Origin of the sequence: Labrys methylaminiphilus subsp. lupini (genome assembly GCF_051161885.1) — a bacterium.
GTDB lineage: Bacteria > Pseudomonadota > Alphaproteobacteria > Rhizobiales > Labraceae > Labrys.
In genome coordinates, this window is the sequence record NZ_JBMDIH010000002.1 from 234,430 (window position 1) to 290,781 (window position 56,352).

Sequence of the window (56,352 nt, forward strand, 5' to 3'; positions counted from 1 at the left end):
GATCACCGCGCCCTTCGTCGCCCTGGCGATGATCCAGATCCTGACCGGCGGCATGCTGGGCTTCGATACTGTGCCGGCCGCCCTGATTGCCTGCCTGATCGCGATCGCCTTTGTCGGCCTGCTCGGCGTGCTGCTCGACTGGCTGGTGATCCGCCGCTTTCGCAACGCCCCGGCCATGATGGCCCTGGTCGCCACCGTGGCGCTCGGCACCGTGGTGCGCGAGCTAATCCGCACTTTCTATCCGCAAGGCAGCAACCCCAAGCCGTTTCCCGCTTTGGTGACGGGCGAAATCTCGCTCTTTGGCCTGACGGTACCGGCCTTCAGTCTCACCGTGATCGTCCTCTGCATCGCGATGGTGGCGGTCCTGTTTGCCCTGATGCGGCATACGCCGCTTGGCATGCGCATCCGGGCCGTCGCCGAAGACCGCAACACGGCGCGCCTGATGGCGATCAATCCGAGCCGGATGTTCGCCGCCACCTTCCTGCTCGCCTCGGCGGTCGGCGCTATCGGTGGCCTGTTCTATGCCAGCCATGCCGGCGTGGTGCGCTTCGATTTCGGCATCCAGCTCGGCCTGATCGGCTTTTCGGCGGCCGTGATCGGGGGCCTCGGCTCGATGCAGGGCGCCATCCTCGGCAGTCTCCTGATCGCCGGCATCGAGATGCTGGCGCAGGCTTTGCTGGCGGATGGAGCCTCCTATCGCCTGGTGTGCATTTTCGTCCTGGTGATCTGCGTGCTGGTGTTCAAACCCTCGGGCCTGCTCGGCAAGCCTGTCTTCGAGAAGGTGTGAGCCATGGCCGCCACCACGCATAATCTATCGCAGGCGCGCGCCGGCACTTCCTTCGGCGCCTTGGTCACCGTTCTCGGCGTCGAACTCATCGGGGCCGTTCTGCTCGGCACCTTGCTCCTGGCCGAACGGACCTCGATCATCGTCGCCCTGTTGGCGTTGCTCGGGGCCGGCTTCGCCGCCCTGCAGCTCAGGCCGCAGATCGAGGAGCATATCATCGCGGCCTTCCGGCGCTATCGCACCAGCGCCACTGTCCTCGGCATCGCCATCGTCCTGGCGTTTCCCTTCTTCATGCAGGGCAGCAGCTACGCGCTGCATCTGCTCATCGTGGCCCAGCTTTATTCGGTGCTGGCACTCGCCCTCAATTTCCAGCTCGGCAGCGCCAATATTCCGAACTTCGCAACGGGCGCCTCCTATGGCATTGGTGCCTATACTTCGGCGCTGCTGGCGATCAATTTCGGCATTTCCTTCTGGCTGACCCTGCCGATCTCGGCGGTGGTGGCGACCTTGTTCGGCTTTGCGCTCGGCTTCCCCTCCATGCGGACCAAGGAAAGCTACCTTGCCTTAGTAACCATCGCCTTCGGCATCGTCGTCCAGCAATTGCTCAACAACCTGTCGTGGACAGGAGGGCCCAACGGCCTAGTCGGCATTCCCGCGCCGACCTTCTTCGGGCATTCCTTCATCAAGCCCCTCTATGTCTTCGGCTACAAGCTGCCGAGCCAGGCCAATTTCTACTATCTCTCGGCGGCGCTGGTGGGTCTTGCCATCCTCTCGGCGGGACGCCTCCACCACAGCCGGGTGGGCCTGGCCTGGAATGCCTTGAGGGCCGACCCGCTCGCGGCGCGCTGCCAGGGCATCAACGTGGTCTGGTACAAGATCCTGGCCTTCGGCGTCGATGCCTTCCTCGCCGCCTTCGCCGGCACCGTCTACGCCTTCTATGTGAGCTACATTTCGCCCGACAATTTCACCTTCGTGGTGTCGGTCACCATCATGACCATGGTGATCGTGGGCGGCATGGACAACACGCTCGGCGTGATCATCGGTGCCTTCCTGCTGACGCTGCTGCCTGAAAAGCTCAGGGTGTTCTCCGACTACCGCCTGCTCTTCGTCAGCATCATCGTGATCGCCTTCCTGATCCTGCGGCCCCAGGGCCTCTTCCCGCAGCGCGCGCGCAACTATGGGGGCCAGCCATGAGGGAGCCGGTCATAAACCAGACGCTTCTGGAGACCCGGGACCTGACCATCAAATTCGGCGGGCTGACGGCGGTGGACGGGGTCGACCTCCGGCTCGATCGCTCGGAGATCCTGTGCATCATCGGGCCAAACGGGGCGGGCAAGTCCACCTTGTTCAACGTCATCACCGGCATCTACCGGCCCTCCAAGGGCACGGTGGCGCTGGAAGGACGCGACATTACCGGCAACCCCGCCCACCGCATCGCAGCCGCCGGCATCACCCGTACCTTCCAGTCGAGCCGGCTGTTCAACGACCTGACGCTGGTCGACAATGTGGTGATCGGCATGCATTGCCGCACCCGCACAGGCGTGCTCACGGCGCTGCTGCGTCCGGGCAAGGCACGCGCCGAACTCGACGAGGCTGCCGAGCGCGCGGGCGAATTGATCCGCTCCATCTCGCCCGACCTCTACGAACGGCGCCATACCTTGGCAGGCACGCTGCCCCAGGCCGACCGCCGCCGCCTGGAAATTGCCCGAGCGCTTGCTTCCGACCCGAAGGTGATCCTGCTCGACGAGCCTTCCTCGGGCATGGACGATCGCGACACCGATGCCTTGATGGCAAGCATCCGCTCCGTGATGGCCCGGCGAGCCGGCCTGTCCTTCCTGATCATCGAACACGACATGCGTCTGGTGAGGGCGCTGCCCGACCGGGTTGCCGTCATCGATTACGGCCGGAAGATCGCCGACGGCGACTTCCAGGAGGTGCGGCAGCTGCCGCGCGTCCAGCAGGCTTATCTCGGACACAAGGCCGGTCATGCTTGAACTCAAATCCGTCTCGACCAGCTATGGGCCGGTGCCTATGCTCCGCAATGTCTCGCTTCAGGTGAACAGGGGTGAACTCGTCTGCCTGCTCGGGCCGAACGGTGCCGGCAAGAGCACGACCTTCAATGCCATCTGCGGCCTCCTCAAGCTCGACACGGGCTCGATCGGCATCCTGGGCAAGGACGTGGCCGCGGTTGGCACCGAAAGGCTGGCGTCGCTGGGAGTCGGCTTCGTCCCCGAAGGGCGCCGACTCTTCCCGACCCTCAATGTGCGCGAGAATCTCAAGCTCGCCTTCGACGCTGCCAGATGCCGGGTACCGTTCGGGGACAGGCTGGAGGCGATGGCCGGCCTGTTTCCACGCATTCGCGAGAGGTTGACGCAGGGAGCGGGGACGATGTCGGGCGGCGAACAGGCCATGGTGGCCCTGGCCCGCGCCTTGATCGGCGATCCGCAACTGGTTGTGATGGACGAGCCCTCGCTCGGCCTCTCGCCGAAGCTCATCGACGAATATTTTGACATCGTCGGGCGCATCCGCGACCAGGGCAAGACCGTATTGCTGGTCGAGCAGAATGCCGAGACCGCGCTGTCGATCGCCGATCGCGGCTATCTGCTGGTGCGCGGCCAGATCGCAGCGAGCGGTACCAGCAAGGACCTGCTCGCCAACGACACGGTACATCACCTCTATCTCTAGATCGGCTTTGACCAGTCCGGATCGTCGTGCTGCGGCTTTTCCGAACCCGTGCAGCGGAATTCCATATTTTCCAGCGCCGACGATTTCCGGAAGGATCGATCGGCGGAAGGCCGGGGTGACACCGGCTTCAAGACCAACAGGAGAGCGCGGATGGGCGTGGAGATCGATCCAAAGGTGCGCGAGAAATTCCTCGGCGGCATGAGCCAGGCCGCCTGCACCGTGAACGTGGTCTCCACCGACGGGCCGGCCGGCCGGGCAGGGGTGACCGTCTCGGCCATGGCCTCCGTCTCGGCGGATACGGATCTGCCCACCATGCTGGTCTGCGTCCACCATCTCAGCCCGGCGGCGGCCAAGATCGTCGAGAACGGCGTTTTGTGCGTCAACGTCCTGCGGGACGACCAGTCCTATATCTCGGATGTCTTCGCTGGCCGTTTTCGCGACGAGATCGGCGACAAGTTCGAATGCACCGAATGGGTGACCGCATCGACCGGCGCGCCGCGCATCGCCGATCCCTTGGTGGCGTTCGACTGCAAGCTCTTATCGAGCGAGAAGGTCGGCACGCACCACATCTTCTTGTGCGAAGTGCGCGATATCCATCTCTCCCGCCACGGTTCGCCGCTGATCTATGCCAATCGTTCCTATGGTTCGTCGAACCGGATCGAAGGGGCGAGTTCGCTGCGCGCGGGGCTGGCGGGCGAGACAGCCCGGTTGGTGATTGGCTGCTTCCACACGTTCGGGCCCTATCTCATGCCCTCGCTTATCCGCGAGATGGGCGGCATCGGCGTCAAGCTGATCGAAGGCGATCATCGGCGCCTGCGCGAAAGCCTGCTGGCGGGCGAGAGCGAACTGGCGCTGCTTTATGATTTCGACCTGGGCGGCGAGTTCGAAAAGCTATCCTTGGGCGAGTTGACACCCTATGTCCTGCTCTCAGCCAATCATCCGCTCTGCCATCAGAGCGAGGTGGCGCCCGAGGATCTCGCCGCCGAGCCGATGATCCTGCTCGATGCCCCGCCCAGCCGGGACTATTTCACCGGCATTCTGGAAGACGCCGGCATCAAGCCGCTGATCGCCTATCGCTCGATCTCCTTCGAGATGGTGCGCGGCATGGTGGCCCATGGCCTGGGCTATTCGATCCTGGCGACCAAGCCGGCCTCGGACATGAGCTATGACGGGCTCAATCTGGTGACCCGCCCTCTGACCGGCAAGCACCGCGAGAACCGCATCGTGCTGGCCCATCGTGCCGAGCGCGAGCTTTCGCCTGCGGCCCGGCATTTCGCCGATCTGTGCGCGAAGCGTTTTGCAAAGCGGTGAGATAGGACGAAAGGCGCGACGCCGGTGGTCCTTCGCCCCGTTTTCGGGGAGAAGGAACGATGAGGGGCTGCGCGACCTTACAGATTGAACGCTTGCTGCTGTCCCTTAGCTCTATCCCGGTCCATTCCAAAAGGAATGGACGATACCCGTAAACGGGGAGAGGCGGCACAAGCATCGTGCTTACCTGCTGGATTGATCATCTCGCTCTACCGTCATTTTAAAACGTTGCCTTCCTACGGCGTGATCAGGATGGCCCCGACGACCTGGCGGGCCTCGGCGGCTTCATGCGCCATGGCGATCTCATCGAGCGAGAAGCGTTGCCCGATATCCACGCTCACATGCCCCTTGGCGACTGCATCGAAGAAATCGGCCGCGTTGGCACGGAAGCTGGCGCTGTCGGCATTGTGGGCGAAGATCGACGGGCGGGTGATGAACAGACCGCCCTTCTTGTTGAGAAGGTCGAGGTCGATAGCGGGGGCCGGGCCGGAGGCCGCGCCATAAGAGACGACCAGCCCGAAGGGAGCGGCGCAGTCGAGCGATTTGATCAGCGTATCCTTGCCGACGGCGTCATAGACCACGCGGGCCTTGCGGCCGCCGGTCACCTGGAGGAAGGCCTCGGGCCAGGCGGGATCGTTGAGATCGATCACCGCCTGGCATCCGGCGGCGAGCGCGGCCTCGCGCTTGCTGGGCGAGCCGGTGGTACCGATGACGGTCGCCCCCAGTGCCGTCGCCCATCGCGTGAGGATCTGGCCGACACCCCCGGCAGCCGAGTGGACCAGCAGGAGATCGCCCGGCTGGACTGCGTAAGTCTTGCGCAGCAGATATTGCGCCGTCATGCCTTTGAAGAACAAGGTCGCGGCCGCCTGGTCGCTGACCGAGGGAGGCAGGATCGCCAGCTTGTCGGCCGGGACATTGCGCCGATCCGCATAGGCACCCAGGCCCGCATTGATATAAGCAACCCTGTCGCCGGCCTTGAGGTCGCTGACGCCGGGGCCGACCGCCTCCACCACGCCGGCAGCCTCGAAGCCGAGCCCGCTCGGCAATTGCAGCGGATAGATACCCTTGCGCTGGTAGATGTCGATAAAATTGAAGCCGATCGCCGTGTGCCTGACCTGAACCTCGGCGGCGCCGGGCGCGGGCAGATCCCGCGTCTCGAGCTTCATCACGGTGGGCGCGCCATATTCGCTGACGACGACTCTGCGTTGGACGGACATGAACGGTATCTCCTGAGTGGACGGTATTGCGGTATCGCCGTCCTTTATGATCTCACTTCATTTTGTGATAAATGGGGAGTCGATCGCTAGACTTGAAACGAATGATTTCAAATTAATGGACCGCTTCACCAGCATGGGCGTGTTCGCCAAGGCCGTGGAGGCGGGGTCCTTCTCGGCGGCCGGCAACGCGCTGTCGATGTCCTCGCAGATGGTGGGCAAGCATGTGCGCCTGCTGGAGGATCACCTCGGCGTCAAGCTGATCAACCGCACGACCCGGCGCCAAAGCGTCACCGAGATCGGGCGCAGCTATTACGAGCGGGTTCGCACCATCCTGGCCGAGGTCGAGGCGGCCGAAGTGCTGGCTGCCGAGACACGCGGCACCCCGCGCGGTCAGATCCGGGTGAACGCCCCGGTGACCTTCGGCGCGCATGAACTCGCCAATGCCCTGCCGGACTATCTGGCTGCCCATCCCGAAGTCGATGTCGAGCTCACACTGTCCGATCGCGTCGTCGACCTCATCGACGAAGGGTATGACGCCGTGTTCCGCGTCGGCCCTCTTGCCGATTCGAGCCTGATAGCCCGGCCACTGCGGCCCATGACGTTCACCGTCTGCGCGGCGCCGGCCTATCTTGCGGCGCATGGCCATCCCGAAAAGCCGGCCGACCTCGATAAGCATGAGAGCCTCGGCTTCATGCATGGAAATACGCGTGACCAATGGCGTTTTGCCGGTCCCGAAGGCTTGGAGACGGTCGAGCTGTCCTATCGCTTCCTAGCCAATAATGGCCAGGCCCTGCTCACGGCCGCATTGGCCGGCCTCGGCATCATGCTCCAGCCGGCGTCCCTGGTGCGGAGCGACATCGAAGCCGGACGCTTGATCCGGCTGCTGGAGGGCTACGAGCCCCCATCTCGGGTCATGAACATCCTCTATGCTCCGGACCGCCGCATCACCCCGAAGCTGCGCTCTTTCGTCGACTTCGCCATCGCCCGTTTCGGCTGAGGGCAGCACAAATCCTTGTGCATCTTGCTTTAAGACGCGATCGGGAAGTGGCACGCGACCTTGCGACCGGGGCTGTAGTCCCGCATCTGCGGGCGCTCCGAACGGCACAGGTCCTGGGCGACCGGGCATCTGGGGTGAAAGCGGCAGCCCGGCGGCGGGTTGAGCGGGCTTGGCACATCGCCGGTGAGGATGATGCGCTTGCGCGTTCCGCTCGGCGTGGTCTCCACGATGGGAACCGCCGAAATCAGGGCCTGGCTATAGGGATGGGCCGGCGTGGCGAATACCTCTTCGGCCGGACCTTCCTCGACGATGGAACCCAGATACATCACCGCGATGCGGGTCGAGACCTGGCGGACGACAGAGAGGTCATGGGCGATGAAGATATAGGTGAGGTTCAGCTTCTCCTGCAGGTCGGCGAGCAGGTTGACGATCTGTGCCTGCACCGAGACGTCGAGCGCCGAGACCGGCTCGTCCAGAACCACCAGGTCCGGATTGAGCGCGATGGCGCGGGCAATGCCGACGCGCTGGCGCTGGCCGCCGGAGAACTCGTGCGGATAGCGCATGACGTGATCCGGCAGCAGCCCGACGAGATCGAACAGCTCAGCCACGCGCTTGGCGATCTGCGCCGACGACAGTTTGGTGTGGATGCGCAGCGGCTCCGCCACCAGATCGCCGACGCGCCGCCGCGGGTTGAGCGAAGCCGATGGATCCTGGAACACCATCTGGAGCCGGCGCCTCAGCGGCCTGAGCTTGGCCAGCGACGTGCCGGTAATGTCTTCGCCTTCGAAGATGAGCTGGCCCTCGGAGATGTCGTAGAGCCGGACCAGGCAGCGAGCCAGCGTGGACTTGCCGCAACCCGATTCGCCGACGAGCCCGACGGTTTCCCCGTGTCCCACCGTCAGGGAAACATTGTCGACCGCATGGACTGTGCGCTTGCCCTCGGCGGAAAAGCGGTTGCCGATCGAGAAGCGCTTGCCGAGCGCGCGCGTTTCGAGGATCGGCCGATTTTTTTCGATCATCTGTCCGCTCATGCTTGCGCCACCCGGAAGCAGGCGGCGGCGTGGGTGCCGCTGCCGAGGCTGGGCTTGTCCATCAGGCAGGGTTCGTAGCGCGCCGGGCAGCGCGGACCGAAGGCGCAGCCCTCAGGCAGCCTGAGCAGCGAAGGCGGTGAGCCGGGAATGGCCGGCAGGCGGCGCGGCTTCTCGCCGGTCAAAGGCGGGATCGAACCCAGGAGCGCCCGCGTATAGGGGTGCCGCGGATCGGAGAATAATTCCGCCCGGCTGCCGCGCTCCACCACCCGTCCCGCATACATGACCATGACCCGGTCGGCGAGTTCGGAGACCACGCCCATGTCGTGCGTGATGAAGACGACGGCCGAATTATGGGTCGAGCGCAGCTTGCGCACGAGATCGAGGATGCCGGCCTGCACGGTGACGTCGAGCGCCGTGGTGGGCTCGTCCGCCACCAGCAGGGCCGGGTCGCAGGACAAAGCCATGGCGATCACAGCCCGCTGGCGCATGCCGCCGGAAAGCTGGTGGGGATAGCGCGACATCGCCTCGCGCGGATTGGGGAAATTCACCTCCGCCAGCAATTCCTCCACGCGCTCGAGCGCCTTGGCCTTGCTGATTTTGCGATGCGCCTGGATCTGCTCGGCGATCTGCCAGCCGATGGTGTAGACCGGCGTCAGCGCCGTCATCGGATCCTGGAAGATCATGGCGATCTCGTTGCCGCGCAGGCGCCGGAGTTCGCGCGCGGGCAGGCCCACCAGTTCGCGGCCCTTGTAGCGGATCGAGCCTTCGATCCTCGCGTTGGGATCGGTGATCAGGCCCATCACCGCCAGCAGCGACACGGTCTTGCCGGAGCCGGATTCGCCGACGACGCCGAGGATCTCGCCTTCGGCGAGGTCGAAGGAAACCCCGTCGATGGCGCGCACCAGGCCGTCATCGGTGCGGAAGGAAACCCGAAGATCGCGTACGGACAGCATCATGACGTCCTCACGCGCGGATCGAGGAGAATATAGACGAAATCGACCACGGCGTTGGCCACGACCACGAACATGGAGGCATACATCACGGTTGCCATGATCATCGGCAAATCGAGGTTCTGCAGGGCGTCATAGGTGAGCTTGCCGATGCCATGCAGGCCGAACACCACCTCCGTCAGCAAAGCGGAGCCTCCCACCAGCGCGCCGAAATCGAGTCCGAACAGGGTGATGAAGGCAATCAGCGAGGTCCTGAGCGCATGGCGCAGCAGGATGCGCGTTTCCGACAGGCCCTTGGCGCGAGCCGTGCGGATGTAGTCCTCCTGCAGGGATTCGATGATCGCCGCCCGCAGCACGCGCCCGTAGATGCCGATATAGAGCACGGCGAGCGTGACCCAGGGGATGACCAAAGTGAGGAACCAGCCCTTGGGATCGTCGAAGAAATTCTTGTAGCCGAGCGGCGGCACCCAGCCGAACAGCCAGGTGTCGTGATAGCGGCTCTGGGTGATCAGGTTCATCACCTCGCCCAGCCAGTAGACCGGCATGGAAATGCCGATCAGCCCCGCCGCCATCAGGAGCCTGTCGATCCAGCTGTCACGCGTGGCGGCGGCGATCATGCCGATGATGACGGAGACCACGACCCACAGGATCGCTGCCCCGAACACCAGCGAGAGCGTGACCGGGATGGAGTCCAGCACCGCCGGCACCACCTTCCAGCCGCGATTGACGAAGGAGGTCAGGTCGCCGGTGACGAAGATTTTCTTCATCATCAGGCCGTACTGGACATAGAGCGGCTGGTCGAAACCGAAATTGTGGCGCACGGCCTCCAGCACCTCGGGTGAGGCGTTGCGGCCGGCGATGCGAGCCGCCGGATCGGCACCGGGCGTGGCGAAGAAGATCAGGAAGACGATGACCGAGATGCCGAACATCACGAACAGCATCTGGCCGAAGCGGCGCAGGATGGCATAGATCATCAGTCGCGCCCCAGTCGAACTTTGGAACGCGGGTCGAGCGCGTCGCGCAGGCCATCGCCGAAGACGTTGAGCGCCATCACCGAAAGGGCGATCGCGATGCCCGGCGCCAGCGCCACCATGGGGCGCGTATAGAGCAGCGCCTGCCCGTCCTGGATGATGGTGCCCCAGCTCGCGGCGGGCGGCTGCACGCCGATCGACAGGAAGGACAGTGCCGATTCGGTCAGCATGTTCAGCGCCATCATCAGCGGCACGAAGACGATCAGGGTGGTGGTGATGTTGGGCAGGATGTCACGCCACAGGATACGCCGTCCCGGCACGCCCAGATTGATGGCGGCGAGCACGAATTCACTTTTGCGCAGCGACAGCACCTGCCCGCGAATGGGGCGCGCCACATAGGGCACATAGACGATACCGATGATGATGATCGGCAGCCACAGACTGCCGGATTCGATCACGATCGGCCCGATCGAAATGCCCTGCGCGATGGTGACGATGGAAAGTGAAATTGCCAGCAGATAGATCGGAAACGCCCAGAGGACGTCGAGGAAGCGCGACAGGATCGTGTCGACGATGCCGCCGAAATAGCCGGCGATCAGGCCCGCGGCCGTGCCGAAGATCAGCGTGAAGATGGTGGCGGCCCCCGCGATCATCAGCGAAGAGAGGCCGCCATAGAGCATCCGGGCCATGACGTCGCGCCCCTGGCTGTCGGCGCCGAGGAAATAATTGCCGAGCCGCCAGGTCGGGCCGAGCGGCGTGTAGCCGAGCCCGAGCCCCTCTGTCGACTGCTCCATCACCGGTACCTCGGCGCCATCGATCTGAATGACGGCGTCGAGCGTGGAGGCGAACGGATCGACCCCGGCCCAGCGCGCATAGAGCGGTGCGCTGAGACAGGCAGCCACGATCAGCAGGAACAGCCCCAGGGATGCCATGGCCGCCTTGTTGCGTCTCAGCTTCACGAAAGCGAGGGCCCAGGGCCCTCGCGATCGGCGTGGCATGGCGACGACGTCATTCGCCACGGAGGTTTCCTCGAAGTGTGTCACTGAACCCAGGCCTGCGTGACCATCCAGTTGAACTGCGGGTTGAACTTGAAATTGCCGACGCGCTTGCTGACGAAGTCGAGGCGCTTGGGCGTGAAGAGGCCGACGGCCGGCGCCTTGTCGGTGATCTGCCTGTCGATCTCGGCCCACATCTTGTCGGCAGCCTTCTGGTCGGTGACACCCAGGTCCAGCGCCTTCTGCATCTTGGCGTCGATCTCCTTGTCGCAGAAACCGGAGATGTTGATCGAGGCATCCGAGCCCTCACGGAAGGAGGCGCAGCCGAACAGGATGTTCAGGAAGTCCGAAGCCGCCGGATAATCCTTGTACCATTGGCTGACCGACATCTGCACCTTGTTGTTGGTGTTCTGGATGTAGGTGAACTGGATGTTGGTCGAGATCGGCTTGACGTCCGCGACATAGCCGATGCTGGTCAGCACGCTCTGCAGATAGACGCCGATGGAGCGCGAAATGGCAGTGTCCTCGACGATGATGGTGACCTTCTGGCCCTTGGTGCCGGATTCCTCGACGAGCTGTTTGGCCTTGTCGAGATCGGTGGCCGACCATTTAGCGCCGGGATTCTTGGTGAAGGGGCAATAGTCTTCATGGCCGGGGAAATCCGGCGGCAGGACCTGGCAGACCGGCGTGGCCAGCACCTTGCCGCCGAACAGCTTGACCAGTGTGTTGCGGTCGATCGCAAAGGCCACGGCCTGGCGGGCTTTCTCATTGTCGAAGGGAGCCAAGCGGGTGTTGAGCGGGGCGTACCACCATGCCGAAAGCGGCGAGATATGGAGCTGATCCTTGAATTTGGTGCCGAGTTCGCCGAGACGATCACTCGGCAGCGGATCGAACATCCAGTCCGCTTCCCCGTTCTGGATCGCGGTGACGGCGGCTTCCTCGGACAGGCCGAAATCATACTGCACCGCGTCGGGATAGCCGTCCGGCTGGGCCTGCTCGCTCCATTGCTTGAAATGGGGATTGCGCGAGAGCGTCATGCCCTTGTTGGGGTCGAAAGCCGAGATCATGTAGGGGCCGGTGCTGGGGATGGGCCGGGAGCCCATGTCTTCGGCCGGCGTATCCGCAGGCAGGATCACCGCATGCGGCAGAGCGAGCTTGTAGAGGAGCTCGGCATCCGGCTTGGTGAGATTGATGGTGATCGTGCCGGCGGCCTCGTCGGCGACGATGCCGCCTTCCAGCGTGCAGCTCTTGGTATCGGCCAGGCATTTGTCGGCCCCGACGATGCCTGCATAGAAGGTGCCGGAGGTCGGGCCGGAAATCTTGAAGATGCGCTGGAAGGAGGCGACGACATCCTTCACGCCGAGATCCTGTCCGTTCGAGAACTTGATGCCCTTGCGCAGCTTGAAGGCGAAGGTCTTGCCCTCATTGCTGACCGCGGGCAGGGCCTCGGCCAGATCCGGCACGACCTCGAAGCCGTCCTTGCCTTCCGCCTTGCGGAAGATGACGAGCCCGTCATAAACAGGCTGGTACATCTGCCAGCCCTGGTCGGTGTAGTTGATATGCGGATCGAGGGTTCCGGCTGCGGAGCGGGCCAGCAGACGGATGGTGCCGCCGCGATGTTCCTTGAGATATTCGGCCTGTGCCGGCGCCAGCCAGGAGCCGGCCAGCAAGGCCGTGGCTGCAACAGCCAAAAGCAGTCTCTTCATTGTCGATCCCCTCTTCTTGACAGTTCAACTGTCGTGTTGATCCAGGAAGTCCCCGACCACCCGCATGCATCTTTCTTGTTCTTCCACATGCGGCATGTGGCTGGAATGCTCGAATATTTCCCAGCGCGATCCCTTGATGCCGTCCTTGTAGGGCTGCACGGTCGCGGGGGTGGCTTCGTCATGGCGTCCGGAGAGGATCAGCGTGGGCACCTCGACGGCGGGCAGGCGGTCGATGACGCTCCAGCTCTTCAACGTGCCGATGACATGAAACTCGTTGGGGCCGTTCATCACATTGTAGACGGTAGGATTGCGTGCCACCTGGGCGAAGCTTGCCGCCACCTCGGGCGGGAAGGGCACGACACGGCAGACATGGCGCTCATAGAAGACCATGGTCGCCTCATGATACTCCGCATCCTCCGTCGTGCCGGCCTCTTCGTGCCGGGTCAGCGTTTCCTGTATGTCGAGGGGCAGGTCGGCGCGCAGGCGGTTGGCTTCCTCCACCCACAATTTCATCGACGCCGGTGAATTGGCGATGGTCAGCGACTTCAGACCCTCAGGCCTGATCACGGCATATTCGGCACCCAGCATGCCACCCCAGCTCTGGCCGAGCACATGGAAGCCGGCACGAATGCCGAGATGGTCGACCAGGTTCTCGAGCTCGTCGATGAAGAGCGCTGGCGTCCAGAATTCGGCGCCTTTCTCCGGCAACAGGGTGGAATTGCCGCAACCCAACTGGTCGTAGTGGATGACGGCGCGTCCGTCGCGGGCGAGCAGCTTGTAAGCATCGACATAATTGTGGGCGACGCCCGGTCCGCCATGCAGGATCACCACCGGGGCCTTGGCGCCCCCGAACTCGCCGCTGACCCGATACCAGGTCTCGTAGCCCTGGAAGCTAGCCCGGCCGTCCCGGCTGGTGATCTCAAGCGACATTGTGCTTCCCATTCTGGTTATGGACCCATTCTTCCAGCATCTGCACGCCGAAGGCCGTGGCGCCCTGCCGGCCCAAGGGACGGTCGCTCTCGGCCAGTTCCTTGCCGGCGATGTCGAGATGGACCCAGGGGCGGTCCTGCGTGAAATGGCGCAGGAAGGCGGCTGCATAGGGCGCGTCGCCGTCTTCCATGTCCTTGGCATGGTGCCTGAGGTCGGCGAAGGGCGAGTACAATCCCTCGTCATAGGCGCGGTCGAGCGGCAATTGCCAGAACCGTTCGCCGACCGTTTCTCCGGCTGCGATCATCTGGGAGGCGATGGCGTCATCGGTGCTGAACAGGCCGGCGAAGACCGACCCCAGGCCCCGCATCACCGAATAGGTCAGGGTAGCCAAGTCGACGATCACCGAGGGCTCGAAGCGCGAGGCGGCATAATGGAGGCAGTCCGCCAGGAGCAGGCGCCCCTCCGCATCCGTATCGAAGATCTCTACGGTCTGGCCCGAGGCCGTCGTGATGATCTCGCGCGGCTTGAGTGCGGTGCCCGAAGGCAGGTTCTCGGCGATGCCGAGCACGCCCACGGCATGGACGGGGCTGCCCTGCCGGGCAAGCGCCAGCAGGAGGCCGACCACCGCGGCCGCGCCGCCCATATCGGCCTTCATGTCGAACATCTGCGCGCCGCCCTTGATGCAAAGGCCGCCGGAATCGAAGCAGACGCCCTTGCCGACGAAGGCGAGGGGCTGTTCGCCCGAGCCCTTGCCGCGATAGCGCAGCACGGCCACCCGCGGCGCGCGGGCCGAGCCGGAACCGACGGCCAGGAGCGCGTTCATGCCGAGCTCCTGCAGCCGGGCCGCATCGAGAATCTCGACCTCGATACCGGCCTGGCGCAAGGCCTCCAGATGACCGGCGAAACTGTCGGGATGAAGATGGTTCGGCGGCAGGTTGACCAGGGTGCGGGCATAGTCGACGCCATCGGCGATGGCATTGGCGCGGGTCAGCGCCGCCGTGAGTTCGGTCTTGCCGGCGCCGACAAGCTCCAGCCGCCAGGCTTGATCCGCCTGCGCCACTGGACGCGTGTTGCGCAGGTCGAAGCGGTAGCGGCGCAGCCGGACGCCGAGCGCGACGCGTGCCAGGATTTCCGCCCCGGACAGGCTGGTGCCGGCGACGGGATCGAGGACGAGCGTCGCCTCGCCGATGCCCTTGCTTTCCAGATGCGCGGCAAGCGCGCCGCCGGCTCGCGCCAGGGACAGGGCATTGAGCGCTCCGGCCTGACCCAGCGCCAGCACGATCACCCGCCGGACCGATACCGCGAGCGGTGCGATGATGTCGGTGCAGGTGCCGGATGCGGCGAGGGAGATCGGATCGGAGCAGACCCGGGATAGAAGGCCGCCCATTTCGGCGTCCAAGGCCGCTGCCCGAGGGCCGAGTTCCTGCCCGGCAGGCTGCAGGACCACGATGGTGGCGGCTGCGGAGGAGATCCCGTCTGCCGGCTCGAACACAGGCACTGGAGATTGCGGCATCGGACGGAGGACTCCCTTATTGCAGCGACACGCGCGGGGACTGTCTCCTGGCGCATATCCTCGCTCCGGCGTACGGCCCTTGCCGTTCGATCCGAAGTTCTGGCGCATGCGCAGAGCCGCGACCGCCTTTGGCGACGGTGCGGTGCCGACGTCCCCTGTGGTCGCTTTGTCGTGACGACTTGGTCCTTCTTCGGTATCCTTGAAGACGGCAGGCGATCAAACGCCAATTTCGACCACGTCGGTTGACAAAAACTCATCTGACAATTCATCATCGGCGCATGGCACTCCCCTCACTCAATGGCATGCGCGCTTTCGAGGCCGCCGCGCGCCTCGGCAGCCTCAAGGAAGCGGCCGAAGAGCTGCATCTGACCCCCTCCGCCATCAGCCGCCACATCCGCACCCTCGAGACCACGCTGGGCCAGGAACTGTTCGAACGCGGGTTTCGCCAGGTTACCCTGACGACGCGGGGGTCCTATTATGCGCGCTGCCTGTCGGAGGCCTTCGAGGCGATCTGGCGGGCCACGGACGATGTCAGCTTTCACGACGGCCCACGCCAGGGCAAGGCGCATCGCGTGCGGGTGCTATGCGTGCCCCCGGTGCTCAATCTGTGGCTGGCCGACCGGCTGCCGGGCTTTCGCCGCGAGCATCCCTCCGTGGATCTGGAGGTGATGACCTCGGGCAAGCGCGCCAATTTCGACTTGGCCATCGTCGACGAGTTCGACTACAAGGCCGGTCCCGCCTTGACGCTGCTGATCCCGCTGGTGCTGACGCCGGTTTGCGCCCCGTCACTGCTGGAGGGCCCGCTGCCGCTGCGCTCGCCGGCGGATCTGGTCCATCATCATCTGATACACGAATGCGAAACCACGCGATGGATGCGCTGGTTCGAGCAGGAAGGCGTGGCCTACAGCCCGCCTAAATCCGGCACCATCATGGATGATTGCACGCTGATCATGCGTGAAACCATCAACGGCGTCGGCATTGCCCTCGCCGACACCATGATGGCGCAGGATTTGCTGGAGCAGGGCCGGCTGGTCGCCCCGTTCCCCGCCCGCCATGTCTATCCGGCCGGCATCTATCTCTTTCGGCGCCGCAGCGTGGGTAATAAGCAGGGCGCCAGCCTGTTCCAGGACTGGCTGCTGGCCGAGGTCGCCGAGCACAAGCGGGCGATGGCGATCGCCTGAATCATATCAAATCGCCATGGACCTCATCTGCAGGACAATGGCGCGTGCCTCACGGCCGTTCTGGGCTGCAAGGCATGCCGGTCCTTCTGCGCTCAGCAACGCCGTATCGCGTGTCGCCAATTGGAGGGGGGCTTGCGTGACGGGCTTCAGGCTCCATGTCCCGCTGGCAGCGAAGACGATGACGAGATCGTCGGGCGGTATTTCATAGTCGCTGGGGGCGGCCAGCACCTTCTGCGCGACGTGGCGCCAGCGCCGGCGGCTGGCCATGACGTTGAAGACCCGCACGGGCCCTTTGACCGGCCTGCCGATGGGGGCAAGGCCGGTATCGAAGCGGAATGGCGCGAAGGGCAGGAGCCGATGCCTGGAGTTCCCGAAGTCGAGCTCCAATTCCTCGCCCTCGATCAGGGTGATCACCCGCTCCGCACCGGGAAAGCTCGAGAAGGCGCCGTCCTCGATGATCGGGGCGCTGCTGATCCTCACCTCGAAATCGTTGCGCGAGCCGCCTGGCGGCGAAAGATAGATCTCGTCGGTTTCCCCGCGCCCGTTCTTCCAGGGCAATGTCGCATAGGTGGTGCGGGCAAGGTGTTCGACGGCCATGACGGTCCAGTTTCGTTGGGGCAGGGATTTCGGTGGCGGCCGGCGCCGGTCAGGCCAGCCGATCGAGGAAGCGGAGGAGGCCCGGTGCCAGCGCCGCGCCTCGATCCGAGGCGATCGCTCCATCGGCGGCCAGATGAAGACGCCGGATGCCGCTGTCGGTTCTGCACAGATAGAAGCCGGCGGGCGGCCGGCAGAGCAGGGGGAAAGGGTAAGCTGGGAGCCTGATGGGACGATTTCGGCCAGCCAGGGCGTGCCGAGCAGGGCATTGGCCGCCCGGAGGTCGCCAGCCCGTAGGAAGGCGCGAACCTGGCTGGACGAGCAGCGCCGGGCATTGGCCGAGACTTCCGGGACGCAGGTCACGCCGAAGCCGAGGGACCTGCCGAGATGGGTGAGCAGGTCGGCGTCGCCGGCTCGCGACCGGCCGAAGCGGAAGTCGTCGCCTGCGACGACGTGGCTGATGCCGAGAGCCTGCTTGAGGATCCTGTGGGCAAATTCCGCCGGTGTCAGCGAGGCGAAGGCTGCATCGAAGGTCGGCGAGAAGACGTAGTCGAGCCCCAGGGCGCCAAAGCGACGGGCCTTCGTCGCAGGGGTGGTCAGGCGAAAGGGAGAATCCGCCGCGCAGAAGAAACTGCGCGGATGGGGCTCGCAGGACATCACGGCGATCGGCAGGTCCCCGCCGGCAATGATCTCGGCGGCATCGAGCAAGGCCTGGTGGCCGCGATGGAAGCCGTCGAAATTGCCGAGCAGCAGCACGGCGCCGCGGTCGGGGTCTCCAGCGGGCAGGCAATCGGCGACGTGGCGCAAGCCGCCGTGGCCTGCCGCCTGCCATTGCTCATGCTGGATAGGCTGTGTCCATGTCATTGGGCAAATCCCCGGAAGCGGCTCTGCTTCGACGCTCGAAGGCTAGCGATCCGCCGTAAAGACGGGAATTCGCATTTTCCGAAACGCTGCTTTGGGAAAACCGTGGCATGCCGACGGGGCAAGGCCGCTGCTTGGACGGAGTCTCCTTGATGAGATGGGTTATCATGCTATATAGATAACCATAATAATTCGGATTTGGAGCTGACGACATGACGACCGCCCAGGCACTCAAGGCATTGTCGGGGGTCACCACCATCACGGGGACCCCGGAAGAGGTGCGCGACGGCCTCGGCCATCTCGGCGCCAAGGGGACGCAGGTCATCGCCGTGACGCTGGACCAGGTCAGTTCCCCGGCGGCGAAGGTGCTCGCCCATACGTTCGAGAGCATCGCCCCGCTCGTTGGCGCAATCATGGCCCGACGCGAGAAGGCCGCCCTCCAGTCGATCATCGAGGCCCTGGTGCCCCAGGTGCCGTTGCCCCAGCATATGCTGGCCGAAGCTCGGATGACGGCCGAGGCCCGCAAGGCCGTGCTGGAGGAAGGCGAATGGCTCACTGCTGCCCAGGTTGCGGAGGTGGCGGGGTTCAGCGCGACCAATCCCAGTGCCCAGCCCAACAAGTGGAAGAAGGACGGGCAGATCTTCGCCATCCGCCATCAGGGTATCGACTATTTCCCCGGCTACGGCCTGGATCCCTCGACCGGCTATCGGCCGGTCAGGCCGCTGGGCGAGGTGCTGAAGATCTTCGGCCAGGCCAAGGATGGCTGGGGGGCGGCCTATTGGTTCGCCTCCGACAACAGCTATCTGGGCGGGGAGCGTCCCCAGGACCTGCTGCTGAGGGAGCCCGAGCGGGTCATTGCGGCGGCCCGCGACGAAATGGAGGGCGTGCTGCATGGCTAGGGGCGCGCTGAGGCTTGCCAAGGCACGCCCGCTGACACCTGCACCGCCATCACAGCTTGCCGCCAAGACGACATTGAAGACCTGGCCCAAGGGCCAGGTCTTCCACCGGATTCACGTCGACAGATATGGGCCGGCCCAGTTCAATCCCGGTCTTGCCGGCAATGCCCGCTTCAGCCCGATCAAGAACGAGGAGGGTGCGCCGATCCCCACCCTTTATGGCGGCACCTCCTTCGACTGCGCCGCCATGGAGACCGTCTTCCACGACGTTCCCTTCACCGCGCGCCTGAAGACGCTCGACAAGGCCAGGCTTGCCGGCCAGGTGCATTCCCGGCTCGAGCCACGGCAGGATCTCCTGCTCGTCGATCTCAGCGCGACGGCCTTGCGCCGCCTCGGGGTACGCCGGACCCAGCTCATCGATACGGAAAAGGACCGCTATCCCGGCACGCGTGCCTGGGCCGCGGCCTTCCATGCGGCTCTTCCCGAGGCGCAGGGCCTGTGCTGGATTTCCCGGCAGGACGACCGCGCCCTCGCCCTCGTCCTGTTCGGCGATCGCCTTCCCGACGATGTCCTGGCTCCAGTGGGTGGGCAGCGTGTCCTTCTCGGCTCGGGCGAAGCCCTCACCGAGCTGACAGGGCTGGCCGACCGCATCGGCGTGAAGCTGGTCGCAGGCCAGGCCTGACGGCGGAGACGAGGGTCTTCCACAAACAGGGGGTATCGCGTCCACCGGGAGCGGGGGAACTGCACTCCAGATGGACGCGAGAGCGGCTACCAGATGGTGTAGCCGCAATCGACGACGACGACGGCACCCGTCATGGCACTCGCGGCGTCGCTGGCCAGGAACAGGATGGCCGAAGCGATCTCGTCGGCGCGCGCCACGCGCTTCATCGGCGTCATCTCCATCCACACCGGAAACAGGTCCGGCTTGTCGAAGCCGCCGCGCGACATCGGCGTGTCGACATAGGTCGGCGCCACGGCATTGACGCGCACGCCGTGGGGCGCCCATTCGCCGGCCAGCGATTTGGTCATGTGGTGCACGCCGGCCTTGGCGGCATTGTAGTGGACCTGGCGCTGGGGCTTGTTGGAGATGAGGCCGGACATCGAGCCCAGCGTAACGATGGAGCCCTTGCCACGCTGCAGCATCGCCCGCCCGAATTCGCGGCAGCTCCAGTAGCAGCCGTTGAGGTCGACATCGATCACCTTGCGCCAGACCTCGTCGGTCATGTCCTCGCCGCCGGTATCCGGCCAGGCGATGCCGGCATTGGCGATCAGGATGTCGACGCCGCCATGGCGTTCATTGGCCTCGCGCGCGGCCCTGCCGACGGCATCGGCATCGGTGACGTCGAGCTCGACGGCATCGACGGTCCAGCCCTTGGCGGTCAGCGCCTCCCGGCCACTGGCGAGCACGGCCGGGTCGAGATCGGAGATCACCACCTTGGCGCCGGCCTCCAGCAAGGCCTCGGCGCTGGCGAGCCCAATGCCGCGGCCGCCGCCGGTGATGAAGGCCGACTGGCCGGATAGGTCGAATTTCTTCAAATACATCGCTGCAATATCCTCCAGGCGAGAGAAGGGGCGATTTCTTCCAATCGACCTTCTCGCGAACTCTTTGTTTCGACGTGTTTTTCCTGATCGAGAAATCTATCGACTTCTCGATCAGGAAAATACTTGAGTGGTAGCGCCGTCACTTGACGGCGCCGAAGGTGAGACCTCGGACGAGCTGGCGCTGCGTGAGCCAGCCGAAGATCAGGATGGGGCCGATCGCCATCAGCGAAGCGGCGGAAAGCTTGGCCCAGAACAGGCCCTCGGGGCTCGAGAAGCGGGCGATGAAGGCGGTGAGCGGCGTGGCCTGCGTCACCGTGAGGTTGATGCTCCAGAACGCCTCGTTCCAGGACAGGATGATGGCCAGCAGCGCCGTGGAGGCGATGCCGGGCATGGTCATTGGCAGCAGCATCCACACGAATTGCTTGAGAGGGCCGGCGCCGTCCATGCGCGCCGCTTCCAGGATCTCCTTGGGCACGTCGCGAAAGAAGGTGAAGAGCATCCATACGATGATCGGCAGGTTGATCAGCGTGTAGAGGCCGGTCAGCCCCGCGAGCGAGTCCAGCAATCCCGCCCACTGAAACAGGAGATAGATCGGCACGAGCACGCCCACCGCCGGCATCATCTTGGTGGACAGCATCCACATCATCAGATCCTTGGCGCGGGGGCCCGGGAAGAAGGCGAGGGCGTAGGCCGCCGGCAGGCCGATGAGGATGCCGAGCACTGTCGAGCCGACCGAGATGATCACGCTGTTGGCGAAAAAGTGGAGATAGTCGGCGCTCTCCAGGATCTCCTCGAAATTGTGCAGGCTCGGCTGGAAGAACAGGATCGGGGGCGTGGCGATGGCCTGTTGCTCGGTCTTGAAGGCGGTGAGTATCATCCACAGGATGGGAAAGAACAGCACCAGAGTGAACAGCCAGCACAGCACGCTGACGATGATGCGACGGGTGAACGAGACGGCCATCGATCAATCCTCCAGTGCGCGCGAAATCGTGCGCATGAGGAAAATGGCGACGAGGTTGGCGAGAACCACGGCGAGCATGCCGCCGGCCGAGGCGCCGCCGATGTCGGAATCGAGAAGGGCGGTCTTGTAGATCAGATAGGGCAGGGTGGTGGAGGCGTCACCCGGGCCGCCGGCGGTGGTGACCAGGATCTCGGCGAAGATCGAGAGCAGGAAGATGGTCTCGATCATCACCACGATGGTGATGGCCCGGTAGAGATGCGGCAGCATGATATGCGCAAACAGCCGCAGCCCGTTGGCGCCGTCCATGCGGGCGGCCTCGATCTGCTCGCGGTCGAGCGATTGCAGCGAGGTCAGCAGGATCAGGAGGGCGAACGGGATCCATTGCCAGGCCACGATGATGATCACCGATAGCAATGGATAGTCGCTGAACCAGTCGATGACCGGCAGGCCCAGGGAACGTGAGATCCAAGCGAACAACCCGTTCACCGGATGCATCAGCAGGTTTTTCCACACCAGGGCGCCGACCGTGGGCATGATGAAGAAGGGCGCGATGCACAAAAGGCGCGCCAGTCCGCGGCCGAATACCGGCTGATCAAGCAGGATGGCGCCGAGGACGCCGACCACCACCGTAATCGCCAGCACGCTCACCACCAGGATGACGGTGTTGAGGATGGCATTCGTCAGCCCCGGATCCTCGAGCAGATAGCGGTAATTGTCGAGGCCTGCAAAACCGGACTGGTCGAGATAGTTCAGATTATAGCGCTGGAACGACAGATAGACCGTCAGTGCCAGCGGCACGATCATCCAGAAGAACAGCAACAGGACGGATGGCGCCAGCAGGGGACGCGTATCGACGCCGACGCCGCGGTGGCGAGCGAACAGGGCGACGGCCATGGAGCTCCTTTCGGATCGATCCTGGCGCGTTTGGCGATCCGGTCTGTGGTCCGGAAACGCAATAACGCGACGAAACTGGGGGGTGGGACGGGCAAAAGCCCTTGCTCGCCCGCCTTTCTCCGGGGATTAGCGACGCGATCCCGATTGAGGCAGGATCGGGATCGCGCCGCCGAAGATGCGTTCCGGGAGAGAAAACGCATCTTGAGGGATTGCCGGGCGGTTCGCCCGGCAAGCTTGTTTCGGCCTATTTCTTCGGATAGCCGGCCTGGCGCATGGCGCGCTGGGTCAGCGACTGGGCCGCCGCCAGGCCCTGGTCGACCGTCTTCTTGCCGGCGATCACGGCGGCGAACTCCTGGCCGACCGCGGTGCCGATGCTCTGGAACTCGGGAATGCCGACGAAGGAGATGCCGCGATAGGGCACCTTCTCCTGGGTGGCGTCCGTCATGTTGGCGGTCTGGATGGTGTCCAGCGTCAGCTTGGCGAAGGGGGCGGCCTTGATGTAATCGGCATTGTCATAGGTCGATTGGCGCGTGCCGGGCGGCACGGTGACGATGCCCGAATAATCGGCGACCAGCTTGATGTAGTCGGGCGAAGTGGCCCAGTAGATGAACTTCTTGGCCGCATCGGGTGCTTTGGAGGAAGCCGGCACCGCCAGCGCCCAGGACCACAGATAGTGGTTGCCCTTGTTGAACTTGCCATAGGGCGGGTGGGCATAGCCGAGCTTACCGACAACGCTGCTCTGCTTGGGATCGTTGAGGAAGCCGGCCGAGACGGTGGCGTCGACCCACATGCCGCATTTGCCGCTGGCGAACAAAGCAAGATTCTCATTGTAGCCATTGGAGGCGGCGCCCGGCGGGCCATATTTCTTCAAAAGATCGACATAGGCAGTCAGGCCTTCCTTCCAGGCCGGCGTATCGAATTGAGGCTTCCACTCCATGTCGAACCAGCGTGCGCCATAGGAATTGGCGACCGGCGTGATCTGGCCGATATTCTCGCCCCAGCCGGGCTTGCCGCGCAGGCAGATGCCATAGACGCCGTGATCGGGATCATGGATCTTGGCGGCAAAGCCATCGATATCCTTCCAGGTCGGCTGCTCGGGCATGGTCAGGCCGGCCTTGTCGAACAGATCCTTGCGATAGAAGGTCATCTGGCTTTCGGCATAGAAGGGCAAGGCGTAGAGTTTGCCGTCATAGGACAGACCGTCGCGTACCGATTTGAGCACGTCGTCGAGTTTGTAGTCGGCGGGCACGGCATCGAACGCCGTCAGCCAGTTGCGCTCGCCCCACATTGGCGCTTCGAACAGGCCGATGGTCATGACGTCATACTGGCCGCCCTTGGTGGCGATATCGGTGGTCAGGCGCTGGCGCAGGGTGTTTTCTTCCAGCACCACCCAATTCAGCTTGATGTCGGGATTCTTGGCTTCGAAATCCTTCGACAGCTTCTGCATCACCACCATGTCGTTGTTGTTGACGGTGGCGATGGTGAGCTTGGTTTCGGCCTGCGCCGGCAGGCCGGCGATGAACGCCGCCACCGCGCCAAGGCACAGTGTCTTGAGAGCTCGCATGGTTTCCTCCTCCTTCTGGTGTCGTGTTCGACATCTCGATGCGCTGCAAAGTCGATGGTCGGCCCGTCCCTGGCGCGAAGACAAGAGTCCCCGTGTTGCAGCATTGAAAAAATGCGCAAGCTTCATCCAAATTCGGGCAAGACAGGCGAGTTTTGGCAGCGATTGCTAGCGGGCCAGGCTATTTTCCTCCGGGTGTTGGTATTTTTCTCTCATATTTTTTCATAACATTCCAAAAGTTATCATGGAGATTGTTTAAGTCAACAACGAAGCTGCCGGCAGCGGGCGCGATCTGCTGTCATCCGGAGGGGGCTGGATTTCCAGGCGCATGGCGGCGGGTGACTTCTCCTTTCCACGGGGTTTCGCACAGCCTTGACGAGGAGCGGTTTGCCTCCCGGCTTCAGAGCGGCGATGCTAGGAGAGATCGTTTTGTGAAAGGACCGCGCCTGTGGCGCGGAAGGGGAGATGATGTCCGGTTCCGACGACGGTGCTCTCGTCATGGATTTGTTGAGGGTACTAGCCGTCTTCGCTCTCGTCGCCGCCAACGGGTTTTTCGTGGCGGCCGAATTCTCGCTCGTCGCGGTTCGCCGCAGCAGGGTGGCCGAACTTGCCGCGGCGGGGCGGACGAATGCCCGGCCGCTGTTGCGCGCCATCGACAATCTCGACGCCAATCTGGCGGCAACCCAGCTCGGCATCACCATCTCGTCCCTGGCCCTGGGCTGGATCGGCGAGCCGGCACTTGCCCACCTCATCGAACCGCTGCTCGGCTGGCTGCCTGGTGGGATCGCCACCGTCGGCGCGCACGCCATTGCCGTCGCCATCGCCTTCGTGATCATTACGGCTCTCCACATCGTCCTGGGCGAGCTCGCGCCCAAGAGCCTGGCCCTGCAGCGCAGCGAGGGAACCGCGCTATGGATCGTCAGGCCGCTGGGATTGTTCCTGTTCCTGCTGCGCCCGGCCATCCTCATGCTGAACGGCCTCGGCAATTTGGTGCTGCGGGCGTGTGGATTGCAGCCCGGTTCCGGAGAGGAATCGCTGCATTCGCCCGAGGAACTCAAATTGCTGGTCCGGGCCAGCCAGGATGCCGGCATCCTGCAGGATGCCCAGGAGGAGGTGATGGTGCGCGTGCTCAGCATCGGCGGGCGCCGCATCAGCGATATCATGACCCCACGGCGCGAGATCGACTGGGTCGATATCGACGACGATCCCAAGGAGACTCTGCGCATCATCCGCGAATGTCGTCACGACCATCTCCTGGTGGGGCGCGGCAATATCGACGAGCCGCTTGGCATGATCGTCAAGCAGGACCTGCTCGACCGGGTACTGGATGGCGAGAGGCTCGATCCGCTTGCCGCCATCCGCCAGCCGATCATCGTGCATGAGGCCATGCCGATCTTCCGGGTGCTCGACCAGTTCAAGCGGACCCCGATCAGGCTTGCCCTCATCGTCGACGAATATGGTGGCCTCGAAGGCATCGTCACCCAGACGGACCTGCTCGAGGCGATGGCGGGCGACATGCCCGAGGTCGAGGGGGAAGAGCCCGATATCGTCGAGCGCCAGGACGGCTCCCTGCTGATCGACGGCATGATGCCGGCCTATGCCGCATTCGACCGGCTGCAACTGCATACGCGGCCGCAGGACCGCGACTTCCACACCATTGCCGGCTTTGCGCTCTCGCAGCTCGGCCACCTGCCGGATGTCGGCGAGCAGTTCGATTATGGCGGCTGGGTATTCGAGATCATCGACATGGACGACCGCCGCATCGACAAGCTCCTGGCGCGCCGGGTGGACAGGGCCGAGGCGTGAGGGTGGAAGCCACATAACTCAGATCGCGACGGTTAAGGCGCGACTTGCCTTCTCCACGAAGTGATGCAGCACATTACGGGCAATCAGCCGGAATGACGGCCTTCGTGCCGAGCGACTTCAGTTCGTCGATCGAAGCGATGCCCATTAGCGCCAGCGTGATCGAGACTTCCCGGGTGAGGATGTCGATCACGTCGGCGACCCCGGCCTGACCCGCGGCGGCGAGGCCATAGGTATAGGCCCGGCCCAACATGACACCGTCGGCGCCGAGCCCGATGGCCTTGATGATGTCGGCGCCGCGGCGAATGCCGCCATCGAGCATCAGGCAGAAGTCGGGACCAACAGCCCGGCGGATGGCGGGCAGGGCCGCGATGGTACTCGATGCGCCGTCGAGCTGGCGTCCGCCATGGTTGGAGATCACCACGCCGTCCAGGCCGATCGCCTTGGCCCGCTCAGCATCCTCGGGGGCGAGAACGCCCTTGACGACCAGCCTGCCCTGCCAGCGCTCGCGCAGCCAGGCCATGTCCTTCCACGACACCGTCTTGTCGATGTGACGCGAGAGATTGGCGGCCTGTTCGAGCGCGCCGCGCCCAAATTCGCGCCGGTGCTCGATCGCCCGGACGCTGGGCATGCCGCCCGCGGCCACGTCGAGAAGCCAGCCCGGCTTGCGGGCGAGACCAAGGAAAAGCCCCGGCGTCACCCGCGTCAGCGAACGGAAGCCGTTGCGGACGTCGCGTTCCCGGATGCCGGTGATCGCGGTGTCGACGGTCACGAACAGCGTGTCGGCGCCGGCGGCGCGGGCTCCTTCCAGGAGCTCCTCACAAAGCGAGCGGTCGTCGAGCATATAGAGCTGGAAGTGGAGCACGCCCTTGCTCGCTCGCCTGACATCGGCGAGCGAGGCGATGGAGAAGTTGGAAAGGCAGAGCGCGATCCCCGCCTCACGCGCCGCCAGGGCCGCCTTCTCCTCGCCTTTGCCGGCATAGAGGCCGAGGAAGCCGACCGGCCCCAGCATGAAGGGCAGGGGATAGCGCATGCCGAGATAATGCGTGGAGAGGTCCTGCTCACGCGGCTCCACCAGTACGTTCTGGCGAAGCGTCAGCCGGGCAAAATCGTCGCGATTGGCCCGAAGCGTATCCTCCTCGAAGGATCCGCCATCGATATAGTCGAAGAAGATCTTCGGGAGGCGGCGGCGGGCCGCCTCCCGATAGTCGTGCACGTTCACCAATTGCATGGAATTACGCCGTGATGGGATCGAGGGTGTCGAGGAACAGCGAGCAGGCGTTCAGTCATGAACACGCTCTGCTCCTGTATGAAGGTAACGGCTGCCCAGCGAATAGCGGCTGCCGACATAGGTGAAGGTGTTCACGGTCGCGACAACCGGCCCCGAGAAGGTCTTGCGGTGCAGGACGAGGCAGCTGTCGCCGGGGCGGATATGGAGCAGGCGCGCAGTTTCCTCCCCCGCCGGCAAGGCGCTGATCAGATGCTCCACCTCGGTGAGCGGCGTCGATTGCTGCAGATATTCGTAGGTCGCCGCAACCGTGTAGTCCTGGTCGAGATAGCCGCTGACCAGATCGGTGTTGACGTAGCGCTCCTCGAGCTGCACCGGCACGCCGTTCTCGAAATGGATGACGATCGAGTGGTCGACCGGCTTGATCGCCTCGAATTCGAAGGCGATCATCAGTTCGGGCGTGGGCTGCGATATGCGTTCGAGCGTGACGACCTCGGCGCGATGGCGGCTGCCGCGCGCCTTGATCTCGGTGGCGATATTGCTGATCTCGATGAGCGTCGATTGCGGTTTAGGCGGCGCCACGAAGGTGCCGACTCCAGGAATGCGGCGCAAATGCCCCTGCACCGTCAGCTCGCGCAAGGCCCGGTGCACGGTCATGCGCGAGACGCCGAGAGCTGCGACGAGGTCGTGCTCCGAAGGCAGCCGCGCATGGCGCCCCCATTTGCCGCTGGTGATGTTGCCGAGGACGAAGTCCTTGACCTTCTCGTAGAGGGGAGAGGCGGAGTCGGAAAGAACGTCCATGGTCCTGTCTCCTGCTTGGGGGTGTCGAGAAAGCCTGTCGGGTCATGCAATCGGGAAAATAAGGCCTGCTAATCCGTGAACTGGACGATGGTTTTCAGTTTCGCGCTTGGACCGGCCAGCAAACGCTCATAGGCCGCCGGGATCTCGTCCAGGGCTGGCAGGACTTCGCAGAGTTGTTCCAGCGCCCCTTGCAACTGACCCAGCAGCGAGGTGGCCTGCACAAGCTCGTCGTCGGCGAAGGCGTGGCAGCCGATCAAGGCGATCTCGCGTTCGACCAGCTGGGTGGGGTCGAGGTCCAGCCTGCCGTGGCCGATGCCGACCAGGCAGAGAGCCCCCGCGCCGGAGAGGAGGCCGAGCGTCGTGGCGATTGCCCCGGCATGTCCCGTCGCATCGATGGCATGACGCAGTCGCCGCTCCCCAAGCGCAGCGGCGATGTCGTCGGCCGCCAGGTCGACCCGCCTGCCTCCGCTCAGGGCGGACACCAAGTCGGCGCGCGCGGCGTTGGGTTCGCTGAGCAGAATGGGGCCATCGTGCAGATGGGCGAGCAGCAGGGCGCACAATCCTCCGATCGTGCCGCAGCCGACCACGAGGACCGGCTCGCCGCGCGATGCGGCGAGGCGCCGTACCGCGTGCAGCGCCACTGCCAGCGGCTCGGCCATGGCGGCGATCCGCGGCGGCAGCGAAGGCGCGTGCGGCACGAGTAACCGGGCCGGCAATTGCACGGCATCCGCAAAGCCTCCGTCGCAGGCCTCGCCGACGAAGCCGAGATTCTCGCAGACATTGTGCCGCCCGTCGGCACAGGCGGCGCAATTTCCGCACCAGAATCTCGAATCTGCGACGACGACATCACCGACCGCAAACCCGCTCACACCCTCACCGATCGCCGTCACACGGCCGCAGAACTCGTGGCCTGCAACCGAGGGGCGGCGGGTGATCCATTGGCCGGTCCGATAATTGTGCAGGTCCGAGCCGCAGATGCCGGCGGCCCTGACTGCGAGATTGACATGGCCGGGCGGCGGGGAAGAGGGGGCCTCGACCGCCTCCACGCGCAGGTCCCTGACATCGTACAGCCGGACCGCCTTCATCGCTCAGCCGCCCTTCTTCTTCAGATAGGCCTCGCGGATCGGCGAGACGGCATTGGCATGGGAGGAAAAGCCCTCATAGAGCGCCAGCTTGTGGGAGTGGCGGGCGAATTCGGCATAGGCCGGCGCGGTGACATAGCCGATCGAAGAACGCTTGACGAAATCGGTCACCGAAAGCGGACCGTAGGTGCGGGCCCAGCGGCTGGTCGGGAGCACGGCATTCGGCCCGAGCGAGAAATTGGCGATGCTGACCGGCGTGTGCGTCCCCATCAGGATCTCGGCGGCCTCGGTGATGTGGCCGAGATGGATGAAGGGCTCCTCGGACAGGATTTCCAGGTGCTCGGGCGCATAGTCATTGACGAACTGGTAGCTCTCCTCGATCGAGGAGGTCAGCACCACGCCGCCGGTGCTGCCCGTCAGCACGGCCTTGGAGAAGGTGACGCGCTGCTCGGTCATGCGGGCCCAATGCTCGGGCAGCGCGGCGAGCGCCTCTTCGGCAACCCGGCGGCTATGGGTGACCAGATAGGCCGAGGAATCCGGCCCGTGCTCGGCCTCGATCAGCAAATCGAGTGCGGCGAGGCCGCCATGCACGGTGTCATCGGCTAGGATCATCACCTCGGAGGGACCGGCCGGCAGGCCGGTATCGATGACGCCCGACAATAGGCGCTTGGCGGCAACGACCCAGGGGCTGCCGGGGCCGACGATCTTGAGGGCCGGCTTGACGGTCTCGGTGCCATAGGCGACGGCCGCGACCGCCTGTGCGCCGCCGACCTTGTAGACGGTCTCCACTCCCGCGAGCCTCGCGGCGACCAGCGTGGCCGCATCGACCGAGCCGTCGGGCGCCGGCGGCGTGACGATGGCAAGGTTGGGAACGCCGGCGACCACGGCCGGAACCGAGGTCATCATGGTCACGGATGGGAAGGAACCCTTGCCGCGCGGCACATAGAGGGCGACCGACTGGATCGGGGTGAAGCGGTCGCCGGCATAGGCGCCCGGCCGGATTTCCTTCAGCCACATGGCCTCGGGCTTCTGCTCCTCATGGAAGCGGCGGATATTGTCGATGCCGAAGGTGATCGCCTGGATGACGTCGCCATCGACCTGCTTGAAGGCGGCATCGAATTCGGCCGGCATGACCTTGAGGTTGGCCTCGCTCACCTCGGCCCTGTCCAGTTCCCGGCCGAAGCGGGCCAGCGCGGCATCGCCCTCGGTCCTGACCGCCTCGAGGATCGGCGCGACCTTCTCGATGAATTTGGAAATGTCCGTTTCCGAACGGCGCAACAGGGCGGCCTTCTCCTCCGCGCTGAGGCTGGCATAGTCGTAGAAGCGGGCTGAGGTCATCGTTCTGTCCTGGATACGCGGCCGCTGGCGGCCTTTGACGTCATTTGGATTTGAGGAAGATGTCGAGGCCGACGAGCCGATCGAGCAGCGCGATGGCGAGGCCGGCGCAGGCGATGAAGACGACGGAAATGGCGGCGAGGTCCGGCGTGATGATGGAGCGGATGGAGTTGTAGATCTGCACCGGCAGCGTGACGGAACGCGCATCCACCAGCAGCAGGCTGACCAGGAACTCGTTGAGGGCGAGGATGAACATCAGGAGCGAACCGGTGATGATCCCCGGCAGCACCGCGGGCAAAGTGATGTAGATGAAGCGCTGCAAGGGCGGCGCACCGCAATTGGCCGCAGCCAGTTCCAGGTCCGGGCTGAGATTGCTGGCGCTGGCCGTGACCGCCCAGATCATGAAGGGCAGGTTGATCACGCAGCAGGCGATGCCGACGGGCCAGAGCCGGCCGAGCACGCCGAGATTGCCGAAGACCAGCATCATGCCGATGCCCGAGCCGATCAGCGGGATGGTGAAGGGCAGGAGCAGATAGACCTGGATCGAGCGCTCGAAGCGGATCCTGTATTTGGCGAGCGCGATGCCGGCCAGCGTGCCGACGGGTACCGCGATGAGGGTGCAGATCGTCGCCACGATCAGCGAGCGCACAAAGGCCTGGCGCAGATCGGTTGCCTGGGCGATGGCACCGTACCAGCGCAAGGAGAAGCCCTCGGGCGGGAAGGTGATGATGTTGCCCGCGGTGAAGGAGGCACCCAGCACCACGATGGTCGGCGCCGACAGCATCACCAGCGCTGCGATCACGAAGCCCCAGATCACGATGGACTTGCTGGTGCTGCCGGTCATTTGCGTTCTCCGGTCATCGCCAGAGTGCCGGCGCCGAACAGCATGAACACCACGCCGACGAGAATGGAACCGACCGCCACCAGCATCAGCGAGAGCGTGGCGCCCAGGCCCTGGTCGGAGGTGCGGAAGAACTGGTCGTAGATGGCGTTGGCGATGAAGTCCTGCGTGCCGCCGCCCAGGATGGCGGGCACCGCGAAATCGGTCAGCGAGAGGGTGACGACGACGAGGCCGGCGCCGACGAGGCCCGGACGGGCGAGGGGCAGGACGATATGGCGGAAGGTCCGCACCCAGCCCGCGCCGAGTGAACTGGCAGCGGCTTCCAGTTCCGCCGGTATCGCCGTCAGGGCCGGCGCCAGCATCAGCACGGCGAAGGGCAACATGTATTGGACCAGGCCGAAGAGGACGGCGGGATAGTTGTAGAGCAGGCGCATGGGCGCCACGCCGACCAGGCCGAGGGCCTCGTTGACCATGCCCTGATTGCCCAGAATGATCAGCCAGCCATAGGCGCGCACCACCTGGCCGATGAAGAAGGGTAGGAACAGCGCGACCAGAAGGAACTTGCGCAAGCCGGAGGACGGCGTGCGCACCATCAGATAGGCATAGGGGAAGGCCAGGATCAGCGTGGCTGTCGTCACGATGACGGCGCCCATCAGGCTGCGCCCGGCCACGGCGGTGAAGAAGCTTTCGCTCACCACGCGCTGGTAGTTGGCGAGCGTGTAGTTCTCCGACATCAGGAAGGTGCTGGTGTCGAGGACGCGCAGGCTGGCATCGCCCATCTGGATCAGGCCGAGCACGAGGAGGCCGACCAATACGAGCGCGGGCAGCAGCATCAGATAGGGCAGCCCGGCCTTGAAGCTCGACGGCCACACCCGGGCAGCCAGGCGCTCGAGCGCATCCATGATGCGCCAGGTCAGGGGATAGGCGGCACGCGAAGAGCGCATCCTGTCGGTCCTCGATGGAATCTGCCTTCTCCCCTTATGGGAGAAGGTGGCCGAGCGTAGCGAGGTCGGATGAGGGGAGATACGCAACCTTGCAAGGTATCTGCCAACACCCCTCATCCCCCTGCCGGGACCTAAGGCACTTCCATGGGAAGTGCCAGATCCCGCGAGGGGAGAAGGCTGGTTTGTCTCACCCCTGCATGATTTCCTTGAACTTGGCGAACCACTTGCTCTCGTTCTCTACCTGCGTCCGCGACGAGATGCGGATGAGGTGCTTGAAATCCTCTTCCTTGGTCGGATAGGCGGGGTTGTTGACGAGATCGGCCGGCGGGGTGAGACCGGGTACCACGCCCGGCAGGCCCAGGCCGTCGAGCCAGATCTGCTGGGCGTCCTTGGTCAAGGCGTGGTTGATGTACTGCTTGGCCCAATAGAGCTCGTTCTCCGGCAGGCCTTTGGGAATCCACAGCCCGTCCGTGTCGAACTTGGCGCCTTCCTCCGGCACCACCCAGGCGAGGTCGATGCCGTTCTTCTTGGCCTCGCGCGCATTGGTGGAAATGGTGCAGGCCGCGTCGATCTCGCCCTTCTGGAACCAGGTGGTGAAATCGGGATCCTCGCCCAGCAAGGGCTGCTGCTCCTTCACCTTGGCGATGAAGTCCCAGGCCGCCTGCATGTTGGCCGGAATATCCTCCAGCTTGCCGCCGCCGGCGATCTGGGCAGGGAAATGGAAGCCGATGCCGTCATTGTAGAGCGCGATGCGGCGCTTCAGCTTGGGATCGAGCAGATCCTTCCAGGATTTGGGCGCTCCGTTGGGGAAGGCCGATGGCCGATAGGCCAGCACATAGACATAGCCATAGGTGTTGACGATCGGATAGCCGTCGAGGCCGACGGGCTTGGCAAGCTCGGTGGTGTTCTTGAGGTTGGGCAGGTCGGAAAGATCCTCGGTCACGCCGCGCAGCGCCGATTTGGTGGCATTGGTGGTGGTGTCCCAGTTCACATGGATCGGCGGGGTACGCTTCTGGGCCACGGCTGCCCACAGCTTGGGCTGGATTTCGTTGTCCTCGGTCAAATCGTGGCGCACGGCGATGCCGGTCTTCTTGGTGAAGCTGTCCGAGACACCCGCCTTCAGGGCGTCGACCCAGCTGCCGCCCCAGGCGCGCACGATGATTTCGGAGGGCTTTTCGGGCTCGGCGGCCATGGCCCGGCCCGTGCCCAACGCGGCCGTCGCGCCCGCCGCCAGCAGGGAGGCGAGCAAAGTGCGCCGGCGGATCTCAACCGACAGGAACTGATCTTGTGACATCACTGGTTCTCCTCTGGATCGGACCTTCTCGGGTCACTTCTTGGACTTGGCGTCACTTCTTGAAGACATGCATATCCTTGGCATTCCATCCCAGGCTGACGGCCTCGCCCGGGTCGAATTGCTGATGCGCGATGGGATCGTGATCGAAGACCCGCAGCAGTGCGCCGTCGAGAGCCGGAACCCGTATTTCGTAGACGATGCGCTCGCCCTCGAAGATGGAATCCTCGACCACGCCGTCCACGATGGTCTCGAGGCCCTGCAGCTTCGCCGCGCTCGGCGCGATCCGGACCTGCTCGGCCCTGACCGCGCCCTGGCAGGCCTGTCCGGGAGCCGGCGGTTCGGCGGGATTGGCTGCTACGCCGACCAGGCTGCGACCCGCACTGGTGAAGGCCAGGGTGGAGGCTGTCGCGGCACCGGCGACGCCCTCGATGAAATTGGTGACGCCGATGAAATTGGCGACGAAGGCGTTGGCCGGCGTCCGGTAGGCGTCGAGCGGGCGGGCCTTCTGCTGGATCTGGCCGCCATTCATCACGATGATCTCGTCGGAGACCACCAGGGCCTCGCGCTGGTCGTGGGTGACGTTGATCGTCGTCACCCCGAGCTCCTTCTGGATACGGCGGAACTCCAGCTGCATTTCCTCGCGCAGCTTGCGATCGAGGGCGGCCAGCGGCTCATCGAGCAGCAGGAGGTCGGGCTCGAACACCAAAGCGCGGGCGATCGCCACGCGTTGCTGCTGGCCGCCCGACAACTCGTTGATGCGGCGCGCGCCATAGCCGCCGAGGCGCACGAGCTCAAGATAGCGCTCCACCTTGGTGGCGATGCCGCGGGCATCGTGGCGGCGCATCTTGAGGGGAAAGGCGACGTTTTCGGCGGCTGTCATGTGGGGGAACAGCGCCAGCCTCTGGAACACCATGCCGATGGCCCGCTTATGCGCCGGCACGGCGCTGACGGGCCGGCCGTTGATGAAGATCTCGCCGCGGGTCGGCGCGTCGAAGCCGGCCACCATGCGCAAAAGCGTGGTCTTGCCCGAGCCGGACGGGCCGAGAATGGTGAGGAATTTTCCCTTGGGCAGGTCGAAGGATGCGCTTTTGACCGCATGGACATCGCCAAAGACCATGGCGACGTCCTTCACGGACACGGCAAAGGAGCTCGCTCCGCCAGACAGGCGGCTGCCGAGGGGCGCAGATTCCATTTCGTTCCCCTGTCTTCCCGGGTTGCCGCGTTCGGTCCCGCAGGCCGAATTCATGGCAGCACGAAGCTGTCTATACAGCTACATACAAATACGGTCAACGCTGTCTGCGCAATTCTTGCCCGCACCGCTATTGTGACTAATTATTGTGCAGTGCATGAAGATCGAAGCTGAAGCGATCAAAGCGCTTTGCGATGAGACGCAATCACCTGAATCGCAAAGACGTGTCGAAACGCGACGTTAAAATGGGCAAGCGTTCGCCCGTGAACGCGCCTTCCTCCCGGAATCAGATGGAGGCGAGATAGCCGCCATCGACCGGGATGCAATGGCCGGTGACATAGGCCGCGGCATCCGAACACAGGAACACCGCGACGCCCGCTATATCCGCCTGCTCGCCGAAGCGCCGTTGCGGGATCTTCGCCAGCATCTGCCCCTGCCACGCCTCGTCCTGGTAGAACACCTCGGTCATGGCCGTGCGGAAATAGCCGGGCGCGATCGCGTTCACCCGGATGTGGTGAACAGCCCATTCGGCCGCGAGGGCGCGGGTGACCCCGAGCAGGCCGGATTTGGAGGCGCCGTAGGGAACCGCGGTGGGAATGCCGACGAAGGAGGTGAGGGAGCACAGATTGACGATAGCTCCGCCTTGGCCCCCACCATCAGCTCCGGCCATGATCCGGCCGGCTGCCTGCGAGCAGAAGAAGGCGCCCTTGAGGTTGGTCGAGACGATGCTGTCCCACAAGGCCTCGTCGACGTCCAAGGATGGGCGCACGGTCTCGACGCCGGCATTGTTGACCAGGATGTCGAGGCCGCCGAGTGTCTCGGCCGCCTGGCCGATCACGGCGTTGCAGTCTTCGACATCTGCGACATCCTGGGCCAGGGCGACGCAGCGGCGCCCCGTTGCCTCGACGAGTTGGCGGGTGCTTTCGAGATTCTCCAGCCGGCGTGCCGTCACGGCGACATCGGCGCCCGCCTCGGCCAGGGACACGGCGATGGTCTGGCCGATACCTCGGCTGGCACCGGTGACGATGGCGCGGCGGCCGGTGAGGTCGAAAATCGGGCGCGACATGGTGCTCCTCTCGCCATCGGGCAAATGCGATCGCCGGCTGCTCTGCAATCGGGTCGGTGAAGGCTGACTTAATTTCATCAGACAAAATCGCGCGGATCGCAAGGTGCCTGGCTTGCAGGGATGAACCCCAGGGGACGGTAGAGGCATTTGCCAGGCGGTGTGCGGCGCCTATAGTCCGCGCCAACGCGACATCGTGATGGTCCGGGAGGGACAGATGGATTCGACTGAACTGCGCGCCATGCAGGCGCCGATCAAGGAGCGCTATCGCGCCGACCCGACGACGGCGCTGATCACCCTGAAAGCCAAGGGCTCGATCGATGGCGAGGGCATTGCCTGCAAGGTTGAAACCGGGCGGGCGCTGGCGACCGCCGGCCTGCATCCGGCGACTGGCGGATCCGGGCTGGAACTGTGCTCCGGCGACATGCTGCTGGAAGCCCTGGTGGCCTGTGCCGGCGTGACGCTGAAATCGGTGGCGACGGCGATCGACCTGCCTCTCAAGGCCGGCCAGGTCAGCGCCGAGGGAGACCTCGATTTTCGCGGCACGCTGGGCGTCGACAGGGAGGCGCCGGTCGGCTTTGCCGAGATCCGGCTTCGCTTCGACGTCGACACCGAGGCGCCGCAAGAACGGCTTGACCAGTTGCTGAAGCTGACCGAGCGCTATTGCGTGGTGTTTCAGACCATCAAGAACGGCCCGAAGACCAGCGTGTCGCTGCACCGGATGGCCTGACGCGCGGGATTCTCCTCAACCGGACAGGGAGAGGTTTGCCTCCAGCAGGCGGCGGGTGGCCGGCTCCCTGGCTTGCCTGGTGATAGTGCCGGACGGCAGGTTTTCCACCAGGCGCCCCTTGTCGAGCACCAGGATGCGGTCGCAGAAGGACTGCACCACCGCCAGATTGTGGCTGATGAACACATAGGTCAGGCCGAGCTGCTGCTTGAGGTCAAGCAGCAGCGCCAGAATCTGGGCCTGCACGGAGACGTCGAGGGCGGAGGTCGGCTCGTCCAGAATCAGGCATTCGGCCTCGACGCCGAGCGAGCGGGCGATGTTGATGCGCTGGCGCTGGCCGCCGGAGAATTCATGCGGGTAGCGCTCGGCCGCGTCGGGGCTCAGTCCCACCAAGCGCAGGAGCCGGGACGTGCGCTCGCGTGCGTCCTCACGGTCGGCGGCGATGCCCAGCCGCAGCATCGGCGTTGCAATCTGGACGCCGACGCGTCGGCGCGGATTGAGGGCCGAGGACGCATCCTGCAGCACGAGCTGGAGACGGCGGCGCAGGGGTCGGCGCGCCTGGTCGGACAGCCTGTCGATCCTGGCGCCGCCGAACAGGATCTCGCCACCGTCGGGCTGGTCGAGGCCGGTCAGCAGGCGCCCGATCGTCGACTTGCCCGAACCGGAGGCGCCGATGATGCCGACGATCTCGCCGCGTTCGATCGCGAAATCGACATCCTCGACGGCGACGACTTCGTGCCGCGGGCCGAACAGGCCGGTGCGCACGCTATAGCGGCGGGTGAGGCCGCGGACCTGGAGGAGGGGAGGTGCCGCCATCGCTTATCGTCCGGCTGCGCGGGCCAGGATGGCCGGCCGATCCTGCCCGCTGATCACGCTGGGCATGGGGCGGGGCAGGGGATGGTCCAGGCGTGGCACCGCGTCAATCAGTGTCGCCGTGTAGGGATGTTGAGGTGCCGCAAGCACCCGCGCGGTCTGCCCGGTCTCGACGATGCGTCCCTGCTGCATGACCGCGATGCGGTCGCTCAGGAACGACACCACGCCGAAATCATGGGTGATCAGCAGGATGGCGGTGCCATAGCTGTCGCGGATCCGCGACAGCAAGGCCAGGATCTGCTTTTGGGTGGCTGTGTCGAGCGCCGTCGTCGGCTCGTCGGCGATGATGAGCTTGGGGCGGCTGTTGATCGCCATGGCGATCAGCACGCGCTGGCGCATGCCGCCGCTCAGCCTGTGCGGATAGGAGGCCATGACGCGTTCGGCCGCTTCGATGCCGACTTCGCCAAGCCAGCGCACAGCTTCGCGGCGGGCCTCGCTGCGGCCTAACCCGTTGCGGAAGGCGATCATGTCGGCAAGCTGCCGGCCGATGGTGGATGTCGGGTTCAGGGAGGTCAGCGAGCTCTGGACGATGAAGGCGATGTCCTGGCGCAGGATGCGCTGGCGGTCGCGCGTGCCGGCAGCGAGCAGATCCCGGCCCTGGAAGAGGATGCGCCCTTGCGTAATCCGGGCGGCAGGACGCGGCAGCAGGCCGACGATGGAGGCCGCCGTCATGGTCTTTCCCGAGCCGGACTCGCCGACGAGGGCGAGAATCTCGCCGGCCTGGAGATTGAGGTCGACGCCCCTGACGGCCTTGATGGTGCGGCGGGGTGTGGTGATGGTGACGTGCAGATCTGCGAGGCGCAAAAGATCCGAAGGGCCTGGCGACGCTTGAACCTTGTGATGCGCAATGGGGGCAATGATCGACATGGCCGCTCCTTCAACGAGTGCGATTACGCGTGGTGATGAGGATCCAGCCAGTTCCGCAGGCCACTGCCGAGCCAGTTGAAGGCCAGCGAGACGACGATGATGGCGACGCCGGGGACAATCACCACATGCGGCGCGCCCTCGGCGAACACGCCGACGCCATCCACGGTCATCCGCCCCCAATCGGCCAAGGGTGGCTGGATGCCGAGTCCGAGAAAGCTGAGGCCGGAGGAAAAGCCGATCATCGGCCCGATCAGCGTGGTGGCGTAGATGATGGCGGGCGAGAGCACGTTGGGCAGGAGCTCGCCGAACAGGATGGCCGTCCGGCCGGCGCCGAGCAGGCGCGCCGCATCCAGATATTCGCGCCCGGTTTCCGCCAGCACCGCGAAATAGACCACGCGCGTCATATAGGGAACCAGCGACAGCGCGATGGTGGCGATGATGGTGGTGAGGCCCGGGCCGAGCATGGCGGCGATGGCGATCGCAAACAGGATCATCGGAAAGGCGAAGAGCACGTCGATGCCGCGCATGATCACCTCGCCCAGAGGCTTGCGCGCGAAGCCGGCGGCGAGGCCAAGGCCAAGGCTGACGATGAAGGCGATGGCGACCGGGACGATGCTGGCGATCAGGGACAGGCGCGCGCCCCAGATCAGGCGGGAGAGGATGTCGCGCCCCTGGCCGTCGAGCCCGAGCAAATGGCCCGGCGTGCCGGGCGGTGCGAGCCGGAGGGCGCCTTCGCCGATGTCGGGATCATAAGGCGAGATCAGGGGCGCCAGGGCTGCCAGGCCGACCACCGCGACGATGATCGCAAGGCCGATGACGCCGCGATTGATCCAGCGTCGCCGTATGGGCGCGTCGGTGGGGGATGGCCCGAGGGAATTCGAGGCTTGGGAGAGCGACATCAGGCTCTTGCTCGTGGATTGAGCCAGACCAGGGCGAGGTCGACGATCAGGTTGATCACGATGAAGGTCGCGGCAATCATCAGGACGCCGGTCTGGATGACCGGGATGTCATGGGCGGTGATGGCGTTGTAGAGCTGGGCGCTGAGGCCGGGCCAGGCGAACACCGTCTCCACGAAGATGACGCCGCCGAACAGCGTGCCGAATTGCAGCCCGCCGATGCTGACGATCGGCGCCAGGATATTGCGGGCGATCTGGGTGAACAGCAGCCTCGGCGTCGACATGCCGGCCGAGGCGAACATCCTGGCATAATCGGCATTGAGCGCGTCGATGACGCTGGCGCGCGTCAGGCGCATGATGATGGCGATGGCGAGCACGGCGGCCGAGAAGGCCGGCAGGACGAGATGGGTGAGAAGATCGGCCAGGGAATGGGAGCCCCTGAGATTGTACATGCCCGATGAAGGCAGCCAGCGCAGCTGCTTGGAGACCAGCCAGATCAGCATGATTCCGAGCCAGAACACCGGCGTCGCCGCGAGGCCCTCGCTGATTGCGGCCGCCAGCCGGTCGAACCAGCCCCCGGCCCGCAGGCCGGAGAGCACGCCGAGCAGGACGCCGACGGTCAAGGCGATCACCAGACTCGCCAGGGCCAGGATGAAGGTGTTGACGTAGGCGGGGACGAGGATGTCGAGCACCGGCACATGCATGGTGATCGATGTGCCGAAATGGCCGCCCAGCAGGCCCCACAGCCAGGCGCCATACTGGACGAGGAAGGGTCTGTCGAGGCCGAGATCGCGGCGGATCTGGTCGGCGGTCTCGCCCGAGGCGTCGCGGCCGAGCATGATCGCCACCGGGTCTCCCGGGCTGAAATAAACCACCAGGAAGACGAGGAAGGTCACCAGCACCAGAATGGCGAGCGAGGCGACTGCGCGGCGTGCGATGAGGGCGATCATCCCAGCACCCCCGGCCTATTGCTTTTCCTTCAGCCAGACATGGCTGAGATCGTACCAATCCTGGGCGGGGGTGGCGAAGCCGCCGACATTCTTGCCCACGGCATAATGGGTGCGCTCGTAATAGATCGGCAGCTTGCCGACATCGGCGGCCAGGATCCGGTTGGCTTCGCGCCATTTGTCCCTGATGTCCTCGGCCTTGACGGCGGTGATCGCCTCATGGGCCGCCTTGTCGAACGCCGGATTGTTGTAGTTGCCCGTATTGCCGCTGCTCTGGCTGTGGGCGACGATGTAAAGCCAATAGGGTGTCAGAAAACCCCATTCCATCGAGGTCAGGGCAACCTCGGGGCCGCTCTTCTTGTTGCGGGCCAGGAAGCTGTTCCAGTCATAGGAGCGGATCTCGAGCTTGATGCCGGCCTTGGCCGCGTCGCGCTGGATCCATTCGGCCACCGGCTCACCGCCGGCATAGATCTCCAGGAGGCCGCTGACACCGTCGGGGTGGCCGGCTTCGGCCAGCAGCTGCTTGGCTTTCTCCACATCGTGCGGATAGTCGCGGAAGGAGGGGTCGAAGGCATCGCTCCCCGGGTTCAGGATGCCATAGGCAGGCCCGGCCGTATCCTTGAGCAGGTCGCGCGCCAGCCCGGCCCGGTCGATCGACAAAGCGAGCGCCTGGCGCACGCGCGGATCCTTGAAGGTCTCGTTGGCGGTGTTGAAGGTGTAGTAATAGACCGAAGGCAGGTCGACATTGTCGACGCTGAAGCCCTCCGCCTTCAGCTTGGCCACGCTGTCGCGCGGCGGCCAGGAGATGATGTCGACCTCGCCGGTCTCCAGCGCGGCGACACGGGCATTGCCGTCAATGATCGGCCGGAAGATGATGCGGTCGAGGAAGGGCTTGTCGCCCCAATAGCCGTCGAAGCGCTCGATCTCGACCTTCTGGCCGCGGACCCGTTCGACGAAGCGATAAGGGCCGGTGCCGACGGGATGCTCGGCATAGCCGTCATTGCCGTATTTGCGGATGGCCGTGGGGCTGGCAATGCCGCCCGAGCCGCCGCTGCCCTGGGCGAGCATCCGCAGGAAGGGACTGAACGGCTCGGCGAAGGTGAGGACGACGGTGTGGTCGTCGGGCGTGTCGATCCGGCTGAGCGAGGAATAGGTATAGGCGAGGTTGGCGGCGCTGATCTTGTCGTAGAACTCGAATTTCGGATCCCAGCCGCGGCGGATGTTGAAGGCTACGGCCTCGGCATTGAAATCGGTGCCGTCATGGAACTTGACCCCGCGGCGCAAATGGAAGGTGTAGACCCGCCCGTCCGGCGAGATCTCCCAGGATTCGGCGAGGGCCGCCTTCAGGGGCGGCACCTTCACCTCAGCGCCGGATTTCGACAGGTCCTCGGTCACCAGCGCCTCGTGGATGTGACGGGCGATGCGAAAGGTCTCCCAGCCGCCTTCCCGGCCTGGATCGAGATTGGTGATCTCGGCGTTCTGGGCGACGATCAGCGTGCCGCCATATTTGCCGGCGTCGTCGGCGAGGGCCGCGCCATGAACGAGGGCGAACAGGGCGCCGGCGAGGCTCAGCCTGAGGCCCAGGGAAACGAACCGCATCGTAATCTTCCATTCATTCCAGTCAGAGGAGCGGACGCGCCGGGCAACGGTGCATCGCGGCAGGCGGAAGGCCGGGGGCGATCCGCCTGCCTGATGTCGGCGTCAGAAGTCGCCGATGCCGCCGCCCGGCGGGCCGACCGGCGGTTTTTCCCGGGGCAGCTCGGTCACCAGGGCCTCGGTGGTGACGATCAGAGAGGCGATCGAGGCGGCATCCTGCAGGGCGGTGCGCACCACCTTGGCCGGATCGACGATGCCGGCCTCCAGGAGATCGACGAAGGTCTCGGTCTGGGCGTTGAAGCCGAAGGTCGCCGACTTGTTCTCGGTGATCTTGCCGACCACGATCGAGCCCTCGACGCCGGCATTCTCGACGATCTGGCGAATCGGCGCTTCCAGGGCCTTCAGGACGATGTTGATACCGGACTGGACGTCGGCGTTCTCGCTTTTGAGCTCGGCAACGGCGGTCTTGGCCCGCAGCAGCGCAACCCCGCCGCCGGGCACGATGCCTTCGGCGACGGCAGCGCGGGTGGCGTTGAGCGCATCGTCGACCCGGTCCTTCTTCTCCTTGACCTCGACCTCGGTCGAACCGCCGACGCGGATCACCGCGACGCCGCCGGCGATCTTGGCCAGGCGCTCCTGCAGCTTCTCGCGGTCATAGTCGGAGGTGGTCTCCTCGATCTGCGCCTTGATCTGGGCAACGCGGGCGCTGATGTCCTTCTTCTTGCCGGCGCCGTCGACGACGGTGGTGTTCTCCTTCTCGATGCGCACGCGCTTGGCGCGGCCGAGCTGGGAGAGCGTGACGTTTTCGAGCTTGATGCCGAGATCCTCCGAGATCGTCTCCCCGGCGGTGAGGACGGCGATGTCCTCCAAGATGGCCTTGCGGCGATCACCGAAGCCCGGCGCCTTGACGGCGGCGACCTTCAGCCCGCCGCGCAGCTTGTTGACCACCAGGGTGGCGAGCGCCTCTCCCTCGACGTCCTCGGCGATGATCAGCAGGGGCTTGCCGGTCTGCACCACTGCTTCGAGCACCGGCAGCAAGGGCTGGAGCGAAGAAAGCTTCTTTTCGTGGATGAGGATGTAGGGGTCCTCGAACTCCACCACCAGCTTCTCGGCATTGGTGACGAAATAGGGGGAGAGATAGCCGCGGTCGAACTGCAGGCCCTCGACGACGTCGAGCTCGGTCTCCAGGCTCTTGGCTTCCTCGACGGTGATCACACCCTCATTGCCGACCTTGTCGACGGCGGTGGCGATGATGGCGCCGATCGAGCTGTCGCCATTGGCCGAGATGGTGCCGACCTGGGCCACTTCCTCGGACGACTTGACCTTCTTGGCGCGCTTTTCGATATCCTTGATCGCGGCAGTAACGGCGAGGTCGATGCCGCGCTTGAGATCGAGGGGGTTGAAGCCGGCCGCCACCGCCTTGGCGCCTTCGCGCACGATGGCCTGGGCGAGGACCGTGGCGGTGGTGGTGCCGTCGCCGGCAAGATCATTGGTCTTGGAGGCGACTTCGCGCAGGAGCTGGGCGCCCAGGTTCTCGAACTTGTCCTCGAGCTCGATCTCCTTGGCGACGGTGACGCCGTCCTTGGTGATTCGCGGCGCGCCGAACGATTTTTCGATCACGACATTGCGGCCTTTCGGGCCGAGCGTGACCTTGACGGCATTGGCCAGGATGTCGACGCCGCGCAGCAGGCGCTCGCGGGCATCGGAGGAGAATTTGACGTCTTTTGCTGCCATGGTTGAATTCCTTCGGGCCGGGCGGTGACGAAAGCGCTCCGGGCCTGTCTGACTGTGAAAAGGGGGAGGGGACGTCAGGCAATGATGCCGAGGATGTCCGCTTCCTTGAGGATGAGCAGGTCCTGGCCGTCGATCTTGACTTCCGTGCCGGACCATTTGCCGAACAGCACGCGGTTGCCGGCCTTCACGTCCAGCGGCTGAAGCTTGCCGCTCTCGTCGCGCGCACCGGGGCCGACGGCGACCACCTCGCCCTCCTGGGGCTTTTCCTTGGCGGTGTCAGGTATGATGATGCCGCCCTTGGTTTTCTCGTCGCCTTCCAGGCGACGCAGAACCACGCGATCATGGAGCGGTCGAAAGCTCATGGATTCTACCTCAGATTGATTGAAGCACCGCGATCTGCCGCCTGATTCAGGCGGGTTTTGCGGCTTGAACCCATGCTAGGGCGGGTCAAGCGCCGTCGTCAATAAAAAGAATACAAAATATATAGACAATATGTAATTGATGCGTAATCATACCTCCATCGATTGCCGGACGCAGCCTGCGGCGACAGCAGGCGCGGCCATCCCGGCGAACCAAACTTCCCCCAAAGCGTTTTGCGATTCGACGGGCTCACCAAGAACCGCAAAGACGCGTCGAAACAATGAGTTAGAGCAAAAAGCGTTCAGTCATGAACGCGCTTTGCTCAAGAAATGGATGACGTACGTCGTGTCCGCCGAACCGATCATTTTGAACGGGTTCACCATGAACTCGGTTTCCCATGTCAATTACGGGCTGTGGCAACACCCCGAGGATGAGACGTACCGTTATACCGATCTCGATTATTGGATCGAGCTCGCCCGGATCCTCGACGAGGGTCGCTTCGACAATCTGTTCATCGCCGATGCGCTGGGATTGCTCGACGTGCATGGCGGCAGCGCCGAGGCCTCGCTGCGAACCGGCACGCAATCTCCCCTCGGCGACCCCCTGCTCCTGGTTTCGGCCCTGGCGGCGGCCACGCGCGATCTCGGTTTCGGCATCACCGTCTCGACGAGCTACGAAAAGCCCTATCTGCTCGCCCGCAAATTCACCACGCTGGATCATGTCACCCGTGGGCGCATCGCCTGGAACGTGGTGACCTCCCAGCTCGACAGTGCCGCGCGCAATCTGGGGCTGGAGGCCCAATACCCTCACGACGAGCGCTATGACCGCGCCGACGAATTCCTCGAAGTGGCCTACAAGCTCTGGCAGGGCTCGTGGGAGGACGATGCCGTCCTGCGCGACCGCGGCAGCGCGGACCACCCCGAAGGGCTCTATAGCGATCCCTCCAAGGTGCATGGCATCGGCCATCGCGGCCCTTATTACACCGTTCCCGGCCCGCATCTTTCCGAGCCCAGCCCCCAGCGCGTGCCAGTGATCTTCCAGGCCGGCGGCTCGCCGCGCGGACAGGCTTTCGCGGCGCGCCATGCCGAGGTGGTCTTTGTCGCCGGGGCCGACGCCGCCGGCATCCGGCGCAATGTCGCCAGCATCAAGGAACTGGCCCGCGAGGCGGGCCGGGCGCCGGGAGCCATCCGCTTCATCAGCGCTCTTGCCGTGGTCACGGCAGGGGATGACGAAACGGCCCGCACGAAGTTCGACGATTATCGCCGCCATTACAGCCTGGAAGGCGCCATCACCCATTATTCGGCGAGCACCGGCATCGATTTTGCCGGTCACCCCCTCGATGAGCCGCTGCGCTATCGGGACACCAACGCCAACCGCTCCCTGTTGCGCATGTTCGACGACCCGGCTTCGGGCAGGCGCTGGACCCTGCGCGAGGCTTTCCTGCCCGATGGCGGCTTCGGGCGGGTGAAGGCGCTGGTGGGCGGGCCGGCCCGGGTCGCCGACGATCTCGACGCCTGGCTCGCCGAGACCGATACCGACGGCATCAATCTCATCCATATCGTCAATCCCGGTAGCTTCCGCGATTTCGCGCAGCATGTCGTGCCTGAGCTCGACCGGCGCGGGCGCCTGCGCGAACGCCGGACCGGGGCACTGCGCAGCCGCCTGTTCGGCACCGATTCCCCGCAGGTGCCGCCTGACCATCCCGCGGCCCGCTTCGCCTTCCCGGCAGCCCAGACGGCGGAGGCCCGGTCATGAGCGCCGATGGAACGCGGGCAGGCCTGAGCAGGGAGGAGCGGTTTCGGCTCTGGGTTGAGGCGGCCGAGCAGGTCGCGGCGGAACTGCAGCGGACGGGGGCGGCGCGCGATGCCGCCGGTGCCGATCCGGTGGCGGAGATCGATTTGCTGCGCAAGGCCGGACTGCTGACGATCTTCCTGCCAGAAGCGGTTGGCGGGGGCGGTGCCAGCACCCGGCAGGTGCTGCAGATCATCCGCATCCTGGCCAAGGGCGACACCTCCATCGCCCAGATCGCTACCTACCATCTGTTCGGCACGGCCCTGGGCCGGAATGGCGCGAACCAGGCGCTGTTTGCCCGGCGCGCGGAGGGCTTCCTCCGGCAGGGCTGGTTCCATGGTGGCGTGGCCCAGGCCGCCTATGAGCCGCTCATCAGCGCGACGCCGCAAGGCACGGGCTTCGTGCTCAACGGTTCCAAGCCCTTTGCCAGCGGTGCGGCGGTGGCCGACACCCTGCATGTCTGGGTGCGGTTCGCGCCGGGGACGGAGATCGGCGGGGGCGATGCCGGCGGCCATATCGGCCAGTTCGTGGTGCCCAATCCCGCGCCGGGCCTGAGCTTCGGCCATGACTGGGACAATATGGGTCAGCGCCTGACCGTCTCCGGCAGCGCCAGTTTCGACAATGTCGCGGTGAGCCTGGACGACCTCGTCGCGCATCGCCGCGAGGACGCCCCGCAGACGCCGGCCGAGACCCTGCATGTGCCCATCATCCAGCTCGCCTTCGGCGAACTCTATCTCGGCACGGGGCTCGGCGCCTTCGAGGAGGCGCGAGACTATATCCAGACCCGGTCGCGGCCCTGGCTTTCCTCCCCGGTCGCCAAGGCTAGCGAGGACACGCTGGTGGTCGAGCGCTTCGGCCGGCTCTCCGTCGCGCTGGCCTCGGCCATCGCCCTGTCGGATGCGGCGGGTGAGGCGGCCCAGCGCGCGGTGGAACGCGGGAGCGCTCTGACCGAGCAGGAGAGAGGCGAGGTCGCCGCCATCGCCTACCAGTCGAAGGTGCACTCGACCGAGGTGGCGCTGGAGGTCACCTCCCGCCTGTTCGAGCTGATGGGCGCGCGGGCCACCACCAGGGCGCTCTCCTTCGATCGCTACTGGCGCAATGTGCGCACCCACTCGCTGCACGATCCCGTGCACTACAAGGTCCTGGAAGTGGGCGACTACGCCCTCAACGGGACGGTTCCTCCACCCACCTATTATTCGTGAATGGTTTGAACGATGTCCGTTTCATCACCGCCGATTGCTGCCAAGAAACCCTTTCTGCTCAATGGCTTCGGCATGACCGTCGTCGGCCACGTCTCGGCGGGCCTGTGGCGCCATCCCGACGACCGGGCCGACACCTACACCAACATCGACTACTGGATCGGCCTCGCCAGGCTGCTTGAGGAAGGCGGCTTCGACGGGCTGTTCCTGGCCGATGCGCTCGGACACCTGGACGTCTATGCCGGCACGCCCGATGCCTCGCTGCGCACCGCCGCCCAATCCCCGGTCAACGATCCTCTGCTGCTGGTCTCGGCCATGGCGGCGGCAACCCGGCATCTGGGCTTCGGCATCACGGTGTCGACCACCTATGAGCAGCCCTATCTGCTGGCGCGTAAGTTCACCACGCTCGACCACCTCACCAAGGGGCGCATTGCCTGGAATGTCGTCACCTCCGTGCTGGAGTCGGCCGCGCGCAATCTCGGCCTCGAACGCCAGATCGATCACGACGAGCGCTATGACCGCGCCCAGGAGTTCGTCGACGTTGCCTACAAGCTGTGGGAAGGGTCGTGGGAGGAGGATGCGGTCATCCGCGATCGCAAGCGGGGGATCTATACCGATCCTTCCAAGGTCCATGCCATCCATCATCGCGGCACCTATTTCACCGTGCCGGACGCGCATCTGTCCGAGCCGAGCCCCCAGCGCACGCCCCTGCTCTACCAGGCCGGCACCTCGACGCGCGGGCGCGAATTCGCGGCGCAGAATGCCGAAGTCGTCTTCCTGGGCGGTACCAATTCGCCGTCGATCCGCCGGCGTATCGAGCAGATCCGCTCGCGCGCCGTCGAACTCGGCCGGGCGCCCGACGCCATCAAGTTCATCACCGCCATCAGCGTGGTGACGGCTGAAACCGACGAGGAAGCCGAGGCGAAATATCGCGACTATCTCTCCTACACCAGCGTGGAGGCGGCGCTCGCTTTGTTCTCGGCCTGGACCGGGGTCGACTGGTCGCAATATCCCCTCGATCATCCCATCGAATATATCGAGACCAATGCCGGCCGCTCGGCTTTGTCCAGCCTCACCAGCATCGATGCCGACCGGCGCTGGACCGTGGGCGATGTCGCCGACTATATCGGCGTTGGCGGCATCCATCCCACCCTGGTCGGTGGGCCCAAGAAGGTTGCCGACGCGCTTGAGCGCCTTGCCGACGAGACCGGCATCGACGGCTTCAACCTTGCCTATGCCATCAGCCCCGGCTCCTTCGAGGATTTCATCCGCTTCGTCGTGCCCGAGCTTCGGCAGCGCGGCCGCATCCGCGAGCGGCCGGCGACGCCGGTGACCCTGCGCGAACGCTTCCAGGGCGATGGCCAGCGCCGGCTGCGCGAGGACCATCGCGGCGCCTCCTTCCGCGACTTCACCCGTTTTGTCCCCACGCGGGACGTGCCGGCCGCGACCGCGGCCGAGTGACCCCCATTTGCCGACAGTTTTGAACAAGGACGAGACAAAGTGGCCTATGACGCAACCGTGAGCGCCCTGCGCGATACGCGCAGGGATGCCGCCATCGAGATCTATGCCGGCCTTTCGGAGGCGGAGTTCGTGGAGTGGCGCAGCCGCGCCGAACATGTCGCCGCCGAACTCGCGGCCAGTGCGCTCGAACGCGACCGCGCCAACCAGGATCCGTTCGAGGAAATCGGGCTCCTGCGTAAGGCTGGCCTTCTCGGCCTTGCCGTGCCGCGAGCCCTGGGTGGCGCCGGCGCCAATCTCGCGCAGGCGCTCGAGATCAGCCGTATCATCTCTGCAGCGGACGGCTCGATCGGGCAACTGATCGCCTATCACTATTCCAACGGAGTGTGGAGCTACATCCTCGGCACGCCCGAACAATGGCAGGGCACGGCTCGCGGCGTTGCCGAGGAGGGCTGGTTCCAGGGCGGCGTCAGCAATCCGCGCGATCCCAAGGCCGAACTGGAGAAGACTGCGAACGGTTATCTGATCAGCGGCCGGCGCACCTTCGCCACCGGCGCCTCGATCGCGCAGATCCTCACCGTCACCGTGTGGGACGGCGAGAAGCGGGTGCATTTCCAGGTCCCGCCCTCGCGCAAGGGCATCAGCTTCGAGGGCGATTGGGACAATCTGGGCCAGCGTCTCACCGCCAGCGGCTCGGTGATCTTCGATCGAGTGGAGGCGACCGAAGCGGACCTCCTGTCGGGTCTCGACCACTATGTCGGCGATGTCGAGCAGCGCGACGGGCTGCGCGTGCTGTTCAGCCAGCTGATCTTCGTCAATTTCTATCTTGGCATTGCCGAGGGAGCGCTCAAGGCTGCGGCCGCCTATGTGCGCAGCCATGGCCGGCCCTGGCCCGAGTCGGGGCTGGAAAGGGCTACCGAGGATCCCTACCATCTCCAGCTCTTCGGGCGCCTGTCGGCGGGCATCGCCGCCGGCGTGGCCCTGGCGGACAAGGCCGCGGCGCTCTATCAGGCGGCACTGCTGGCCGGCCCGGCGCTGACGGCGCAAGCGTGGGGCGAGCTTGCCCTTCTGATCGACCAGGCCAAGGTCATCGCCACCAAGGTCTCGCTTGAGGTCACCGCCGATATCTATGAGGCGACGGGCGCCCGCTCTACAGCCAACAAATACGGTCTCGACATCTATTGGCGCAATGTACGCACCCATACGGTGCATGACCCGGTGTCCTACCGCCTCCGCGAAATCGGCGAATTCGCGCTCAACCAGACGCTGCCGAAGCCTCGCGTCTTCACCCCGCCGGCGAAGGCTTGAGCGCCATGTCGCTGCACGCCGTAGACCTCTCGGCCGTCAGGGCGCCGAGCCCGGCACCGGCTCGGGTTAGGATTCTGGAAGGCACTTCGGAGCTGATCCAGGCCGCCCGGCTGTTCCGCACCGCCATGGTGGGGCTACCGAATTTCGGGCCGATCGATGCCGACTTCGTCGCCGACATCTATGAGCCCGGCCGCGCGCTCGGAGCTTTCGTGTCCGACACGCTGGTGGGTACGGTCAATTCCTATGCCAGCACCCTGACGGTGCCGGGTGGCGGACGCCTCGCCCATGCCGCCGTCACCCATGTCGGCGTGCTGCCAACCCATACCAGGCGGGGCATCGGAACGGCCCTCCTTGAAAGGCAATTGGCGGAGGCGCGTTCGCGCGGCGATGCCGTCGCCACGCTGCGGGCCTCGGATGCGCGCATCTACGCCCATTTCGGCTATGGCATCGCCAGTTCGCAGGTCAGTTTCGACCTCGCCGCCGAAGGAGCGCGTCTGCGCCCCGAGGTGCCGCGTGGCGGGCCGGTGCGCTTCGTCGACCCGGACGAGGCTTGGTCCCTGCTGCCCGTCATCCATGCCCAGGCCGGCACTGAGCGGGCCGGCACCATCGCCCGCTGGCGCGGCTGGTGGCACTTCCAGCGCCTGCGCCAGGACCTGTCCAAGGCGCCGGCCTATGTCGTGGTGGCCGGGGAGGAAGGACGGGAGAGCGGCTATGTGCGCTATCACCCGATCGGCCTCGACGAGTGGTTCGCCGGTTCGGATCGCACCCTGGTCGTGGACGATCTGGTCGTGGCCGACGATGCCGCCTATGGCGCACTGGTCGCCCATCTTCTCAGTGTCGATCTGGTGCATCGCATCCTCTTCCCCGGCCGGCCGGTGGATGACGCCCTGCCATGGCTGTTCGAAAACCATCGGCAGGCGCGTGTGACCGGCCAGCGCGACGAAACCTGGCTGCGTCTTCTCGATGTGCGCCTGGCGCTGGAAACGCGCCGCTATGGCGGTGAAGGCGAGGTGGTGCTCGCCGTCAGCGACCCCCTTTTCGCCGAGAACAATGGCCGGTTCCGCCTCTCGGCGCAGGGTGCGGTGCCGACAGACGCTCCGGCGCAGGCCGAGCTCGATATCGCCGCCTTGGCAACGACCTATCTCGGCGGCACGCGCTGGTGGCAACTCGCCAGGGCCGGCCGGGTCAAGGCCGAGAGCGAGGCGGTGCTGTCCACGCTCGATGCCTTGTTCGCCACGTCGGCGCAGCCCCATGCCGGCACCGTCTTTTAGGCCTTTCGCCATGGCGAAGCGGCCTTCGTCCTTTCTTCGATACATCAGGAAACAGACTATGAAATCCCGGCATTTCGCTCGTTCTAGGCTGCTCGGCTCCGCGTCGCGCTTTACGGCCGCCCTGCTGCTGACGGGCGGCCTCGCTCTCGGTGCTGCACAGGCGGCTGACGACGTTCCGTATGGCGGGACGCTGCGCATCGCCTCGCTCGACCCCGATCTCGATGCCTTCGATCCCTTGACCGGCTACAGCACCGATTCCTGGGAGATCCTGCGGGCGGTGACACGCCAGCTCGTGACCTATCCGGGCGCGCCCGGCGACATCAAGGACGACACCAAGCTGGTGCCCGACCTTGCCGAGTCCTGGGACGTCAGCCCCGACGGCAAGACCTATACCTTCCATCTTCGCGATGGCATCACCTATTCCGGCTCGACCACGCGCAAGATCACGGCGGGCGATTTCGTCTACGGCATCAAGCGCTTCTGCGATCCCAACAAGCAGGTCGCAGCCATCAACTATTTCAATCTCGCCTTTTCGGGCTTCGCCGACTACTGCAAGCAGTTCGCCAAGGTGCCGACGGGCGATCTCGCCGCCACCAAGGCCTTCACCGACACGCATGACATCGCCGGTGTCTCCGCGCCCGACGACAGGACGCTGGTGCTGCGCTCGGACTCCAAGAACTATGATTTCCTCAACATCCTGTCGATGAACTTCGTCACCCCGCTGCCGCCGGAAATCGCCTCCAAATATTTCCCGGATTCGCTGGAATTCAGGAAGAATCTGCCCTCGAGTGGTCCCTACTACGTCGCAGCCTACGACCAGGGCCAGAAGCTCGTGCTCAAGAAGGTGGCCAACTACAATCATGCCGCCGATCCAGCCCGCAAGGCCTATGTCGATGAGATCGTCGTCGACTTCACCACCAATACCGAAGACGCCGTGGTGCAGAAGATCCGTGCCGGTGAAGCCGACCTGTCGCTCTATCTCGACGTGCCGCCTTTGGCCGCGATCCGGCAGTATCAGGCGCAGAAGAGCCCCTATCTGCATGCATCCAACAGCGGCTCGGCCAATTTCATCACCTTCAACGCCCGGCCGGAAGCCACCGGCCCCGGCGCCACCGCCCTGCGCAAGCTCGAAGTGCGCCAGGCCCTGGCCTATGCGGTGAACAAGGCCCATCTCGTCCAGCGTCAGGGCGGCTCGATCGCCGCTCTCCCGCTCGGCCAGATCATCACCTCGACCATCCTGGGCTACGAGCCCTTCGATCCCTACGCCACCCCGAAGAGCGCGGGCGATCCGGCCAGGGCCAAGGAACTGCTGGCCAAGGCCGGCTATCCCGACGGCGTGACGCTGGATGCTGTGTACCAGACCACGGCGCAGACCCAGGCCATCGCGGTGACGCTCAAGGAAGACCTGGCTGCGGCCGGCTTTACCCTCAACCTTATCCCGGTGCCGAGTTCGCAATACCGGTCCTACATCCAGGACCCCAAGAGCCATTGGGATGTCTTCCTGGGGGCGGCCTTCGCACCCGACTGGCAGGGGCCGAGCACGCGCATGCTGCTTGGAGGCTGGCTGAATTCGGATGCCTCGCCCTGCGGCACCGGCAATACCCATGCGGTCTGCTATTCCAACAAGGAGCTCAACCAGCTGGCGGCTGAGGCCTTCCCTTCCGATGATCCCGGCCCGATCTGGGCCAAGGCCGATCGCCTCGTTTCCGCCGACCTGCCCTGGATCCCTCTGTTCGAGAAGCGCAAGGTCGCCATCACCTCCGATCGCATCGCGCTGTGGAACTGGTCCTCGCTCGCCGTGCATGCCGACATCACCAACATTGCCCTGCGTAAGTAGCGACAGGGCGCAGGAGAGGCGGCCATGGCGATTTTCGCGGTCGATAATCTGGATGTGAGCTTTGGAACGCGGCGGCATCGCACCGAGGTGGTGCGCGGCGTCTCCTTCGGCGTCGAGGCCGGCAAGACACTGGCCATCGTCGGCGAATCCGGCTCCGGCAAGAGCGTGTCGCTGCTGGGGGCCACCGGCCTGCTGCCGCCCTCGGCGGTGGTGACGGGCAGTGCGCGCCATCGCGGCACCGAGCTTCTCGGCCTGTCGGCGGGCCGGCTGCGTCGCCTGCGGGGCGCGCAGATCGGCTTCGTCTTCCAGGATCCGCTCTCCAATCTGCATCCGCTCAAGACGATCGGCAGCCAGATCGGCGAGGCGATCACAGCTCATCAGCGCGTGGGGCGGTCGGCCCTGCGCACGCGCATCCTCGATCTGCTCGACGAGGTCGGCATTCGCGATCCCGCCCGGCGCATCGACGACTACCCTCATCAGTTCTCCGGCGGCATGCGCCAGCGCGTGATGATCGCCATGGCGATCGCGCTCGGCCCGGACCTGCTGATCGCCGACGAGCCGACGACAGCGCTCGACGTGACAGTGCAGGCCGCCATCCTCACGCTCCTGCGGCAATTGCAGGAGCGCCATGGTATGGCCCTGATCTTCGTCAGCCATGATCTCGGCGTCGTCAACGATATCGCCGACGACGTGGTGGTGATGCGCGGGGGAAGCGTGGTGGAGCAAGGGCCGGCGGCGTGCATCTATGGTGCACCGAAGGAGCCCTATACCAGGCTGCTGCTGGGAGCGGCGCGCCACGGCCTGGCCCTTGGCTCCGCGGTGCCGGTCGAGACCGCTCCCCTGTTGACGGTGGAGGGGATTTCCCGACGCTTCCGCCGGGGCGGCAAGGCCGAAGGCACGCTGCAGGCGCTCGATCGCGTTTCCTTTGCCCTGCGCGAGGGAGAGATCCTGGGCGTGGTCGGCGAGTCTGGTTCGGGCAAGTCGACCATCGGCCGGATCGTCGTCGGACTGGACAGGCCGGACGAAGGCCAGGTCAGGCTCGGCGACAGCGTCTATGCCCACGCCGGCGCCATGACCCTCACCAGGCAGCAACGTTCCGCCATCCAGATGGTTTTCCAGGATCCCTATGGCAGCCTCAATCCGAGGCGACGGATCAGTGCCATCCTGGCGGAGCCCTTCATCATCAACACGGATCTGTCCGCACCGCAGATTCGCTCGCGCATCCGCGACCTCGTCGAGGTGGTCGAGCTGCCCCAAGACGTGCTCGATCGCTATCCCGCCCAGCTTTCCGGCGGGCAGCGCCAGCGCATCGCGATCGCACGCGCGGTGGCACTGGAGCCGCGCGTGATCGTGGCCGACGAACCGGTATCGGCCCTCGACATCACCACCCAGGCCAGGATCATCGCGCTGCTGCGCTCCCTCAGAAGCCGGCTCGGCGTCTCCATCCTGTTCATTTCCCATGATCTGGGCGTGGTGGCCGATCTGTGCGATCGCGTGCTGGTGCTGCAGGCAGGCCGCATCGTGGAGGAGGGGGCGACCGCGCAGGTCTTCCGGCGTCCCGGGCAGACCTATACGCAGGCGCTCATCGCAGCCATTCCGGGGCAGAAGGCGAGGGACCTCAACCGGCATGAAAGGCTGGTCCTGCATGGTTGAGGCGACCCGGACTTTTACCGAGGGCCCCGAGCAGGTTTCCTCCCGCCTTGAACTGAGGCGGCCGCCTAACGGCCTATGGGCGGTGCTGGCGGAGCCATCCGTGCGCTTCGGCGGGCTGCTGGTGCTCGCGGTGGTGACTGCGGCGCTGCTGGCACCCCTGGTGGCGCTCTGGCTCGGCCACGGACCGACGGAGCAGTTCAGCGACATCGCCCTGTCGGAGGATGGTTTGCCGATCGGGCCGAGCTGGGCCTTTCCGCTCGGCGCCGACGGCGATGGCCGCGATGTCCTGGTCCGCACGCTCTATGGCGCGCGCGTTTCCCTGCTGGTTTCCATCCCCGCCACGACGCTCGCCATGGTGGTGGGAACCTCGATCGGCCTGATCGCCGGCTATTTCGGCGGGCTGGCGGACCGGGTGATCTCGCAGGGCATCGACGTGGCCTTGTCCTTTCCGTTCGTGGTGACGGCGCTCAGCCTGCTGGCGCTCAACCGCGGCGCCAGCGGCCAGCCGATCGCCGATCCCCTGCTGGTGGTGGTGCTGATCATCGCCCTGTTCTCCTGGACCTATTTCGCCCGCCTGACGCGGGGGCTGGTGCTCTCGCTTCGGCACAGTCCCTTCGTGCAGGCGGCGCAGACGCTCGGCGCGAGCCGCCGGCGTATTCTGATCCGGGAGATCCTGCCCAATGTCGCGCCGGTCGCCCTGGTCTATTGGGCCGTGCAACTGCCCAACAACATCGTGGCGGAGGCGACTCTGTCCTTCCTGGGGGTCGGCATCCAGGCTCCGACGGCGAGCTGGGGCAACATGATCGCGGATGCGCAACGCTCCTCGCTCTACCAGCTGCAGCCCTGGTTCCTGCTCGGGCCGAGCATCGCCCTTTTCCTGACGGTGGTGGGCTTCAACACGCTGAGTGCGGGCCTGCGCAACATCCTCGATCCCCATCGGCGCTGAGAGACGGATCATGCTGCGCTTCATTCTCGGCCTGGCCTTCAGGGCGGTCACCACCTTGGTGATCGTCCTCGTCATCGCCTTCTTCATCACACGCCTCGCCTACCAGAATCCGGCGGTGATGCTGGCGCCGCGCAATGCCAATCAGCAGGCGATCGATGCAGTCGCCCATGCGCTGCGCCTCGACGAGCCCTGGCATGTCCAGCTCTGGCAATATCTCTATCGCGGTCCGGACATCCAGGGGGCGGCGATGGGGCTCGCGCACTGGCCGCCGGGTCTGGGCTATTCCTTCCGCAAACAGACAGGCGTCACCGAGCTGATCCTCGACAAGGTGCCCGTGACCTTCTCGCTCGCTTTGGGAGCGCTGGTGATCTGGATGGCGGTCTCGCTGGTGCTGGGGATCCTGGCGGCGCGGCGGCCCGGCTCCCTGCTCGACCATGCTCTGGCGGCCATCGCCTATGTCGGGCTGTCGGTTCCCACCTTCCTGAGCGGGATGTTGTTGTCCTTCTTCCTGTTCTACCAGCTCTCGACCGTGGGCATCGACTGGTTCCCGAGCAGCGGCTACGTGCCCTTCTTCGACAATCCCTTCGAATGGGCTCGTCATCTGGCCTTGCCCTGGCTGACGTTGGCGATCGCGGAGATCGGCATCTTCCAACGTGTGGTGCGGGCGGCCATGCTGGACGTATTGGGAGCGGACTATATTCGCACGGCCCGGGCCAAGGGCCTGAGCGAATGGCGCGTCCAGGTCGGCCATGCGCTCAAGGCCGCCCTCAATCCCATCATCACCCTGGCCGGGCTGGAACTGGCGGTGATCATGGGCGGGGCGATCGTGACCGAGCAGATCTTCGGCCTCGACGGTGTCGGCAGGCTGGCGATCAATGCCGCGCTGGACGGGGATTTTCCCGTGGTGATCGGCACCACCATCTTCACCGCGGCGATCTTCGTGGCCTGCAACTTCCTGGTCGATGCCATCACCAGGCTGCGCGATCCGCTGGCGGCAGCCGGATGAGCGGCCGATGGGCATCCTCACGGTCGGCTTGGGAAGCGCTCGATGATTTCAATATATTAAGTCTATAAATTTAGTTGACATATAATCGGCAAACGTGTGTGCTCTGACCAGGCCTCGACAGACGGGCTGAGATCAAAGCTGGACCGACACGATGACGACTTCCTCCACGCCGCTCGGGCGCCGCTCGCTTCTGAAAATGGGCTCGGCCCTGGCTGCCGCCGCAGCCTTGGGCGGCACTGCCCGGGCCGACGATGCCGCCAAACCGGAAGCGGCCAAGCCTGAAGCGGGATTGCCCTCCCTCAAGGGCAAGACCATCGCGATCAGCGTCGCGGGTACCGACCATTTCTTCGACCTGAAGGCCTATCAGGCCCAGGTCGAGACCGTGAAGGAACTCGGCGGTACGCCGATCGGGCTCGATGCCGGGCGCAACGACAAGACGCTGGTCAGCCAGCTGCAGACGTTGGTGACGCAAAAGCCGGATGCGGTGATCCAGACGCTCGGCACCCTCTCGGTCGTCGACCCCTGGCTGAAGAAGCTGCGCCAGGCCGGCATCCCGGTCTTTTCAGTCGACCTGCCCTCGACCAACGTCATCAACACGGCGACCTCGGACAATTTCTCCCTGGGTGCCCAGCTCGCCTTGCAGCTGGTCTCCGATATCGGCGGCAAGGGCAATGTCGTCGTCTTCAACGGCTTTTCGGGCGTTCCTGTCTGCGAGATCCGCTACAC

50 protein-coding genes (2 of these 50 cut by a window edge) are annotated in these 56,352 nt (G+C 65.1%); 21 read left to right on the forward strand and 29 right to left on the reverse strand.

Annotated features, from left to right (window positions below; translation table 11 throughout):
* The 5 genes from ACN6KF_RS26745 to ACN6KF_RS26765 form a co-directional block, all read left to right on the forward strand.
* A protein-coding gene (locus tag ACN6KF_RS26745) for a branched-chain amino acid ABC transporter permease (protein WP_434959956.1) crosses the window boundary here: on the forward strand, nucleotides 1-787 show its 3' portion. 131 nt of this gene lie to the left of the window's left edge; only the last 787 of its 918 coding nucleotides appear in the window; its start codon lies beyond the left edge, outside the window; its stop codon occupies nucleotides 785-787.
* A 3-nt stretch (nucleotides 788-790) separates the two neighbouring features.
* Nucleotides 791-1,978 (forward strand): branched-chain amino acid ABC transporter permease, encoded by a 1,188-nt coding sequence (locus ACN6KF_RS26750; RefSeq protein WP_434959957.1) that lies wholly within the window; start codon nucleotides 791-793, stop codon nucleotides 1,976-1,978.
* Entirely contained in the window at nucleotides 1,975-2,778 is an 804-nt protein-coding gene (locus ACN6KF_RS26755) for an ABC transporter ATP-binding protein (protein ID WP_434959958.1), read from the forward strand. The genes ACN6KF_RS26750 and ACN6KF_RS26755 overlap by 4 nt, the downstream gene beginning before the upstream one ends.
* Nucleotides 2,771-3,469 carry an ABC transporter ATP-binding protein gene (locus ACN6KF_RS26760; RefSeq protein WP_434959959.1) on the forward strand — a complete coding sequence of 233 codons (699 nt, stop codon included), beginning with the start codon at nucleotides 2,771-2,773 and terminating at the stop codon, nucleotides 3,467-3,469. Before ACN6KF_RS26755 ends, ACN6KF_RS26760 begins: the two co-directional genes overlap by 8 nt.
* A 150-nt stretch (nucleotides 3,470-3,619) precedes the next feature.
* On the forward strand, nucleotides 3,620-4,780 hold the full coding sequence (locus ACN6KF_RS26765; RefSeq protein WP_434959960.1) for a LysR substrate-binding domain-containing protein: 1,161 nt from the start codon (nucleotides 3,620-3,622) through the stop codon (nucleotides 4,778-4,780).
* 233 nt (nucleotides 4,781-5,013) lie between these two features.
* Here ACN6KF_RS26765 and ACN6KF_RS26770 read toward each other — a convergent pair whose 3' ends face one another.
* Complete coding sequence (locus ACN6KF_RS26770; RefSeq protein ID WP_434959961.1) at nucleotides 5,014-5,994, reverse strand: quinone oxidoreductase family protein; 981 nt, start codon at nucleotides 5,992-5,994, stop codon at nucleotides 5,014-5,016.
* A 115-nt stretch (nucleotides 5,995-6,109) separates the two neighbouring features.
* On the opposite strand from ACN6KF_RS26770, the gene ACN6KF_RS26775 reads away from it, so the two are divergent.
* Nucleotides 6,110-6,991: a LysR family transcriptional regulator gene (locus ACN6KF_RS26775; protein WP_434959962.1), complete on the forward strand. Its 882-nt coding sequence runs from the start codon at nucleotides 6,110-6,112 to the stop codon at nucleotides 6,989-6,991.
* Nucleotides 6,992-7,020: 29 nt separating this feature from the next.
* On the opposite strand, the gene ACN6KF_RS26780 is transcribed toward ACN6KF_RS26775, so the two are convergent.
* From ACN6KF_RS26780 to ACN6KF_RS26810, 7 genes are read right to left on the reverse strand one after another with little or no spacing between them, the layout of a single operon-like run.
* A complete protein-coding gene (locus tag ACN6KF_RS26780) occupies nucleotides 7,021-8,010 on the reverse strand; it encodes an ABC transporter ATP-binding protein (protein WP_434959963.1) in 990 nt (329 codons plus the stop codon).
* A gap of 8 nt (nucleotides 8,011-8,018) precedes the next feature.
* The gene (locus ACN6KF_RS26785) at nucleotides 8,019-8,978 is read right to left on the reverse strand and encodes an ABC transporter ATP-binding protein (RefSeq protein ID WP_434959964.1); all 960 of its coding nucleotides are present in this window, start codon (nucleotides 8,976-8,978) and stop codon (nucleotides 8,019-8,021) included.
* Complete coding sequence (locus ACN6KF_RS26790; RefSeq protein WP_434959965.1) at nucleotides 8,975-9,946, reverse strand: ABC transporter permease; 972 nt, start codon at nucleotides 9,944-9,946, stop codon at nucleotides 8,975-8,977. Before ACN6KF_RS26790 ends, ACN6KF_RS26785 begins: the two co-directional genes overlap by 4 nt.
* Nucleotides 9,946-10,962, reverse strand: a complete 1,017-nt coding sequence (locus ACN6KF_RS26795) for an ABC transporter permease (RefSeq protein ID WP_434959966.1) — start codon at nucleotides 10,960-10,962, stop codon at nucleotides 9,946-9,948. Before ACN6KF_RS26795 ends, ACN6KF_RS26790 begins: the two co-directional genes overlap by 1 nt.
* A 20-nt stretch (nucleotides 10,963-10,982) precedes the next feature.
* Complete coding sequence (locus tag ACN6KF_RS26800; protein WP_434959967.1) at nucleotides 10,983-12,644, reverse strand: ABC transporter substrate-binding protein; 1,662 nt, start codon at nucleotides 12,642-12,644, stop codon at nucleotides 10,983-10,985.
* A gap of 24 nt (nucleotides 12,645-12,668) precedes the next feature.
* The gene (locus tag ACN6KF_RS26805; protein ID WP_434959968.1) at nucleotides 12,669-13,574 is read right to left on the reverse strand and encodes a proline iminopeptidase-family hydrolase; all 906 of its coding nucleotides are present in this window, start codon (nucleotides 13,572-13,574) and stop codon (nucleotides 12,669-12,671) included.
* Nucleotides 13,564-15,087, reverse strand: coding sequence for a leucyl aminopeptidase (locus ACN6KF_RS26810; RefSeq protein WP_434959969.1), 1,524 nt, complete (start codon nucleotides 15,085-15,087; stop codon nucleotides 13,564-13,566). Before ACN6KF_RS26810 ends, ACN6KF_RS26805 begins: the two co-directional genes overlap by 11 nt.
* Nucleotides 15,088-15,365: 278 nt before the next feature.
* Here ACN6KF_RS26810 and ACN6KF_RS26815 point away from each other — a divergent pair, with 278 nt between their 5' ends.
* Nucleotides 15,366-16,268 carry a LysR substrate-binding domain-containing protein gene (locus tag ACN6KF_RS26815; protein ID WP_434959970.1) on the forward strand — a complete coding sequence of 301 codons (903 nt, stop codon included), beginning with the start codon at nucleotides 15,366-15,368 and terminating at the stop codon, nucleotides 16,266-16,268.
* Nucleotides 16,269-16,274: 6 nt separating this feature from the next.
* On the opposite strand, the gene ACN6KF_RS26820 is transcribed toward ACN6KF_RS26815, so the two are convergent.
* Nucleotides 16,275-17,726 (reverse strand): HutD family protein, encoded by a 1,452-nt coding sequence (locus ACN6KF_RS26820; RefSeq protein ID WP_434959971.1) that lies wholly within the window; start codon nucleotides 17,724-17,726, stop codon nucleotides 16,275-16,277.
* Between the two features lie 209 nt (nucleotides 17,727-17,935).
* Between ACN6KF_RS26820 and ACN6KF_RS26825 the strand changes: the two genes are divergently transcribed.
* Together ACN6KF_RS26825 and ACN6KF_RS26830 are read left to right on the forward strand one after the other, a co-directional pair.
* Nucleotides 17,936-18,622: a hypothetical protein gene (locus tag ACN6KF_RS26825; RefSeq protein WP_434959972.1), complete on the forward strand. Its 687-nt coding sequence runs from the start codon at nucleotides 17,936-17,938 to the stop codon at nucleotides 18,620-18,622.
* Nucleotides 18,615-19,301 (forward strand): RES family NAD+ phosphorylase, encoded by a 687-nt coding sequence (locus ACN6KF_RS26830; RefSeq protein ID WP_434959973.1) that lies wholly within the window; start codon nucleotides 18,615-18,617, stop codon nucleotides 19,299-19,301. The genes ACN6KF_RS26825 and ACN6KF_RS26830 overlap by 8 nt, the downstream gene beginning before the upstream one ends.
* 86 nt (nucleotides 19,302-19,387) lie before the next feature.
* Here the strand turns inward: ACN6KF_RS26830 and ACN6KF_RS26835 are convergent, their stop codons facing one another.
* The 4 genes from ACN6KF_RS26835 to ACN6KF_RS26850 form a co-directional block, all read right to left on the reverse strand.
* Nucleotides 19,388-20,161 (reverse strand): SDR family NAD(P)-dependent oxidoreductase, encoded by a 774-nt coding sequence (locus ACN6KF_RS26835; protein WP_434959974.1) that lies wholly within the window; start codon nucleotides 20,159-20,161, stop codon nucleotides 19,388-19,390.
* Nucleotides 20,162-20,300: 139 nt separating this feature from the next.
* Entirely contained in the window at nucleotides 20,301-21,122 is an 822-nt protein-coding gene (locus ACN6KF_RS26840) for a carbohydrate ABC transporter permease (RefSeq protein WP_434959975.1), read from the reverse strand.
* A 3-nt stretch (nucleotides 21,123-21,125) separates the two neighbouring features.
* Nucleotides 21,126-22,016 carry a carbohydrate ABC transporter permease gene (locus ACN6KF_RS26845; protein ID WP_434959976.1) on the reverse strand — a complete coding sequence of 297 codons (891 nt, stop codon included), beginning with the start codon at nucleotides 22,014-22,016 and terminating at the stop codon, nucleotides 21,126-21,128.
* Nucleotides 22,017-22,260: 244 nt separating this feature from the next.
* Nucleotides 22,261-23,580 carry an ABC transporter substrate-binding protein gene (locus ACN6KF_RS26850; RefSeq protein ID WP_434959977.1) on the reverse strand — a complete coding sequence of 440 codons (1,320 nt, stop codon included), beginning with the start codon at nucleotides 23,578-23,580 and terminating at the stop codon, nucleotides 22,261-22,263.
* Nucleotides 23,581-24,045: 465 nt separating this feature from the next.
* On the opposite strand from ACN6KF_RS26850, the gene ACN6KF_RS26855 reads away from it, so the two are divergent.
* Entirely contained in the window at nucleotides 24,046-25,383 is a 1,338-nt protein-coding gene (locus ACN6KF_RS26855; protein WP_434961310.1) for a hemolysin family protein, read from the forward strand.
* 73 nt (nucleotides 25,384-25,456) lie between these two features.
* Here ACN6KF_RS26855 and ACN6KF_RS26860 read toward each other — a convergent pair whose 3' ends face one another.
* The 9 genes from ACN6KF_RS26860 to ACN6KF_RS26900 all read right to left on the reverse strand — a co-directional run bounded on the left by ACN6KF_RS26860 (nucleotide 25,457) and on the right by ACN6KF_RS26900 (nucleotide 35,160).
* A complete protein-coding gene (locus tag ACN6KF_RS26860) occupies nucleotides 25,457-26,611 on the reverse strand; it encodes an alpha-hydroxy acid oxidase (protein WP_434959978.1) in 1,155 nt (384 codons plus the stop codon).
* Nucleotides 26,612-26,662: 51 nt separating this feature from the next.
* Complete coding sequence (gene hutC / locus ACN6KF_RS26865) at nucleotides 26,663-27,409, reverse strand: histidine utilization repressor (protein ID WP_434959979.1); 747 nt, start codon at nucleotides 27,407-27,409, stop codon at nucleotides 26,663-26,665.
* A gap of 68 nt (nucleotides 27,410-27,477) precedes the next feature.
* Nucleotides 27,478-28,494, reverse strand: a complete 1,017-nt coding sequence (locus ACN6KF_RS26870) for a zinc-dependent alcohol dehydrogenase (RefSeq protein ID WP_434959980.1) — start codon at nucleotides 28,492-28,494, stop codon at nucleotides 27,478-27,480.
* Between the two features lie 3 nt (nucleotides 28,495-28,497).
* Entirely contained in the window at nucleotides 28,498-29,829 is a 1,332-nt protein-coding gene (gene hisD, locus ACN6KF_RS26875) for a histidinol dehydrogenase (RefSeq protein WP_434959981.1), read from the reverse strand.
* Between the two features lie 40 nt (nucleotides 29,830-29,869).
* Nucleotides 29,870-30,670, reverse strand: coding sequence for an ABC transporter permease (locus ACN6KF_RS26880; protein WP_434959982.1), 801 nt, complete (start codon nucleotides 30,668-30,670; stop codon nucleotides 29,870-29,872).
* A complete protein-coding gene (locus ACN6KF_RS26885) occupies nucleotides 30,667-31,611 on the reverse strand; it encodes an ABC transporter permease (protein ID WP_434959983.1) in 945 nt (314 codons plus the stop codon). The genes ACN6KF_RS26880 and ACN6KF_RS26885 overlap by 4 nt, the downstream gene beginning before the upstream one ends.
* Nucleotides 31,612-31,798: 187 nt before the next feature.
* Nucleotides 31,799-32,905, reverse strand: a complete 1,107-nt coding sequence (locus ACN6KF_RS26890) for an ABC transporter substrate-binding protein (protein ID WP_434959984.1) — start codon at nucleotides 32,903-32,905, stop codon at nucleotides 31,799-31,801.
* 52 nt (nucleotides 32,906-32,957) lie between these two features.
* Nucleotides 32,958-34,097, reverse strand: coding sequence for an ABC transporter ATP-binding protein (locus ACN6KF_RS26895; protein WP_434959985.1), 1,140 nt, complete (start codon nucleotides 34,095-34,097; stop codon nucleotides 32,958-32,960).
* A gap of 283 nt (nucleotides 34,098-34,380) precedes the next feature.
* Nucleotides 34,381-35,160 (reverse strand): SDR family NAD(P)-dependent oxidoreductase, encoded by a 780-nt coding sequence (locus ACN6KF_RS26900; RefSeq protein ID WP_434959986.1) that lies wholly within the window; start codon nucleotides 35,158-35,160, stop codon nucleotides 34,381-34,383.
* 214 nt (nucleotides 35,161-35,374) lie between these two features.
* Between ACN6KF_RS26900 and ACN6KF_RS26905 the strand changes: the two genes are divergently transcribed.
* Complete coding sequence (locus ACN6KF_RS26905; protein WP_434959987.1) at nucleotides 35,375-35,887, forward strand: OsmC family protein; 513 nt, start codon at nucleotides 35,375-35,377, stop codon at nucleotides 35,885-35,887.
* A gap of 15 nt (nucleotides 35,888-35,902) precedes the next feature.
* Here the strand turns inward: ACN6KF_RS26905 and ACN6KF_RS26910 are convergent, their stop codons facing one another.
* The 7 genes from ACN6KF_RS26910 to groES form a co-directional block, all read right to left on the reverse strand.
* Complete coding sequence (locus ACN6KF_RS26910) at nucleotides 35,903-36,700, reverse strand: ATP-binding cassette domain-containing protein (RefSeq protein ID WP_434959988.1); 798 nt, start codon at nucleotides 36,698-36,700, stop codon at nucleotides 35,903-35,905.
* A gap of 3 nt (nucleotides 36,701-36,703) precedes the next feature.
* Complete coding sequence (locus tag ACN6KF_RS26915; protein ID WP_434959989.1) at nucleotides 36,704-37,624, reverse strand: ABC transporter ATP-binding protein; 921 nt, start codon at nucleotides 37,622-37,624, stop codon at nucleotides 36,704-36,706.
* Between the two features lie 23 nt (nucleotides 37,625-37,647).
* A complete protein-coding gene (locus tag ACN6KF_RS26920) occupies nucleotides 37,648-38,523 on the reverse strand; it encodes an ABC transporter permease (RefSeq protein WP_434959990.1) in 876 nt (291 codons plus the stop codon).
* A complete protein-coding gene (locus ACN6KF_RS26925; protein ID WP_434959991.1) occupies nucleotides 38,523-39,470 on the reverse strand; it encodes an ABC transporter permease in 948 nt (315 codons plus the stop codon). Before ACN6KF_RS26925 ends, ACN6KF_RS26920 begins: the two co-directional genes overlap by 1 nt.
* A gap of 15 nt (nucleotides 39,471-39,485) precedes the next feature.
* Nucleotides 39,486-41,066, reverse strand: a complete 1,581-nt coding sequence (locus tag ACN6KF_RS26930; RefSeq protein ID WP_434959992.1) for an ABC transporter substrate-binding protein — start codon at nucleotides 41,064-41,066, stop codon at nucleotides 39,486-39,488.
* A gap of 102 nt (nucleotides 41,067-41,168) precedes the next feature.
* Nucleotides 41,169-42,797 (reverse strand): chaperonin GroEL, encoded by a 1,629-nt coding sequence (groL, locus tag ACN6KF_RS26935; RefSeq protein ID WP_434959993.1) that lies wholly within the window; start codon nucleotides 42,795-42,797, stop codon nucleotides 41,169-41,171.
* Between the two features lie 74 nt (nucleotides 42,798-42,871).
* On the reverse strand, nucleotides 42,872-43,159 hold the full coding sequence (groES, locus tag ACN6KF_RS26940) for a co-chaperone GroES (protein ID WP_322433050.1): 288 nt from the start codon (nucleotides 43,157-43,159) through the stop codon (nucleotides 42,872-42,874).
* 331 nt (nucleotides 43,160-43,490) lie between these two features.
* Here groES and ACN6KF_RS26945 point away from each other — a divergent pair, with 331 nt between their 5' ends.
* The 10 genes from ACN6KF_RS26945 to ACN6KF_RS26990 all read left to right on the forward strand — a co-directional run.
* Entirely contained in the window at nucleotides 43,491-44,912 is a 1,422-nt protein-coding gene (locus ACN6KF_RS26945; RefSeq protein ID WP_434959994.1) for an NtaA/DmoA family FMN-dependent monooxygenase, read from the forward strand.
* Nucleotides 44,909-46,150, forward strand: a complete 1,242-nt coding sequence (locus ACN6KF_RS26950; RefSeq protein ID WP_434959995.1) for an acyl-CoA dehydrogenase family protein — start codon at nucleotides 44,909-44,911, stop codon at nucleotides 46,148-46,150. Before ACN6KF_RS26945 ends, ACN6KF_RS26950 begins: the two co-directional genes overlap by 4 nt.
* Before the next feature lie 12 nt (nucleotides 46,151-46,162).
* Nucleotides 46,163-47,608 (forward strand): LLM class flavin-dependent oxidoreductase, encoded by a 1,446-nt coding sequence (locus ACN6KF_RS26955; RefSeq protein ID WP_434959996.1) that lies wholly within the window; start codon nucleotides 46,163-46,165, stop codon nucleotides 47,606-47,608.
* 39 nt (nucleotides 47,609-47,647) lie between these two features.
* Entirely contained in the window at nucleotides 47,648-48,913 is a 1,266-nt protein-coding gene (locus ACN6KF_RS26960; RefSeq protein WP_434959997.1) for an acyl-CoA dehydrogenase family protein, read from the forward strand.
* A 5-nt stretch (nucleotides 48,914-48,918) separates the two neighbouring features.
* Nucleotides 48,919-50,184, forward strand: coding sequence for a GNAT family N-acetyltransferase (locus ACN6KF_RS26965; RefSeq protein WP_434959998.1), 1,266 nt, complete (start codon nucleotides 48,919-48,921; stop codon nucleotides 50,182-50,184).
* A gap of 58 nt (nucleotides 50,185-50,242) precedes the next feature.
* Nucleotides 50,243-52,021, forward strand: coding sequence for an ABC transporter substrate-binding protein (locus tag ACN6KF_RS26970; RefSeq protein ID WP_434959999.1), 1,779 nt, complete (start codon nucleotides 50,243-50,245; stop codon nucleotides 52,019-52,021).
* A gap of 24 nt (nucleotides 52,022-52,045) precedes the next feature.
* Entirely contained in the window at nucleotides 52,046-53,674 is a 1,629-nt protein-coding gene (locus ACN6KF_RS26975; protein ID WP_434960000.1) for a dipeptide ABC transporter ATP-binding protein, read from the forward strand.
* Entirely contained in the window at nucleotides 53,667-54,620 is a 954-nt protein-coding gene (locus ACN6KF_RS26980) for an ABC transporter permease (protein ID WP_434960001.1), read from the forward strand. The genes ACN6KF_RS26975 and ACN6KF_RS26980 overlap by 8 nt, the downstream gene beginning before the upstream one ends.
* A gap of 10 nt (nucleotides 54,621-54,630) precedes the next feature.
* Complete coding sequence (locus ACN6KF_RS26985; RefSeq protein WP_434960002.1) at nucleotides 54,631-55,626, forward strand: ABC transporter permease; 996 nt, start codon at nucleotides 54,631-54,633, stop codon at nucleotides 55,624-55,626.
* 151 nt (nucleotides 55,627-55,777) lie between these two features.
* Nucleotides 55,778-56,352: the 5' portion of a sugar ABC transporter substrate-binding protein gene (locus tag ACN6KF_RS26990; protein ID WP_434960003.1), read on the forward strand. The gene runs 454 nt beyond the window's last position; the window shows 575 of its 1,029 coding nt (coding positions 1-575); it begins with the start codon at nucleotides 55,778-55,780; its stop codon lies beyond the right edge, outside the window.

What these genes read in the sequence shown, in the direction of transcription:
- ACN6KF_RS26810 (WP_434959969.1), bottom strand. Translation starts at nt 15,087, where the DNA reads ATGCCGCAATCTCCAGTGCCTGTGTTCGAGCCGGCAGACGGGATCTCC.
- ACN6KF_RS26980 (WP_434960001.1), top strand. Translation starts at nt 53,667, where the DNA reads ATGGTTGAGGCGACCCGGACTTTTACCGAGGGCCCCGAGCAGGTTTCC.
- ACN6KF_RS26930 (WP_434959992.1), bottom strand. Translation starts at nt 41,066, where the DNA reads ATGCGGTTCGTTTCCCTGGGCCTCAGGCTGAGCCTCGCCGGCGCCCTG.
- ACN6KF_RS26920 (WP_434959990.1), bottom strand. Translation starts at nt 38,523, where the DNA reads ATGTCGCTCTCCCAAGCCTCGAATTCCCTCGGGCCATCCCCCACCGAC.
- ACN6KF_RS26965 (WP_434959998.1), top strand. Translation starts at nt 48,919, where the DNA reads ATGTCGCTGCACGCCGTAGACCTCTCGGCCGTCAGGGCGCCGAGCCCG.
- ACN6KF_RS26850 (WP_434959977.1), bottom strand. Translation starts at nt 23,580, where the DNA reads ATGCGAGCTCTCAAGACACTGTGCCTTGGCGCGGTGGCGGCGTTCATC.
- ACN6KF_RS26900 (WP_434959986.1), bottom strand. Translation starts at nt 35,160, where the DNA reads ATGTCGCGCCCGATTTTCGACCTCACCGGCCGCCGCGCCATCGTCACC.
- ACN6KF_RS26750 (WP_434959957.1), top strand. Translation starts at nt 791, where the DNA reads ATGGCCGCCACCACGCATAATCTATCGCAGGCGCGCGCCGGCACTTCC.
- ACN6KF_RS26780 (WP_434959963.1), bottom strand. Translation starts at nt 8,010, where the DNA reads ATGATCGAAAAAAATCGGCCGATCCTCGAAACGCGCGCGCTCGGCAAG.
- ACN6KF_RS26805 (WP_434959968.1), bottom strand. Translation starts at nt 13,574, where the DNA reads ATGTCGCTTGAGATCACCAGCCGGGACGGCCGGGCTAGCTTCCAGGGC.
- ACN6KF_RS26800 (WP_434959967.1), bottom strand. Translation starts at nt 12,644, where the DNA reads ATGAAGAGACTGCTTTTGGCTGTTGCAGCCACGGCCTTGCTGGCCGGC.
- ACN6KF_RS26880 (WP_434959982.1), bottom strand. Translation starts at nt 30,670, where the DNA reads ATGACCGGCAGCACCAGCAAGTCCATCGTGATCTGGGGCTTCGTGATC.
- ACN6KF_RS26895 (WP_434959985.1), bottom strand. Translation starts at nt 34,097, where the DNA reads ATGGAATCTGCGCCCCTCGGCAGCCGCCTGTCTGGCGGAGCGAGCTCC.
- ACN6KF_RS26785 (WP_434959964.1), bottom strand. Translation starts at nt 8,978, where the DNA reads ATGATGCTGTCCGTACGCGATCTTCGGGTTTCCTTCCGCACCGATGAC.
- groL (WP_434959993.1), bottom strand. Translation starts at nt 42,797, where the DNA reads ATGGCAGCAAAAGACGTCAAATTCTCCTCCGATGCCCGCGAGCGCCTG.
- ACN6KF_RS26950 (WP_434959995.1), top strand. Translation starts at nt 44,909, where the DNA reads ATGAGCGCCGATGGAACGCGGGCAGGCCTGAGCAGGGAGGAGCGGTTT.
- ACN6KF_RS26955 (WP_434959996.1), top strand. Translation starts at nt 46,163, where the DNA reads ATGTCCGTTTCATCACCGCCGATTGCTGCCAAGAAACCCTTTCTGCTC.
- ACN6KF_RS26885 (WP_434959983.1), bottom strand. Translation starts at nt 31,611, where the DNA reads ATGCGCTCTTCGCGTGCCGCCTATCCCCTGACCTGGCGCATCATGGAT.
- ACN6KF_RS26975 (WP_434960000.1), top strand. Translation starts at nt 52,046, where the DNA reads ATGGCGATTTTCGCGGTCGATAATCTGGATGTGAGCTTTGGAACGCGG.
- ACN6KF_RS26840 (WP_434959975.1), bottom strand. Translation starts at nt 21,122, where the DNA reads ATGGCCGTCTCGTTCACCCGTCGCATCATCGTCAGCGTGCTGTGCTGG.
- ACN6KF_RS26790 (WP_434959965.1), bottom strand. Translation starts at nt 9,946, where the DNA reads ATGATCTATGCCATCCTGCGCCGCTTCGGCCAGATGCTGTTCGTGATG.
- ACN6KF_RS26830 (WP_434959973.1), top strand. Translation starts at nt 18,615, where the DNA reads ATGGCTAGGGGCGCGCTGAGGCTTGCCAAGGCACGCCCGCTGACACCT.
- ACN6KF_RS26765 (WP_434959960.1), top strand. Translation starts at nt 3,620, where the DNA reads ATGGGCGTGGAGATCGATCCAAAGGTGCGCGAGAAATTCCTCGGCGGC.
- ACN6KF_RS26925 (WP_434959991.1), bottom strand. Translation starts at nt 39,470, where the DNA reads ATGATCGCCCTCATCGCACGCCGCGCAGTCGCCTCGCTCGCCATTCTG.
- ACN6KF_RS26815 (WP_434959970.1), top strand. Translation starts at nt 15,366, where the DNA reads ATGGCACTCCCCTCACTCAATGGCATGCGCGCTTTCGAGGCCGCCGCG.
- ACN6KF_RS26890 (WP_434959984.1), bottom strand. Translation starts at nt 32,905, where the DNA reads ATGTCACAAGATCAGTTCCTGTCGGTTGAGATCCGCCGGCGCACTTTG.
- groES (WP_322433050.1), bottom strand. Translation starts at nt 43,159, where the DNA reads ATGAGCTTTCGACCGCTCCATGATCGCGTGGTTCTGCGTCGCCTGGAA.
- ACN6KF_RS26825 (WP_434959972.1), top strand. Translation starts at nt 17,936, where the DNA reads ATGACGACCGCCCAGGCACTCAAGGCATTGTCGGGGGTCACCACCATC.
- ACN6KF_RS26755 (WP_434959958.1), top strand. Translation starts at nt 1,975, where the DNA reads ATGAGGGAGCCGGTCATAAACCAGACGCTTCTGGAGACCCGGGACCTG.
- hisD (WP_434959981.1), bottom strand. Translation starts at nt 29,829, where the DNA reads ATGACCTCAGCCCGCTTCTACGACTATGCCAGCCTCAGCGCGGAGGAG.
- ACN6KF_RS26860 (WP_434959978.1), bottom strand. Translation starts at nt 26,611, where the DNA reads ATGCAATTGGTGAACGTGCACGACTATCGGGAGGCGGCCCGCCGCCGC.
- hutC (WP_434959979.1), bottom strand. Translation starts at nt 27,409, where the DNA reads ATGGACGTTCTTTCCGACTCCGCCTCTCCCCTCTACGAGAAGGTCAAG.
- ACN6KF_RS26905 (WP_434959987.1), top strand. Translation starts at nt 35,375, where the DNA reads ATGGATTCGACTGAACTGCGCGCCATGCAGGCGCCGATCAAGGAGCGC.
- ACN6KF_RS26820 (WP_434959971.1), bottom strand. Translation starts at nt 17,726, where the DNA reads ATGACATGGACACAGCCTATCCAGCATGAGCAATGGCAGGCGGCAGGC.
- ACN6KF_RS26870 (WP_434959980.1), bottom strand. Translation starts at nt 28,494, where the DNA reads ATGAAGGCGGTCCGGCTGTACGATGTCAGGGACCTGCGCGTGGAGGCG.
- ACN6KF_RS26845 (WP_434959976.1), bottom strand. Translation starts at nt 22,016, where the DNA reads ATGGCCGTCGCCCTGTTCGCTCGCCACCGCGGCGTCGGCGTCGATACG.
- ACN6KF_RS26910 (WP_434959988.1), bottom strand. Translation starts at nt 36,700, where the DNA reads ATGGCGGCACCTCCCCTCCTCCAGGTCCGCGGCCTCACCCGCCGCTAT.
- ACN6KF_RS26915 (WP_434959989.1), bottom strand. Translation starts at nt 37,624, where the DNA reads ATGTCGATCATTGCCCCCATTGCGCATCACAAGGTTCAAGCGTCGCCA.
- ACN6KF_RS26970 (WP_434959999.1), top strand. Translation starts at nt 50,243, where the DNA reads ATGAAATCCCGGCATTTCGCTCGTTCTAGGCTGCTCGGCTCCGCGTCG.
- ACN6KF_RS26760 (WP_434959959.1), top strand. Translation starts at nt 2,771, where the DNA reads ATGCTTGAACTCAAATCCGTCTCGACCAGCTATGGGCCGGTGCCTATG.
- ACN6KF_RS26835 (WP_434959974.1), bottom strand. Translation starts at nt 20,161, where the DNA reads ATGTATTTGAAGAAATTCGACCTATCCGGCCAGTCGGCCTTCATCACC.
- ACN6KF_RS26775 (WP_434959962.1), top strand. Translation starts at nt 6,110, where the DNA reads ATGGACCGCTTCACCAGCATGGGCGTGTTCGCCAAGGCCGTGGAGGCG.
- ACN6KF_RS26985 (WP_434960002.1), top strand. Translation starts at nt 54,631, where the DNA reads ATGCTGCGCTTCATTCTCGGCCTGGCCTTCAGGGCGGTCACCACCTTG.
- ACN6KF_RS26770 (WP_434959961.1), bottom strand. Translation starts at nt 5,994, where the DNA reads ATGTCCGTCCAACGCAGAGTCGTCGTCAGCGAATATGGCGCGCCCACC.
- ACN6KF_RS26855 (WP_434961310.1), top strand. Translation starts at nt 24,046, where the DNA reads ATGTCCGGTTCCGACGACGGTGCTCTCGTCATGGATTTGTTGAGGGTA.
- ACN6KF_RS26945 (WP_434959994.1), top strand. Translation starts at nt 43,491, where the DNA reads ATGACGTACGTCGTGTCCGCCGAACCGATCATTTTGAACGGGTTCACC.